The sequence below is a fragment of the Methylobacterium sp. yr668 genome (assembly GCF_900116245.1).
Classification (GTDB): domain Bacteria; phylum Pseudomonadota; class Alphaproteobacteria; order Rhizobiales; family Beijerinckiaceae; genus Methylobacterium.
The window spans coordinates 55,286-110,708 of sequence record NZ_FOZY01000010.1; the positions used below are offsets into that span (position 1 = coordinate 55,286).

Genomic DNA, 55,423 nt, shown 5'->3' on the forward strand with positions numbered 1-55,423 from the left:
GGCGCAGGCTCATGCCGCGGCCGGCCCTGGCGGGCGCGCGGGTGTAGACCGCCGCGATGTCGTGCCCGTCCTGCGCGAGCCGCGCGAGCGTCGGCACCGCGAAGTCCGGCGTGCCCATGAAGACGACGCGCATGGCCGGCTCAGGCCGCGTCGCGCTTGGCCGCCTTGGTGAACTTCTTGATCACCCGGTCGCGCTTCAGCTTCGACAGGTGATCGATGAACAGCACGCCGTTCAGGTGGTCGATCTCGTGCTGGATGCAGGTCGAGAACAGGCCGTCGGCCTCGATCTCCTGCTCCTTGCCGTCGAGGTCTCGGAACTTCACGCGCACCCGGTCCGGGCGCTCGACCTCGGCGTAGTAGTCCGGGATCGACAGGCAGCCCTCGTCGTAGACCCGCTTCTCCTCGGACGACCAGACGATCTCGGGATTGATGAAGACTCGCGCGTCGCGGACGCCTTCCTCCTTCGACGTGTCGATCGTCACGACGCGCTTCGCCACGCCGATCTGGATCGCCGCCAGCCCGACGCCAGGAGCGTCGTACATCGTCTCGAACATGTCGGCAACGAGGGTCCGGATCTCGGCGGTAATCGGCCCGACCGGTTCGGAGCCCAGGCGCAGGACGGGATCGGGAAGGATGACGAGCGGGCGGATGGTCATGGCGGGAACCGGCAGGGAAGGCGCCGGCACGGGTCCGGGCTCACCGTCGAATAGGATGCGGCCGAGGACCGGTCAAATACCGGTTCGCGACCTGTCGCCGGCCCTCAGAACACCGTCCGGCTGCGGATCGCCGCCGAGAGCGTGCCCTCGTCGAGGTAGTCGAGCTCGCCGCCGACCGGCACGCCGTGGGCGAGGCGCGTGACCTTCACGTCGCAGTGCCGGATCGACTCCGTGACGTAGTGGGCGGTGGTCTGGCCGTCGACGGTGGCGTTGAGCGCCAGGATGACCTCGGTCACCTCGGGCCGGGCCACGCGCTCCACGAGGCTCGCGAGGTTCAGGTGCTCCGGACGGACGCCGTCGAGCGCCGAGAGGACGCCGCCGAGCACGTGGTAGCGCGCCTTCACGGCCCCGGACCGCTCCAGCGCCCAGAGGTCGGACACGTCCTCCACCACCACGAGCGTCGTCGGATCGCGCTCGGCGTCGCGGCAGATCGTGCACGGGTCGGAGGTGTCGACGTTCCCGCAGCTCGTGCACACGATGATGCGGTCGGCCGCCACCCGCATCGCGTCGGCGAGGGGCCCGAGCAGCGTGTCGCGCTTCTTGATGAGCTGCAGGGCGGCCCGCCGCGCCGAGCGCGGTCCGAGGCCCGGCATGCGGGCGAGGAGCTGGATCAGGCGCTCGATCTCGGGGCCGGCGACGGCTTGGGGCATCGTGCCTCTGGGGCGAGGAAGGGGCTGCGGATCGGGACGGGCATAGACGGCGCCGGGCGCCGCGCAAGGGTCCGCGCGCCGATGCGGTCCATCGTATGTGGTATATGGGTATTCCGACGTCGCTGCGCCGGTGGCATTATGCTGCACGACGGACGGAACTGCTTACAGACCTGGGTTCCTGAGTCCACGACTGTGGTCTAACCTGTTTGTACACGTTGCGGGCTCCCGGCGGAGCCCATTATGACAGCGAAGCTTCGCCGCCTACGCGCGAGTGAGATGGCGAGCGGCCGGGAACGGAGAACCTGCGTGCGGCGGTCCTGTACGACCGCACGGACGTCTCCCGGGCAAACCCGGACGGCGGTGCCGTCCGGCTCAGTCGCGTCGACGGTCGAACAGGGGCCCGGGAGATACGATCATGACCAACATCGGTGATCACAACGCGGCCCACGGTGCCGAGGCGGCGGGCTTCCGCGACCTCGAGGCCGTCCACTGGAATTTCGAGGCCCCGCGCCTCTACGAGGAGGCCCTGTCCCGCAAGGAGGCGCAGCTCGCCCGCGGCGGCGCCCTCGTCGCCACCACCGGCAGCCATACCGGCCGTTCGCCCAAGGACAAGTTCGTGGTGCGCGACGCCGGCACCGAGAACGAGGTCTGGTGGGACAACAACGGCGCCATCACGCCCGAGCAGTTCGAGACCCTGCGCCAGGACTTCCTGAAGCACGCCGAGGGCAAGGAGCTGTTCGCCCAGGACCTCTACGGCGGCGCCGATCCGGCCTACCGGGTCAAGGCCCGGGTCTTCACCGAGTTCGCGTGGCACTCGCTGTTCATCCGCAACCTGCTGATCCGGCCGGACCGCTCCGAGATCGCGTCCTACGTGCCGGACATGACGATCATCGACCTGCCGAGCTTCCAGGCCGATCCCGCCCGGCACGGCTGCCGGTCGAAGACCGTGATCGCCATCGACTTCTCGAAGAAGCTCGTGCTGATCGGCGGCTCGGCCTACGCGGGCGAGATGAAGAAGTCAGTCTTCACCTACCTGAATTACATCCTGCCCGGCCAGGGCGTGATGCCGATGCACTGCTCGGCCAACGCGGCGCTCGATGCAGAGGGCGGCTCGGCGATCTTCTTCGGCCTCTCGGGCACCGGAAAGACGACGCTGTCGAACGACAGCTCCCGCCAGCTGCTGGGCGACGACGAGCACGGCTGGTCGAACGAGGGCATCTTCAACTTCGAGGGCGGCTGCTACGCCAAGACCATCCGCCTCTCGCGCAACGCCGAGCCGGAGATCTACGCCACCACCGAGCGCTTCGGCACGGTGATGGAGAACGTGATCATCGATCCGGTCACCCGCGCACCGGACTTCGACGACGCGTCGCTCACCGAGAACACCCGCTGTGCCTACCCGCTGGACTTCATCGCCAACGCCAGCGCCTCCGGCCGGGCCGGGCATCCGAAGAACATCGTCATGCTGACCTGCGACGCCTTCGGGGTGATGCCGCCGATCGCCAAGCTCACCGGCGCCGAGGCGATGTACCACTTCCTCTCGGGCTACACCGCCAAGGTGGCCGGCACCGAGCGCGGCCTGACCGGGCCCGAGGCGACCTTCTCGACCTGCTTCGGCGCGCCGTTCATGCCGCGGCATCCGAGCACCTACGGCAACCTGCTGCGCGACCTCATCGCCAAGCACAGCGTCGATTGCTGGCTGGTCAACACGGGCTGGACCGGCGGCGGCGTCGGCACCGGCCGGCGGATGCCGATCCGCGTGACGCGCCGCCTGCTGAGCGCCGCCCTCGACGGCTCGCTGGCGCAGGCCGAGTTCCGCCGCGACCCGTATTTCGGCTTCGCGGTGCCGGTCTCGGTTCCGGGCGTCGAGCCGCACATCCTGACCCCGGTAAAGACCTGGGCCAACAAGGGCGCCTTCGTGGAGACGGCGGCGCGGCTCGTGAAGATGTTCGACGACAACTTCAAGCGGTTCGAGGCCCATGTCGACGCCGACGTGCGCGCCGCCGGGCCGACCGCGCAGGCGATCGCGGCGTAAACCGAGAGCGGGCGGCCCGCGGGGCCGCCCGTTCGTCTTAGCGAGCGCAGGGAAGCAGCCCGGTCGCGCTACGCTGGATTGCTTCGCTGCGCGCGCGAAGACGGTTCGGACGTCCTGTCCGGGATGCGTCCTAGAACGGCAGCTTCATGCCCGGCGGCAGGGGCAGGCCCTTGGTCAGCTCGGCCATGCGCTCCTGCATGGTCGCCTCGGCCTTCCCGCGGGCGTCGTTGCAGGCCGCGACGATCAGGTCCTCAAGGATCTCGCGCTCGTCCGCGACCATCAGCGAGGGGTCGATGCTGACGCCCTTCATCTGGCCCTTGGCGCTCATGGTGACCCGGACGGAGCCGCCGCCGGAGGCGCCGGTCACCTCGATCTCGTCCATCTCGGACTGCAGGTTGGCCATCTTCTCCTGCATGGCCTGAGCCTGCTTCATGATGCCCATCAGGTCGCGCATGCGGCTCTCTTTCTGTTTCCTCGTCTGATCTGGGTATGGCGCGGCCCGGGCGCCACCGTGCGTCAGGCGTCGTCGTCCTCGACCTCGCCGACCCGCGCGGCGTCACCTTCCCCGAGGATCTCCTGCTCGGCGGAGGGGAGGGCCTCGGAGATTGTCTCGCGCACGTCGACGATCTCGGCCCCGGGGAAGCGCGTCAGAACCTCGCGCACGAACGGGTCGGCGGCGGCGTTCTCCCGGCGTGTCTCGGTCGCGGCGCGGGCGGCCGCGTCGAGGGTCGGGGCGCCCTCGTCCTTCGACAGGGCCACCACCCAGCGCCGCCCGGTCCAGCGCTCGATGGCGGCGGCGATGTCGTTGGCGAGGCTCGACCGGCCGCCGGAGGCGAGGCGGAACTCGATCCGGCCCTCCTCGAAGCGCACCAGGTGGACGTCGCGCTCCAGCGCGGTCCGCAGCAGGATATCCCGGTTGGCGTCGGCCAGCGCGATCAGGTCCTCGAACCGACCGAGACGCGGCGTCGGCGGTGCCGCGGGCGCCGGCCTCGGCGCCGCCGCACCGACGGGCGCGCCGATCGGGACGCTCGCCGGCGCGTTCACCGCGACGGGCGCGGCCAGGGGCGCCGCGACCGGGGCGGGCTCCGGAGCGACCGTGCGGGGTGCCGCGGCGAGCGCCGCGGAACCGCCGCCGCGCAGGTCGGGAATCGGCGGGAGGGGCGGCCGGACCGACGCGACCGGGGCCTCGTCCGCGGGCGCGGCGGCGGCCTCGGCCCGGAGCTGGCGCAGGGCCTCGTCGGGTGTGGGCAGGTCGGCCGCGTAGGCGAGGCGCACGATCGCCATCTCGGCGGCCGCGAGGGGCCGGGGCGCCGCCTGGACCTCGGGAATCGCCTTCAGCAGGATCTGCCACGCCCGCGACAGGGCGCGGATTGAGAGCTTCTCGGCGAACGCGGCACCGCGGACGCGCTCGGTCTCGCTGAGCGTCGGGTCGGCGGCGGCTTCCGGCACCACCTTGAGCCGGGTGACGAGGTGCGTGAAGGCCGCGAGATCCGAGAGAACGACCGACGGGTCCGCGCCGGAATCGTACTGCGCCCGCAGCTCCGCGAAGGCGGCCGGCACCGCGCCGCGCATCACCGCCTCGAACAGGTCGAGGATCCGGGCGCGGTCGGCGAGGCCCAGCATGTCGCGCACGCTCTGCGCCGTGATCGTGCCGGCGCCGTGGGCGATCGCCTGGTCGAGCAGCGAGAGCGCGTCGCGCACCGACCCTTCCGCGGCGCGCACGATGGCGCCCAGAGCCTCGTCCTCGACCGATACGCCCTCGGCCGCGCAGACCTTCGCGAGATGCGCGTGCAGGGTCGGCGCCTCGACCCGGCGCAGGTCGAATCGCTGGCAGCGGGACAGGATCGTCACCGGGACCTTGCGGATCTCCGTGGTGGCGAACACGAATTTCGCGTGCGGCGGCGGCTCCTCCAGCGTCTTCAGGAAGGCGTTGAACGCCTTCTCGGAGAGCATGTGGACCTCGTCCACGATGTAGACCTTGTAGCGCGCCGAGACCGGCCCGTAGCGGATGCCGTCGATGATCGCCCGGACGTCGTCGATGCCGGTATGCGAGGCGGCGTCCATCTCCAGCACGTCCATGTGCCGGGATTCCATGATCGCCGCGCAGTGGAGGCCGAGTTCCGGCATCGACACGGTCGGGCCGGTGTCGGGCTGTCCGGCGCGGGCGTAGTTGAGGCCGCGCGCCAGGATGCGGGCCGTCGTGGTCTTGCCGACTCCACGGACGCCGGTGAGCATCCAGGCCTGTGGGATGCGGTTGGCCGCGAACCCGTTGGCGAGGGTCCGCACCATCGCGTCCTGGCCGATTAGGTCGCCGAAATTGGTGGGGCGGTACTTGCGCGCGAGCACCCGGTAGGGCGTCGCCGCGGCGGGGGGCGCTGGAAACCCGGGCAGGCCCGGCTCGTCGTCAGGCGTGCCGGTCGTAGCGTCCATGCCGTGTCTGGGTCCGGCTGCCGCGCGCCGTGGATTGAGGTGGGAGGCTGGACGAAGACCCGCTCGGTCTCGTTAGGGCTGCTTCCTTCCGGACCTGACCCGGTTGGCGAGTGAAACGTCCCTCGCCAACCCCCCGCCGGCTATATGGCCGGGCCTCGGCCCGAACGCAAGCGCTGCTGAAGCCGAGTCGAAGCGCAGCCGAAGCGCTGCCTCACTCGGCCTTGCGCTTCACGATGGCCAGGGTCTTCGGATCGAGCTTCAGGTCGAACTGCTTGCCGCTCGCGTCGATCGCGTCGTCGACCTCGATCATGCCGTCGTCGAGCTCGATCTCCTTCCACTTGGTGAAGCCCTCCTGCTTGAGCATGGCCTCGACCTTGGCCTGCTGATCGGCCGGAAGCTTCTCGTCGGCGCGGGCGGTGAGGCCGGTGCCCGCGATCAAAGTCAGGGCGAGAAGGGACGTGGTCAGGCGCATGGCTGTCTCCGATCCGGCAATTGTTTCCGGCTGTGAACAGGCGTGCCGCGGCGGAGTTCCATGGCGGCGATCCCCTTGAGCCGCCCCCGAATCTGCCGCACATCTTGGCCGTACCGGAACGCGGCGGCGAGGACACTGCACGAATGGTCACCCGCGTCGCCACCGTGGCCTTCGAGGGCATCGAGGCGCGGGCGGTGGACGTGCAGGTCCAGATCGTGCCGGGCTCGGTGGTGTTCACCGTCGTCGGTCTGCCCGACAAGGCGGTGGCGGAATCGCGCGAGCGGGTCCGCGGAGCGCTGATCGCCTCGGGGCTGGCGCTGCCGGCCAAGCGCATCACGGTGAACCTCGCCCCGGCGGATCTTCCCAAGGAAGGCTCGCATTTCGACCTGCCGATCGCGCTGGGCGTCATGGCGGCCATCGGCGCGATCCCGGCGGACGCGCTCGCCGGCTACTGCGTCCTGGGCGAGCTCGCCCTCGACGGCAGCATCACGGCGGTGAGCGGCGTGCTGCCAGCCGCGATGGCGGCGGCCGATCGGGGGCTCGGGCTCATCTGCCCGGCGTCCACTGGGCCGGAGGCGGCCTGAGCGGGGGGCGACCTCGACGTGCTCGCGCCGCGCTCGCTGATCCAGCTCGCCAATCACTTCAAGGGCAGCCAGGTGATGGCGCGGCCGGAGCCCACCGTCGCCGCGCCGGCCGGCCCGCTGCCGGACCTCGCCGACATCAAGGGGCAGGAGGGCGCCAAGCGCGCCCTGGAGATCGCGGCCGCCGGGGGCCACAACCTGTTGATGAACGGGCCGCCCGGCTCGGGCAAGTCGATGCTGGCGGCGCGTCTTCCCTCGATCCTGCCGCCGCTCACGCCGCGCGAGCTGCTCGACATCTCCATGATCCAGTCGGTGGCGGGCGCGCTGAAGGACGGGGCGCTCTCGAACCGCCGGCCGTTCCGGCAGCCGCACCATTCCGCCTCGATGGCGGCCCTGGTGGGGGGCGGCCTCGGGGCGCGGCCCGGTGAGGTCTCCCTGGCCCATGGCGGCGTGCTGTTCCTGGACGAGCTCCCCGAATTTTCCCCGCAGGTGCTCGACAGCCTGCGCCAGCCGATGGAATCCGGGGCGGTGATGATTGCCCGGGCCAACCACCGAATCACCTACCCGGCGCGGTTCCAGCTGGTCGCGGCGATGAGCCCGTGCCGCTGCGGCCAGGGTCTCGAACCGGGCTACGCCTGCCGGCGCGGGCCGAACGCGCGCTGCATGGCGCAGTATCAGGCGCGGATCTCCGGCCCGATGCTCGACCGCATCGACCTGCGCGTCGAGGTGGCGGCGGTGACGGCCGCCGACCTGATCCTGCCCGCGCCGGCCGAGGGCTCCCGCGAGGCGGCCGCGCGGGTGTCGGCGGCCCGCGCGCTCCAGGGCGCGCGCTACGCCGCGCGCGGACTACCGGAATCCACCACCAACGCGACCTGTCCCGCGACGCTGATCTCGGACGTCGCGAGCCCCGACGCCGACGGGACGGCGCTGATCCGCCAGGCGGCCGAGAGCATGCGCCTCTCCGCCCGCGGCTTCCACCGGACGCTGCGCGTCGCCAGGACCCTGGCCGACCTCGACGGCGAGGCGCAGGTCCGCCGGCTCCACCTCGCCGAGGCGCTGTCGTACCGCGGGCGGGGCGACAGCGCGGCGGCCGCCGCTTGAGCGCCGGACCGCGCGGCCCGACCGACCTGACGGTCACGATCGGCCAGCACAGCAGCGCCGGCCGCAAGGCCGCCAACCAGGATTTCAACGGCGCGCTGGTTCCCGTCCAGCCGGCGCTGGGCCTGAAGGGGATCGCGGTCGCCCTCGCCGACGGGATCAGCAGCAGCGCGGCGGGCGCGGCGGCGAGCGAGACCGCGGTCAAGAGCTTCCTCAGCGACTATTACGCCACGCCGGACACGTGGTCGGTGAAGACCTCGGCGCAGCGCGTGATCGCGGCCACGAATTCCTGGCTCTACGCCGAGACGCGGCGCGGCGCCGATCCGAACGATGCCGACCGGGGCCACGTCACGACCTTCGACGCCCTCGTGCTGAAATCCCGCGTGGCCCACCTCTTCCACGTGGGCGATGCCCGGATCTGGCGGGTGTCCGGCCGGTCGCTCGAGCAGCTCACCGAGGACCACCGGGTCGTCGTCTCCGCGGCGGAATCGTATCTCGGCCGCGCCCTCGGAGCGCAGGGCCGCGTCGAGATCGACTACCACGCCGTGGGCGTCGAGGCCGGTGACACCTTCGTGCTGACGACGGACGGCATTCACGAGCATGTCCGGCCCCGCGACATGGTCGCGGAGATCGCTGCGGCCGGGACCCTGGACGCGGCCGCGCGGGCGATCGTCGAGATGGCCCTGGCGGCCGGCAGCCCGGACAACCTGACGATCCAGATCGTGCGGGTTGAGACCGTGCCGGAGGGCGAGCCGGCCGACCTCCTCGGCGAGGCCGAGGGGCTGGACCCGGCGCCGCTCCTCGACCCGCCCGCGGAGCTCGACGGCTTCCGCCTGCTGCGGATCCTCCATTCCGGTCCCCGGAGCCGCGTCTACCTGGCGCTCGAGGCGGAGACCGGCGCCCAGGTTGCGCTGAAGGTGCTGTCCCTGGACCTGCGGGACGATCCCGCCCAGCGGAAGCGCTTCGTCATGGAGGAGTGGATCGCGCGGCGGATCGACAATCCCCACGTGCTGAAGGCCCATCCCCAGGCCGGCCGCCGCAGCCACCTCTACACGGTGATGCGCTACGTCGAGGGCCAGACCCTGACCCAGTGGATGCGCGACCACGCGGCGCCCGAGCTGGAGGCGGTGCGGGGGCTCGTCGAGCAGCTCGCCCGGGGCGTGCAGGCCTTCCACCGGCGGGAGATGGTCCACCAGGACCTGCGGCCCGACAACGTCCTGATCGACGCGGCCGGCACCGTCCAGATCATCGATTTCGGCGCGACCCAGGTCGCCGGCGTCGTCGAGGGCGACCCGCGGATCGACCCGGCGGAGATCCTGGGCACGGTGCAGTACACGGCGCCGGAGTGCTTCCTCGGCGCCCCGGGGACCGCCCAGTCGGACGTCTTCGCGGTCGGCGTTATGACCTACCAGATGCTCACGGGGCGGCTGCCCTACGGCGACGCGGTGCCCCGGGCCCGGACGCGCGCGGCGCAGCGGCGGCTGCGCTACGCGTCGGCGCTGACCGTGCGCCCGCTGCTGCCGGTCTGGGTCGACGGAGCGCTGCGCAGGGCCGTCCATCCCGATCCGCAGCGGCGCTACGCGACCGTGTCGGCCTTCGTCCACGACCTGCGCCACCCCAACCCGGCCTTCACGGATGGCCGGCGGGCGTCGCTCCTGGAGCGCGACCCGCTGCTGTTCTGGCGCCTGCTGTCGCTGGTGCTCGGGCTCGTCGCGCTGGTGCTCGCGGCGATCCTGATCGCCGGCCCGCGTCGGTGAGCCCCGGCTCGCGCCTCAGGGATCCAGCTCCGGGTAGCGGCGGAAGATGCCGTCCTCGTTGAACGGGATCCGGCGCGCGCTGGCGAGGTAGGCGGCGAGCCGCGGGCGCCGCGCCACGGTCTCGTGGAGCCGCGCCACCTGCGGGGTTCTCCGGAGGGCCGCGGCGGTCGCCTTGGGGAAGGCGTAGAGCAGGCCGTCGACGAGCTGGAACAGCGACAGGTCGGCGTAGCAGAGCTCCGCGCCGACGAGGCGGCCGCCGTTGGCCGCCAGCACGCGCTCGAAATAGCCGAGATATTTCGGGACGCGCTCGTCCCGGAACTCGGCCGCCCGGCGCAACGCCTCGGCCTTCTGATCCGCGTAGTACAGGCCGACGCCGACGGGATGGTGGGTGTCGTGCGCCTCGTCGACCGCGTCGGCGACGGTGAGCTGGAGCTGATGGGTCCAGATCCGGTCGCGCTCCGACGGGCCCACGAGCCCGAGGCGCGGTCCGAGATAGAGCAGGATCGCGGCGCTCTGCCCGACGACGACGTCGCCGTCGCGCAGGAAGGGCGGTGCCAGGGGCGGTCGCGGATCGGCGGGGTCGGACAGTCGGTCGAGCATCGGGCCGATGCCGCCGGAATCGTCGTCCTGGCGGGCCACGTCGACGTAGTCGGCGCCGGCCTCCTCGAGGGCGAGGCGGACGAACTCGCCGCGCCCCTGGATCATCGGCCAGTAATGGAGCTCGTAGGGCATCGCCGCCTCCGGGTCGGGGAAGGCGCGGCGACCCCGGACGGTTCCCGCTCAGTTGTTCTCGGCCGGCTCCTCCGCCGAGGCCTTCTCGAGCGGCGGCTCGGCGCTGGCGACGGCCTTGCGGGCGAACATCGGCTGAAGGCGCTCGGCGAGCTGCTGGTCCAGATGCTTGACGTACGCGCCCTTGAAGTAGCGCTCACCGGTCTTCGCGCCGTAGAGGTTGTCGTGGGTCCGGATCATCGCGGCGACCTCCGGGCGGCACAGGAAGCCCGTGATGCCGACGGCCTCGTACCAGCGGCCGGCGCGCGCCTCTGCCGTCGCCTTCGGGTTCGACAGCACCGTCTCGGCGAAGCACGCGGTGGCGGCCTGTCGCAGCGGCGCCAACACCTTCTCGGCCTCCGCCGCGTTCACCTTCGGGGCGGCCGGGTGCCGGTGAGGCCGCGCCTCGGCGGCCGAGACGAGCGCGAGGACGGCGAAGGTGGCGAGGATCGAAGTCTTCATACGGGCGGCCTCGTCGGGTGTCCGAACCGCGTTCAGCTCTCGCTCATGATTGCGTCGGGATCGGGGCTGGCGGTTCGGTCCGGGTGCCCGATTCCGGGCAAGATCCGGGCTGTTTCGCGGCGGCCACAGCCGCGCTCAGCCGCGCCGCTCCGCGTTCCAGTGTCCCCGGCAGGCGAGGGCCCCGGTCGAGACCCAGGTTCCGGCACCGAAGCCGTCCGAGCCCAGGCGTCCCCGCACGTCGGCGGTGGCGGCGCCGTTGGAGATCGAGCCGCGGATCGCCCCGTTCCGCGCGACGCCACCCTCGACCACGAAGGCGGTCCCGATGAAGCGCGCCCGCCCGCGCTCGATCCGCACCGGGTAGCGGTAGGCACGGTCGCAGTTCCCCGTCTCGGTGATGATCTCGACGCTCCATGTGCCGTCGAACCGATCGGGCAGGGCGGCGGCGCGGGGGGCGGACGCGGCGGGCAGCGTGCCGGCGAGGAGCAGGGCGACGGCGATGCGGGGCGTCATGCGGATCCGGAGTGCCGTGGGCTTCGGGGAGACCGGCGCCCCGTCAGCGCGGCGCCTGCGGCGCGGGCGTCCGCATGGCCGCACGGAGTGCCGCGTTGAGGAGAGCGAGGAGGTCGCAACCGACATGCAGGAAGGCGGCCACGCCCGCCTGCTTCAGCGGCTCGGCCAGGTCCGTCGGCTTCCCGGCGAGGTAGACCGGTCCGGCCCCGGCCCCGGTCAGCGCCTCCGCGGTCGCGACCGCGCGCTCGGCGTAGATCCCGTCGGTGGAGCAGATGCAGGCGAGGCTCGCGCCGGATTCCCGGAACGCCGCCGCCGCCGCCTCGGCATCGGGGAAGCCCTCGTTCGACAGAGCCTCGAGCCCGCCGGCCGCGAAGGCGTTGGCCGCGAAGGTCGCCCGGGCGTTGAAGGCCGCCACCGGGCCGAGATTGGCCAGGAACACGATCGGCCTGCGACCGGTCTTGGCGAGGAAGGCGTCCGAGGCGTCCCGCAGGGCCTCGTAGGGCTCCGCGAGGCGCTGGGACGGCAGCGCGTCGCAGGCGACCGCCGAGCCCGCGCCGAAGTTGGATCCGCGCACCGCCGCCACGGGCGGCACGTCGAGAACCGTGACCGGCTTCTCGGGGAGGTTCGGAAACTCGCTCGCACCCGTGAGCGGTTCGCGGCGGGTGGCCACCGCCTTGGCGCGGGCCTCGCGGGTCAGCTCGATCCGCCGCTGGAGCTTGCCGATGCTGAGCGAGGCGACGATCCCGCCCTCGGCCTCGATCGCCTGGAACGCCGCCCAGCCCGCCTCGGCGAGCTCGGCCGTCAGGGCCTCGAAACCGCCGGCGCCGGCCGCGGGGTCGCTGACCCGCGCGAGGTGGGATTCCTCGATGAGCACGATCTGACTGTTGCGCGCCACGCGCCGGGCGAAGGCGTCGGGCAGGCCGAGGGCCTGCGTGTACGGCAGGACCGCGACGCTGTCGGCGCCGCCCATGCCGGCCGAGGCCGCCGCCATGCCGGTCCGGAGGATGTTCACGAACGGGTCGCGCTTGGTCATCATCCGCCACGCGGTCTCGGCGTGGAGGCGCAGCGGCTGCGGGTCGAGGCCGCAGGCCTGCTCGACGCGCGCCCAGAGGCGCCGCATCGCGCGGAACTTCGCGACGGTGACGAACTCATCGGCATCGGCCGCGAGCAGCACGGCGACGCGGTCGCGCGCGCTCGCGAGATCGTGACCGGCCGCTTCCAGGGCGCGCAGGTAGGCGACGGCGGTGGCGAGCACCGCGCCGAGTTCCGCCGCCTCGCCGGCGCCGGCCTCGTGGTAGGGCCGGCCGTCGGCCAGGAAGGCCCGGCCGCGGAAACCCGCCGCCTCCAGCTCGGCCACGGCCTCGGCGAGGCGGGGCGCGATGTCGGTCCAGACGGCTCCGAGGCTGCCGGTGGCCGCCAGGACGCCGACGGGATCGAGCCCCAGATCGACGTCATAGGTCGAGAGATCCTCGCCGCGGCGCTCCGCCAGCGCCTTGACCAGCTGGGCCACCTCCAGGCCGCGACCGCCGGCATCGATCCGCAGGGCGATCAGCGGCAGCATCACGCCCTTCAGGGCGGCGTCGAACTCCTCGACGCTCGCCGCGGTGAGACCGTAGCCGCGGGCGCCCGGCGCGCCCGCGAAGGCGAGCACGAGGGCATCGGCCCCGCCCTCGAGATCGGTGAGCGCCTGCGTGTTCGCGGTTCCGAGGTCGGGATGGTCGACCCGCTGGGCGATCCGCCAGGGTCCGGGCTCGCGCACCGGCTGCGCCGCCGGCTCGGCCGGTCCGTAGAGGGGCTCGATCCGCAGTCCGTCGGCCGTCCGCGACACCAGCCGCTTCTCGAAATCGGCGCCCTTCAGGACGCCTTCGACGAGGCCGAGCCAGCGCGCCCGGTCTGCGGGCTCGAAGAGGTCGGCGAGCGGTCTGTCTTCCATCGGTACGTCCCAGGGCGCGGCGTCTTCTGCACCGCTTTCATGCGTTTGCCTCGCACGCCGCTCCGCCGCTGGCAATCGCCCGATGGTTGAGGAAAGCTCAAGCCGCGGATCACCGATTTTTGAGTGATGCGGCGCAGGTGCGATGAGGGGCACCTGCCGATCCGGATCGCGAGTCCGAGCCGCTGCCGGCGAGCTCGAGCCGACCGAACGGGGCGCGATCCCGCCCGCGTCAGCCGAGGATGATCAGGCCGGCGAAGCCGAGGGCACCGACGATGATCCGCCACCACGCGAACAGCCAGAAACCGTGGCGGGAGACGTAGTCGAGGAGAAACCGCACCACGAACAGCGCCGAGACGAACGACACGATGAAGCCGATCGCGATCAGCCCGACATCGTTGCTCGAGAGGTATTTATAGTTGTCGAGCAGGTCCTTGGCGAAGGCGCCCGCCATGGTCGGCATCGCGAGGTAGAAGGAGAACTCGGTGGCCGAGCGCTTGTCGGCGCCCATCAGCATCGCGCCCACGATCGTGGCGCCCGAGCGCGAGACGCCGGGGATCATCGCCAGGCACTGGAAGATGCCGATCTTCAGGTCCATCAGCAGCGAGAAGTCGTAGACGTCAGTCTTCTTCACCTCGAGGTCGGTGTCGTCGATGACGAGGAGCACGAGGCCGCCGGCCACCAGGGTCGCGCAGACGATCCACGGGTTGAACAGGTAGGCCTTGATCAGCTTCGAGAAGAGGCCGCCGATGATCGCCGCCGGCAGGAACGCCACCAGGATGCCGAGGACGAAGCGGCGCGCCTTCGGATCGGACGGCAACGCGGTGGCGATCCCCAGGAGGCGGCGAAAATACACCAGCAGGATCGCCAGGATCGCGCCGAGCTGGATCAGCACCTCGAAGGTGTTGTTGGGCGAGTGGAAGCCGATGAAGTGCCCCACCAGCAGCTGGTGGCCGGTGGAGGAGACCGGGATGAACTCGGTCGCCCCCTCCACCAGGGCGAGCAGCACTGCCTTGCCGATGCTTGCCGGATCCATCGCGACGCCCTGTGCCGCGCGCGCGGAGGCCCCCGTCGGGCCACCGCCTGCCACGCGAAATGGTTGTACCCGAGGCTTCGCCGATCAGGGTTGACGGGCAGTTACCGGGCCGGGCCGCGCGTGTTAAGGGCTCGGCAACGGTCGGGCAATAACGCTCGGTCCGAAGTCCTCTGCGCCGAAGACCCGCGCTTCAGGACCCACGACGAGCGCGGGACCGGCCGCGCTGGCAGACCGAACGTCCCGCACGGCCTCGATGGCAACCCTCTACCATTTCCCCTTCTGCGCGAATTCCCGTTTCATCCGTCTCGTGCTCGCCGAGATGGGCATGGAGCCGACGCTGTTCGAAGAACGGCCCTGGGAGCGGCGCGACGACTTCCTGCTGATCAACCCGGCGGGCGTCACGCCCGTGCTGCTGGAGCAGAACGGCCTCGTGGTTCCCGGCGCCGGCGTCATCGCCGAGTACCTCGACGAGACCCGCGGCCTCGGGCTCTCGGGGCGGCGGATGCTGCCGGAGGACACCGTCGAGCGCGTGGAGGTGCGGCGCCTGCTCGACTGGTTCCTGGTCAAGTTCGAGTCCGAGGTGACCGCCTACCTCGTCAACGAGAAGATCTCGAAGCGCTTCATGTCGGCCAACGAGGGCGGCGGCCCGCCCGACATGAACGCGATCCGCGCGGCGCGCTCCAACGTGCGCTACCACCTCAAATACATCGGCTACCTCATCGCGCGGCGGCGCTGGATCGCCGGCGACAACCTGACCTATGCCGATCTCGCGGCGGCCGCCCATCTCTCCTGCGTCGACTACCTGGGCGACGTGCCCTGGGACGAGGACGAGATGGCGCGGAACTGGTACGCCCGCGTCAAGTCGCGGCCCTCGTTCCGCGCCCTGCTCGCCGACCGGGTGGCCGGGATGGCACCGGCCGCCCACTACGCGGATCTGGATTTCTGAACGCCCGACGGACCTACCACGGCGCCGACCTGCGCCGCCTCGTCGAGACCCGGGCGCGGACGCTCGGGTTCTGCGGCCTGCGCGTGACCCGACCCGACCGGCTGCCCGACCTGCCCGGCCGCCTGTCCGCCTGGCTCGCCGAGGGCGAGCAGGGCACCATGGACTGGATGGCGGAGCGGGCCGACCAGCGCGCCAGCCCGATCGCGCTGTGGCCCGGGGTGCGCAGCATCCTGGTCCTGGCGATGAGCTACCGGCCGGAGCACGATCCCCTCGACCTCGTGGCGCGTCGCGACCGCGGTGCCGTGGCCGCCTACGCGCAGCGGCGGGACTATCACGAGGTTTTGAAGGGCCGCCTGAAAGAACTGGGTGGGTATCTGTCGGCCAAGGGCGACGTGCGGGTGAAGGTCTTCTGCGACACCGCCCCCGTCATGGAGAAGACCCTGGCGGAGGCGGCCGGCCTCGGCTGGCAGGGCAAGCACACGGTGCTGATCTCCCGCGGGCACGGCAACTGGCTGCTCCTCGGCGCGATCTACACGAGCGCGGAGTTCGAGCCCGACCCGCCGGAGCCCGACTGTTGCGGCTCGTGCCGCGCCTGCCTGGACGTCTGCCCCACCGACGCGTTCCCGGCGCCTTACCGGCTCGATGCCCGCCGCTGCATCTCGTACCTGACGATCGAGCATGCCGGGCCGATCCCGGCGGCGTTCCGGGCGGCGATCGGCAACCGGGTGTTCGGCTGCGACGATTGCCTGGCCGTCTGCCCCTGGAACAAGTTCGCCCGCACCGCGGCAGAGAGCCGCCTCGCCGCGCGGGCGGACCTGGCGGCCCCGGCGCTCGCGGATCTCGCGGGCCTCGACGACGCGGCGTTCCGCACCTTCTTCGCCGGCACGCCGGTGAAGCGCACCGGGCGCGATCGCTTCCTCCGCAACGTCATGATCGCGATCGGGAATTCCGATGACCCGTCGCTCGCGGAGGCGGCCGTCGCGCGCCTGCGCGACCCGTCTCCACTGGTGCGCGGCATGGCGGTCTGGGCCTGCGGCCGGCTGCTGGCGCCCGAGGCCGTGCGCGCGCTCGGGCGCCAGCACGGCGATTCCGAGACCGACGCCCACGTGCGGGACGAGTGGCGGGCCGCCACCGGCTTGACGGAACCGCGGACGGACGAGACATCCGCGGCATGAACCTCTTCGTCTTCGGGCTCGGCTTCACGGGCCGTCACTTCGCCGAGCGGGCGCGGCCGCGTTTCGGGACCGTCCGCGCCACGGTGACCGACCCCGCGGCCGCCGACCGCATCGCCGCGGAGACGGGCTTCGCCATGCGCGCCTTCGGGCCGGAAGCCGACGATCCCCGGATCGCGGCGGATCTCGCCGACACGGACGTGCTCCTGGTCTCGGCGCCCCCCGGCGAGGCCGGCGACCCGGTGCTGGCCCGCTACGCCGACGCCGTCGCGGCGAGCCGGATCCGGTGGATCGGCTACCTGTCGACCATCGGTGTCTACGGCGACCAGGGCGGCGCCTGGATCGACGAGACCACGCCGGCGACCCCGCGCAGCGCCCGGTCCAAGGTGCGCGTCGACGCCGAGGCGGCGTGGCTGGCGCTCGGCGCCGCGACCGGCAAGGCCGTTCAGGTCTTCCGGCTCTCGGGCATCTACGGACCCGGGCGCAACCCGATCGTGAAGCTGCGGGAGGGCCGCTCGCAGCGCATCGTGAAGGCCGGGCAGGTCTTCAACCGCATCCACGTCGACGACATTGCCACGACGCTGCTCGCCTCGATCGACCGGCCGCGGCCGGGGGCGATCTACAACGTCACCGACGACGAGCCGACCGCGCCCCAGACCGTGACCGAGCACGCGGCGGCCCTCACAGGCCTGCCGCTGCCGCCCGAGATCGATTTCGAGACCGCCGACCTGTCGCCGATGGCGCGCAGCTTCTACGGCGAGAACAAGCGCGTCCGGAACCGCCTGATCCGCGACGAGCTCGGCGTGGCGCTCGCCTACCCGACCTATCGCGAGGGGCTCGCGGCCCTCAAGGACCAGCCCTGATCAGGCCTCGAGGTGCCGCGGCCGGACGAGGCGGCGGAGCAGGCCGTCGCGGGGGCCGACCAACATCGAGGCCAGATAGAGCGCGCCGGCCGCCAGCACGATGGCCGGCCCGCTCGGCACGTCGTACCGGTACGACAGGCTGAGCCCCGACACGCTCGCCAGGGCCGCGATCAACATCGAGACCGGGATCAGCCCGGCCAGGTCGCGGGCCCAGAACCGGGCCGCCACCGCCGGCAGCAGCATCAGCCCCACCGCCAGCAGCGTGCCGAGGGCCTGGAACCCGCCGACGAGGTTCACGACGACCAGCGCCAGGAAGGCGAGGTGGACCGGGCCGCCGCTGCGGCTCACGCTCCGCAGGAACAGGGGATCGACGCATTCCATCACGAGCGGCCGGTAGATCAGGGCCAGGGCCAGCAGGGTCAGCGTGCTGATGCCGCCGAGCAGCCAGAGCGCGGCGTCGTCGAGCGCCAGGACCGAGCCGAACAGGAAGTGCATGAGGTCGATCTGCGAGCCGCGCAGGGAGACCAGCAGCACGCCGGCCGCGAGCGAGATGAGGTAGAAGGCCGCGAGATTCGCGTCCTCCCGGACGACCGTCGCGCGGGTGACGGCGCCCGCGAGGAGAGCGACCGCGAGGCCGGCCACGAGGCCGCCCAGCGTCATCGCCGGCAGCGACAGGCCGGCGACGAGGAAGCCGACCGCGGCGCCGGGCAGGATCGCGTGGCTCATCGCGTCGCTCATCAGGCTCATACGGCGCAGCGTCAGGAACACGCCGATGGGCGGCGCCGAGACCGACAGGGCGAGGCAGCCCGCCAGGGCACGGCGCATGAAGCCGAACTCCACGAACGGCGCGAACAGGGATCCGAGCGGATCGGTCACGCGGCGTCCTCGTGGTGGTGATGGTCCGCGCCGCCGTGGTCGTGCGCCGCCGCGACGGCTCGCGGCCCGGCGCAGATCGCCGCGCCCTCGTCCCAGGCCTCGGACAGGTTGCGGGCGCGCGCGAGGTTCTCGGCCGTCAGGACTCGCGCGGTCGGACCCCAGGCCACGGGCTCTCGGGCGAGCAGCAGCGTCGTCGGGAAATGCGCGCGGACCTGCTGGAGGTCGTGGAGGGCCGCGACCACGGTCCGGCCCTCGGCGTGCCAAGTGCGGATGAGCGCCAGGAGATCGTCGACCGTCCGCGCGTCGATGCCGGTGAACGGCTCGTCGAGGAGCACGACCGGGCAGTCCTGCAGGATCAGACGGGCGAACAGGGCGCGCCGGAACTGTCCGCCCGACAGGGTGCCGATCGGCCGCGCCGCGAAGCCGTCGAGGCCGACCGTGGCCAGCGCCGCCTCGATCGCCGGGCGCCGCCGGGTGAGGCTGCGCCACGCCCCCGCGCGCCGCCAGAGGCCCATGCCGGCGAGATCCATGACGGTGAGCGGGAAGCTCCGGTCGATCTCGTCGACCTGCGGCATGTAGGCGAGGGCGCCGGCGCGCTCGATGCGCCCGTCCAGGCAACGGATCTCCCCGGCCATGCCCTTGAGAAGCGTCGACTTGCCGGCCCCGTTCGGGCCGACGAGGGCGAGCAGGTCGCCGGCCCGCACGGACCCGTCGAGGTGGTGGACCGCCGGATGCCGGTCGTAACCGAGGGTGAGACCGACGAGGCGGATCGGATCCGGGCGCGCGCCGCTCATGTCGCCAGCGCCCAGGCGATGGTCAGCCAGACCAGCGCCGAGAGCAGCGCGGCGAGCGCCAGCCGCAGGCCGATCCCGCTCTGGAACAGCGATCGCCGCGCCGCGTGTCTCGGGCTGGGAATGGTCGGCACGGGGTCCTCGTCGCGCGCTCACGCCGGCGCGGGCACCACGCGGGGCTACTGGTGCGGTGCTGGGCGGCGGTGATACACTGTAACAAACCCGCGGGACAACCTGCGGATCACGTCTGGAGCGATCATGCACCGTCACGAGGGTCACGACGCGTGCCACGCCGGCACCGGTGACATGCTCGCGCGGGCCGAGGCCCTGTGTCGCGAGCGCGGTCTTCAGTTCACGCCCCTGCGCCGGGAGGTGCTCGAGGCGGTGGCCGAGTCCGCCAAGGCTCAGGGCGCCTACGATATCGCGGAGCGGCTGAGCGCGCCGGGCAAGCGCGTGGCCCCGGTCTCGGTCTACCGCGCCCTCGACTTCCTCATGGAGCAGGGTCTGGTCCACCGGATCGCGAGCCGCAACGCCTTCATCCCCTGCGCGCACGGCCACGCCCCCGGGGAGGGGGTCATCTTCCTGATCTGCCGCACCTGCGGCGGCGTCGACGAGGCCTCGTCGGAGGAAGTCGAGGGCAGCCTGGGGCGCACGCTGGAGCGGGCCGGCTTCACCCCGACCCACAGCATCCTGGAGGTTGAGGGCGATTGCGGCGCCTGCCGGGAGCGGAAGCAGGCCCCCTGAGGCGCCACTTCCAGGGCGGACGGCCGCCGGGTGCCGGTCAGAAGGCGTTCTGGTAGGCGCGGCGCGAGACGACCGTCTGGATCATGATCTGGATGTCGAACCAGATCGACCAGTTGTCGATGTAGTGCAGGTCGCAGGCGACGCGCCGCTCCATGGCGAGGTCGGTCTGCGTCTCGCCGCGGTAGCCGTTGACCTGGGCCCAGCCGGTGATCCCGGGCTTCACGTTGTGCCGGCGGGCGTAGAGGGCGATCCGGCGCTCGAAGCTCCGATCGTGCGCCAAAGCGTGCGGACGGGGGCCGACCAGCGACATCTCTCCGCGCAGGACGTTGATCAGCTGGGGCAGCTCGTCGAGGTTCGTCCGGCGCAGGATCGCGCCGATCCGGGTGATGCGGCTGTCGTTGCGGGTCGCCTGCCGGAAGGCGGCGTTAGGATCCGCCCGCATCGACCGGAACTTGAAGACGCCGAACGGCTGCTGGTTGAAGCCGTAGCGCTTCTGCCGGAAGAAGACCGGGCCGGGGCTGTCGAGCTTGATCGCCACCGCGATCGCGGCGAGCAGCGGCGACAGCGACACGAGGGCGATGGTCGCCACCGTCAGGTCGAGGGCGCGCTTCAGCATGACCTCGCCGACGTTGAGCGGACGGCGGCCGATGTTGATCCCCGAGACGCCGCCGACCCGGGCGACCTGCAGGTCCGGGAACCGGTCGAGGACCGCGCCGGGACGCAGGTGGAGGGCCGAGGGCACCCGCAGGAAGGCGTCGATGCAGCGCTCGACCTCCGCGGTGTCGGCCCAGGGCACCAGCACGAAGACGTCGTCCGGCCGCAGGAAGCGGACGACGGAGACGGCGAGGTCGAGATCCTCCTGCAACTGGTCGTGGCGCGTGGCCGCGTCGGCGCCGGGATCGACCCGCCGCAGGTAGCTCGTCCCGATGATCCGCGAGCCGAGCTGGTCGACCTCCTTGCCGGCGTAGAAGCGCGCGATGTCCTCCTCGTAGCCCACGAGGTGGATCCGGCTGGCGGTGGCCGATCCGGCGCTCAGCCGCTCGCGCACGAGCCGGCGCACCGCGGCCCGCGCCGCGATGAGCACCGGCAGGCCGGCGGCGAAGATCCCGAGCGAGACGAGCCGCGAGTAATCGTTGGTCGTCTTCGTCATGAAGCTGACGACGAGCACGGCGGCCCAGGCGATCAGCCAGAGCGAGGCCACCCGCTGGACGCCCGGCTTCTGCGCCATCACGTTCTCGAGGCTGTACTCCTCGCGCAGGACGTTCGTGGCGACGATCACCAGCGCCAGCAGCGCCGACAGCCGCGAGCCGCGGACGAGACCCGCCCACACCGTGCCGTCCTGCGCGAGGACTTGGTAGGCGCATTCGAGGCCCAGGGTGACCGCCACGATCGCCGCGATGTCGGTGGCGGCGAGAGTCATGGACAGGGCGATGCGTGCCAGCGCACGGCCGCGGCGCGGCAGCAGGGCCGACCACACATTGCGGCGGCGCTCCGCCGAGGTCGGCAGCGCCTGAAACGTCTCCGGAAGCCGATCGTGAAACATCTGACCCGCAACGTCCCGTCTTAGTCGGACTCTGTACCAGTCTGAGACACGAAAGGTTTCAGCGCCGCCTGGTGACGGTCACGGAGCAAGCCGCGGGCCCGGCGGGTTCACGAGCGCAGTCGCGGATGAGCGCTGCGACTTAGGGCCTGCTTCCGGAGGAGGCAATACATAGTTAATGCTGAGTGACTGTTCGGCGCAGCCGGCCGTCGCGAGGTTTGACGGGGGACCGTTTTCGCCGGAGCTATTTCAATTCACGCGGGTTTCTTCCATCGCGGTTTCAACCGGATCGGCGCCTCGAACGACCCCGGCCGAAGGGCGGCCGGGGTCCGCCGCGTTCAGACGGCGTCCGCGTCCTGGCGCGCATCGGCCGTCCCGCCGACCGTCTGGATCGTCTCGAAACCCTCGAATTGGGGGTGGCCGAGATACAGGGGCTTGGTCGAGGGCACGCGGCCATGCGCCTTGCGGAACTGCTCGGACCGGGTCCAGGCCTCGAAATCGGCACGCGATCGCCAGATCGTGTGCGAGGCGTAGAGCACGTGGTCCTCGTGCTCGGGGCCGCGCAGCAGGTGAAACTCGACGAAGCCCGGCATCTCGCCGAGGTGGCTGTCGCGCCCGAGCCAGACGGCCTCGAAATCCGCCGTCGCGTCCTTAACGACCTTGAAGCGATTCATCGCGATGAACATGCGTGCCTCCTGCGCGGTACCGAACCTACATGCCCCTGTGCTCCTAAGGGGTACCGCCGCGCGGCGACAAGGCGCACCTCGAAAGCAGCCCTGACCTCCACGTCGACATTTGAGCAACAATGTTGCAAAGATGTGTGGGCTTAAACTAGAAGATGTAACCTTCGACTTGCGAAGCTTGACAACTTGGTGTCCTACTGCGCCCCGGTTCACCTGTGTCGGGATCAGGGCTATAGCCGGACATCGGCACGGAGTACCGGCAACCTGACGTGCAGGACATGCGACTAAGGGGCGGACGGTGAAGCGGCGCGACAGCGAGGCGAAGACACCCCGTCCGCAGGAGGATGCAGCCCACGCCATGGACAAGGATTCCTCCGGCCAGACGATGCCGAAGCAGACGACGGACGTCGATCGCCTCGTGGGCATCCGGATCACAGCGCTGCGCAAGGCTCGCGGCATGAGCCAGACCGCGCTGGGCAACGCGGTCGGCGTGACCTTCCAGCAGGTTCAGAAATACGAGAAGGGCCAGAACCGGGTCGGGGCCGGCCGGCTGCGCGAGATCGCGCGCCTCCTCGAGGTTCCGGTCTCCGCGTTCTTCGAGGAGAACGAGCCGCGCGAGAACGCGCAGGAGGATGTGTTCGGCTTCCTCAGCGCCCACGGCGCCATCGAGCTGCTGCGCGCCTACGCCCAGATCGAGGACGAGCAGATGCGCCGCGACGTGCTCGCGCTGGTCCGCAGCGCCGCGCGACTCGCGCAGAACCGCGGCGCAACCGCGCCGACGACGGATCCGGCCTGACCGGCGCGCGAAACAGGCTTCACCTCGGGGACCTTCGAAGCGGCTGCGCCGAGCCCGGCGTCACGGCGGATCGGTCGCGATCAGGTGGAAGAAGCTGCCGGTGACGGGTCCGACCCGGTGGCCGGCCAGTCCCAGATCGACACCTTCGGCATCCGTCACGCGGGCGAGCGCCGTTTCCTCCGGCGCGATCGGCGAGAGTTCGCTGGCGTAGTGGAATTCGTGGCCGACGAGGCGCGTGCCCGCGGCGCCGAGCAGGCCGGATTCGCAGAGTTGCGCGACGCGATAGCCGAGATGCAGCTTGCGCCGGTGATACGAGGTCGCGACCGGTAGCAGTCCGGCCATGGCATGGGTCGCTCCGTCGGCATCCTGCAACGTCTCGCCCAGGACCATGTAGCCGCCGCACTCCCCGTGGACCGGCCGGGTCCGCGCGAAGCGGCGCAGCCCGTCCAGGAAGCGGGTCGCGCCGGCGATCGGGCCCGCGTGCAGTTCCGGATAGCCGCCCGGCAGCCAGCAGACGTCGCAATCCTCGGGCGGTCCCTCGTCGGCCAAGGGCGAGAACGGCACGAGTTCGGCGCCGGCCATCCGCCACCCGGTCTCGAGATGCGGGTAGAGGAAGCTGAACGCCGCGTCCCGGGCGACCGCCACGCGCTGTCCGGGCGGCCGGGGCAGGCGGCCACCGGAGGGCGGTACGGTGCCGCTCGCGCAGGCCGTCACGGCGTCGAGGTCGATGCCCGCCTCCGCGAGGTCGGCGAGCCTGTCGAGGCGCGCTGCGAGATCCGCGGTCTCGCCGGCCTGGACGAGCCCCAGGTGGCGCTCGGGCAGGACGAGCTGCGCGTCGCGCATCAGCGCGCCGAGCACCGGCAGCCCCGCGCGCTCCATGCCGGCTTCGACGAGGCGCCGGTGACGGGCGCTCGCCACCTTGTTGAGGATCACGCCGGCGATCCGGATGCGGGGATCGTAGAGCTTGCAGCCGAGCGCCACGGCGGCCGCCGATTGCGCCGCGCCCGACACGTCCACCACGAGCACCACCGGCCAGCCGTAGCGCGCGGCGATGTCGGCATTCGCCCCGGTGCGGTTCTCGGCCGCCCGGACGCCGTCGAACAGGCCCATGGACCCCTCGGCGATCAGCAGATCGGCCGCCGCCGCCGTCGCGCCCGCCAGCGCGTCGAGGAGCGGCGGCGCCATGGCGAAGCTGTCGAGGTTGAAGCTCGGATGGCCGGTCGCGGCGTGGTGGAAGGCCGGATCGATGTAGTCCGGGCCGCACTTCGCGCCGCGCACCCGCAGGCCGCGCCGGGTGAGGGCGCGCATGAGCGCGAGGGCGACGGTCGTCTTGCCGGAGCTGGAGCGCGGCGCCGCGACGAGGAGGCCGGGGGCGCTCACGACCGCGACCCCACCGTGCCGCCGGGCCGGTAGCGCCGGTCGTAGTCGGGCGCGTAGAGAGCGCTCTCGCGGAACTCCGCGGCGCCCAGCGCCGGTCCGACCAGGATCAGGGCGGTGCGCTCCAGACCGGCCTCCGCGACGAGCCCGGGCAGCGCGGCGAGATCGCCCACGAGCGCCCGCTCGTCCGGCCAGGAGGCTCGGAACACCGCCGCCGCCGGGCAGGACGGGCCGTAGAAGGGGATCAGCTCGGCGGCGACGGCCTCGACGACGTGGATCGACAGGTGGATCGCCAGGGTCGCGCCGGTGGCCGCGTAGGCCGCCAGCGTCTCCCGCTCGGGCATGGCGCTCGCCCGCCCGGAGGTGCGGGTCAGGACCACGGTCTGGGCCACGCCCGGGACCGTCAGCTCCCGGCGCAGCAGCGCGGCCGCGGCCGCGAAGGCGGGGACACCCGGCGTCACCGTGTAGGGAATGGCCAGCGCGTCGAGCCGGCGCATCTGCTCGGCCAGGGCGCTCCAGATCGACAGGTCGCCGGAATGCAGGCGCGCCACGTCCTGGCCGGCCGCGTGCGCCGTCCGGATCTCCGCCAGGATGGCGTCGAGGTCGAGGGGCGCCGTGTCGATGATCCGGGCACCGGGCGGGCACCAGCCCAGGATCTCGGGTGCGACGAGCGACCCGGCGTAGAGGCAGACGGGGCAGGCCGCGATGCGGTCGCGCCCGCGCACCGTGATCAGGTCGGCCGCGCCGGGGCCGGCGCCGATGAAGTGGACGGTCATGATTCCCGTGTCGTGTCGTATCGGACGGCCAGGGCGCAAGTGGCGCCGCCGCTCGCGATCCGGGGTAGGGCGAGGCGGCTCCGGGGCCCGGCGCCGGCGAGGGCCGCCGCCTCGGCCAGCGAGCCGACGCCGCGCAGGCGCTCGATCCGCGCCGAGCGGGTGACGATCTCGGCGTCGCGGGCCTCCAGCGCGGCGGCGGCGATGGGATGCGGTGCCAGGCCGAACCAAGCCGTCGCCGCGCGGATCGCCGCGTCCGACGCCCGGTCGTCCGCCGTGGCCACGGCCGCGAGGCTCGACCGCGCGGCGCCGACCAGGACGAGAGCGCGCTCGATCAACTCCGCGATCTCCTCGGCCTCGGTGCCCCGGCGGAACCCGATGCCGGCGACCAGCGCTCCGGTCACGGCTTGGTCCAGGCCCACTGGATCACCGTCATGGCGGGGCGCCAGCCGTGCATTCCCCCGACTGAGCTCGCCCGCTCCACGCCGTAGCGGCGCAGGCTCCCGCCATGCGCCGCGAAGGCCGCGAGCAGCGCGGCCTCGCCCTCGAGGGTCACGGCGTTGGCGACGCAGCGACCGCCGCCCCGCAGCGCCGCCAGCACGGTCGCGAGGACCCCCGGCTCCGAGACGCCGCCGCCGATGAAAACCGCGTCCGGCGCGGGCAGGCCGACGAGCGCGCCCGGCGCCGTGCCGGCGACGACGGCGAGGTCCGGGGCGCCGAGCGCGACAGCGTTGCGGCGGATCCGCTCGACGCGGTCCGGCCTTCCCTCGATCGCGGTGGCGCGCAGGCTCGGGTGACGCAGCATCCACTCGATCGCAATCGAGCCGGCGCCCGCACCGACATCCCAGAGATGCTGTCCCGGATGCGGGCGCAGCGCCGACAGGGTCAGGGCCCGGATCTCGGACTTGGTCAGCTGCCCGTCATTCTCGAACAGGTCGTCGTCGAGGCCCGGCGCGAGGGGCATGGCGCGGCCGGCACCCGCCACCGCGAGCGCCACCGTGTTCAGCGGATCGAAGTCGGCGCCGTCGAACGCTTCGGCGCGGAGGGTGCGGACGCGCTCGCGCGGCCCGCCCATCGCCTCCAGCACCGTCAGCGTCGACGCGCCGAAGCCCCGGTCGCGCAGCAGGGCGGCGAGGGCGCCGGGCGTCGTGCCGTCCCACGACAAGACGAGGAGCCGCGCACCCGGCTGGAGATGCGGGACGATCCGGGTCAGTGCGCGACCGTGGAGCGTGACCAGGGCGCACTCGGCGAGCGGCCAGCCGAGCCGGGCGCAGGCGAGGCTGAAGGCCGAAGGCTGCGGGAAGGCGCGGATCTCGTCCGCCGGCACCAGCCGGGCGATCTCGGCGCCGATGCCGTAGTGGAACGGGTCGCCCGTGGCGAGGATGCAGGTCGGCCGGCCGTGCCGCGCCAGGATCTCGGGATAGGCCTCGTGGATCGGGCTCGGCCAGGGCCGCGTCTCCGCGTCGAGCGGCCCGGCGAGGGCGAGGTGGCGCCGGCCGCCGTAGACCACGCGGGCGGCGTCGAGCGCGGCGGCGGCGGACGGCGTCAGCCCGGCCCGACCGTCCTCGCCGATCCCGACGATCGACAGCCACGGGGCGCTCGACAGCGAGTCAGCGCTCATGGACAAGGCGCCCATGAACACGCCGCCCCCGATCACCGGCACGATGCGGATCCTGATCCTCGGCGGGACCGGCGAGGCGAGCGCCCTGGTGCGGTCGCTCGCGGGTCAGGCGGATCGCGCCGTGACCCTCTCGCTGGCGGGCCGGACGGCGGCGCCGAAGCCCGAGCCGGTCCCGACCCGGATCGGCGGGTTCGGCGGCGCCGAGGGCCTCGCCCGCTACCTGGAGGCCGAGGCGATCACCCGCCTGATCGACGCGACCCACCCGTTCGCCGCGCGGATCTCGGCCAACGCCGCGCGCGCGGCGGCCCTGACGGGCGTGCCGCTCCTCGCGATCCGCAGGCCGGCCTGGAGCCGGGAACCCGGCGACGACTGGGTCGAGGTCGACCGGATGGAGGAGGCGGTCGCCGCCCTCGGCGCAGAGCCCCGGCGCGTGTTCCTGACGATCGGCCGGCAGGAGGCTGGGGCCTTCGCGGCGGCGCCCCAGCACAGCTACTTGGCGCGGACGGTCGAGCCGCTGGGCGGCATCCTGCCGGTGCCGCATCTGACCGCCCTGGAGGCGCGCGGACCGTTCGACGCCGCGTCCGAGACGGCCCTGATGCGGGCCAGCCGGATCGAGATCGTGGTCAGCAAGAACGCGGGCGGCGCGGCGACCTACGGCAAGATCGCGGCGGCGCGCGGCCTCGGCATCCCGGTCGTGATGGTGCGGCGGCCGGGCAAGCCCGACGTGCCGAGCGTCGCGGACGCCGCGGGCGCGCGCCGCTGGCTGGACGCGGGCGATCACGCCGATCCCTCGACCTTGCGGGCGGTGTAGACGAAGGGCGCCCGGCCCGCGCGCGGGATCAGCCGCGTCGTCGAGGCGCCCAGGATCACCATCGTGGCCATGTCGGCCGGCACCGCGGGCGCCTCGGCGAGGGTCGCGACGCGGATCGCCTCGTCCGGCCGGCTGACGGCGCGGGCGAACATCACCGGCGTCTCGGGCGCGCGGATCCCGGCCGCGATCTCCAGCGCCGCCCCGAGCTGCCAGGGCCGGGCGGTGGAGATCGGGTTGTAGAGCGCCACCACGAAATCCGCGCGCAGCACCGCCTCCAGCCGCGCGGTCACGACCGGCCAGGGCTTCAGGTTGTCCGAGAGCGAGAGCGCGCAGAAGTCGCCGCCGAGCGGTGCCCCGAGCCGGGCCGCGGCGGCGAGCATCGCGGTGATGCCCGGCTCCACCGTGATGGCGAGGTCGCGCCAGCCGGGCTCGCCGTACTCGACCGCCTCGAACACCGCCGCGGCCATGGCGAAGACGCCTGGATCGCCGCCGGAGACGACCGCGACCCTGCGCCCGGAGGCGGCGAGCTGCAGCGCGTGGCGCGCCCGGTCGACCTCCACCCGGTTGTCGCTGGCGTGCCGGACGAGGCCGGGCCGCTCGGGCACGCGGGCCACGTAGGGGAAGTAGCCGACGACGTCCTCCGCCGCGTCCAGCGCCCGGCGGGCCGACTCGGTCAGCAGGGCCGCGTCGCCCGGCCCGAGGCCGACGACGGTGAGGCTCCCGCTCACGGCCGGCGGCCCTCTCCGGGCAGGAGCACCATCGAGAAATAGGGCGCGTCGTCGTCGGCCTTGTCGGCCAGCATCACGACCCGCTCGCCTGCCATCGTGCCGCGCTCCACGTAGACGGCGCGGGCCAGCAGCCCGGCAGCCGACAGGGCGGCCCGCACCTTCGGCAGGTGGCGCCCGAGCTTCATCACCACGGCCGCGTCGGTGCCGCGTAGGCGCTCGGTCAGCGCGTCGAGCGACAGGGTCGCCGGCAGGACGGTGAGGACGTCGTCGCCCCAGGTGATCGGCGTGCCGGCCCGGGTCCAGCAGCCCGACATGCCGGTGACGCCCGGAACCACCTCCACGGGGAAGCGGTCTTTCAGGCGCCGCCACAGGTGCATGAACGAACCGTAGAAGAACGGGTCGCCCTCCGACAGGATCGCGACGTCCCGCCCGGCGCCGAGGTGGTCGGCGAGCTGCCCGGCCGCGTCGTCGTAGAAGCCGGCGAGCGCCGCGACGTAGTCCGGGTGCTCGGGGTGGATCTCGGTCGTGTAGGGATAGGCGAGGGCCATCTCGCGGGCCGGGTCGCGCAGGATCGCGTCCGCGATGGTGCGGGCATTGCCCCGCCGGCCGCGCTTGCAGAAATGCACCAGCACGGGCGCGCGCATCAGGATGCGCTGGGCCTTCACGGTCAGCAGCTCCGGATCGCCCGGGCCCATCCCGACGCCGTAGAGCGTGCCCGTCACCGCGGCCGCGGGGATCTCCTCGGTCGGGCCGTCGAGGCGCTCGAAACCGTCCATCACTCGACCTCGCTGGCGAGCGCATTGACCGCCGCGGCCGTCATGGCGCTGCCGCCGCGCCGCCCGTGCACGACCACGAACGGCACGCGGCCGTCCCGCGCCAGGGCCTCCTTCGACTCCGCAGCGCCGACGAAGCCGACCGGGATGCCGATCACCGCGGCGGGCGGCGCCACGCCGGCATCGAGGAGTTCCAGGAGCCGGAACAGCGCGGTCGGGGCGTTGCCCACCGCCACGACGCTGCCCGGGAGGTGCTCCCGCCACAGCTCCATGGCGGCCGCGGACCGGGTCGTGCCGAGGCTCTGGGCGAGATCCGGCACGCGCGGGTCACCCAGGGTGCAGATCACCCTGTTGTCGGCCGGCAGGCGGGCCCGGGTGACGCCGTCCGCGACCATGCGGACGTCGCACAGGATCGGCGCGCCGGCCTGCAGGGCCGCGACGCCGGCCGCGGCGAAGTCCGGTGCCATCTCCACGTCGGCCGGCAGGTCGGTCATGCCGCAGGCATGGATCATGCGGACGACGACGCGCTCGGCGGCGCCCGACCAGCGCCCGAGATCGGACTCGGCGCGGATCATCGCGAAGGAGCGCGCGTAGATCGCGCCGCCGTCGCGGATGTAGTCGTAGCGGGACGGGGACTCGTGGGCCGCGGCCGGCTCCGATCCTGTCTGGCGCAGGGCGTTCTGGCTCGCGCTCATGCCGGTCTCCTGGTCCTCCCGCATTCTGAAGGGGCGGTCTCCGGCGCGAAGGCGGCGGAGAGCCCGTCGATCTCGGCCCTTCCTAGCCGCTCCAGCACGGCCTCGATAGGGAGATCCATCGCCGGCTCATCGCCGGGCGCGCCCCCGATCACTACGCCGTAGAGCCCGTCCCGGCCGACGAGGGTCAGGTCGGCCGGGCCCGGCCGCGCGCAGCCCTTGGCGCAGCCCGAGACGTGCGCGGCGCGGCCCGTGGCCGCCAGGGAGCCGAACGCCCCCGCGAGGCGGGCCGCGTCCGCGAGCGTGGGAGTCGATCCGGAGGCGCAGCCCGGCGCCCCCGTGCAGGCCGCGATCGCGCGCCGCGGATCGTCGGGGACGACGATGAACTCCGCCGCGAGCGCCGCAATCGCGGCCGCCGCTTCGGCAGCGGCCGGCGCCAGCATCACGAAGCCGCGCGTGGGGGAGAGGCGGATCTCGTCGGAGCCGATCGCCGCTGCCGTAGCCGCGATCCGGTCGAGGGCGTCGGCAGTGCAGCGACCGAAGGGCGCGTCGACGGCGACGCTCCGAAGGTCGTGTCCGCCCGCCGGACGCGCCGGCTCCTGTTCCGGAGCGAAGCCCTGGTACGCCTGCGCTGGTCCGGCGCGGGTATCTCCTGACGGAAGCGTTAGGGCCAGTGCCGCCAGTTCGTCGTCCGACAGGTCGCGCATCCGGCGCCGGCCAGTCCGCGCGAAGGCTCCGAGCAGGGCCGCCACGTGGCCCGGCGCCGCGTCCTCCGCGCAGGTCAGGAGCGTCCGCTGGGTCTCACCGTGCGCGACCGTGATCGCGACGCGGCCCGGCCCCTCGGCGACGACGCAGAGATCCGCCTCCGGCAGCGCCCGGCCGGGGCGGCCCTCGACGGCGACCAGGGTCTTGGCCGGCAACCCCGGGATCGCGAGCCCCGCAGTCTCGATCGCCCGGGCGAGGGCCGGCACGTCGATCGTCTCGTCCGGGTCGTGGCCGGCCAGGGGGCTCGTGAGCGTCAGGCGCTGGGGGCCGCCGTCGGCGCGCACGTCGCCGAGGCCCCGGGCCGCGAGCCAAGTGGCCAGCGGCGCGCGCGTCGCCTCGGAGACGCCGCGGATCTGGAGATTGGCCCGGGCGGTGAGATCCAGGTGCCCGTTCCCGAAGCGCCGCGCACCCTCCGCCACGGCGCGGGCCTGATCGAGGGTCAGGATCCCGAGCGGCGGGTGGACGCGCGCGAGCAGGCCGTCGCCCGTCGGCATGGGACGCGTCAGACCGGGGCACCAGCCCCGGCGGGCCGGCGCCTCGGGCAGGGCGCGCCGATGCGGGGCCGCGCTCACTCGGCGGCCTCGCGCATCAGAGCGTCGGCCGGGAGGGCGTTGCGTCGGCTGTGCCAGAGGCCGCGGTCCCGGGCCTCGTCGAACCGCTCCAGGATCGCGCGGGCCGCGGCGGGGTTGGCGGCGCGCAGGCGCTCGAACACCTCGGCGTCGGCGATCCAGGCCGCGTAGAGCGCCTCGAAGCCGGCATCCGTCACCGCGTCGCTCGCGGCGGCCAGGACGAAGACCGCGTCGAGCCCCTGGGCGAGTTCCTGCGCGCCCCGGTAACCGTGGCGCAGCTGGGCCGCGATCCAGCGGGGATCGGCGAGGCGCCCGCGGATCAGGCGGGCCGCGTCCTCGCGGGCCGTCCGCGCCTTCGGCCGTTCCGGGACCGACACGTCGAGGCTGTAGAGGGCGGGGCTCGCCCCCTCCAGGGCCGCGGCCGCCGCGAAACCGCCCATCGTGTCGACGGCGGCGTCGCCGTCGAACAGGTCGCGCTCGGCCACGTCGAAGGCGTGGAGATAGGCGTCGGCCGCCGCGACGCGGGCTGCAAAATCGGGGTCGGGCCCCTCGCGGTCGCCGTAGGCGTGGCCGCTCGCGGCCAGGTAGGCGCGGCCGAGGTCGGCGCGGCCGTCCCAGGCGCCGTCGAGGGCGGTGGCGGCGGTGCCGGCGCCGTAGCGGCCGGGCGCGGCCCCGTAGACGCGCACCGACGCATCGCCCCGCCGGCGCGCCGCCGCGAGGGGATTCTCGTCGTCGGTCTCGTCCCGGTCCGCCACGGCGCGGGCGGCGCGGTCGAGCAACGCCAGCGTGTCGGGGAAGGTGTCGCGGAACGCGCCGGAGACGCGGACGGTGACGTCGATCCGCGGCCGGTCCAGCATGGCGAGGGGCAGGATCTCGAAGCCGGTGACGCGGGTGCTGGCATGATCCCAGACCGGCCGCACGCCCATCAGGGCCAGGGCGTGGGCCACGTCCTCGCCGCCGGTGCGGAGGGTCGGCGAGGCCCAGAGATCCATGACGATCCGGGCCGGATAGGCGCCCTCGTCCTGGAGGTAGCGGGTCACCACGGCGGCGGCCGCCTTCTCGCCGAGGAGCGCGGCGGCGCGGCTCGGGATGGCCCGCGGGTCGAGGGTCGCGAGGTTGCGCCCGGTCGGGAGCACGTCGGCCCGCCCACGGGACGGCGAGCCGGAGGGGCCGGGCCGGACGAACCGCCCGTCGAGGGCCGCCAGCAGACCGGCGTGCTCGGAGTCCGCGCTCGCCGCGACGGCGTCCGCGGCCCCCTCCGGCGCGCGGGCGAAGACGTGCAGGCCGTCGCGGAAGACGGTCTCGCCGAGATCGCAGAGATGCGCGTCGAGCCGCGTCAGCGCCTCGTCCATCGGCGTGTCCGGGTCGATCCCGGCACCGTCCAGCAGTCCGGCCGCCCCGGCCTCCTCCAGGATGGCGCGGGCGATGAGGTCGGCGCGGCGGGGGTCGAGCACGCTAGCGGCGGAATACTCCTCCACCAGCTCGCGGAGGCGGGCCGCCTCGGGCGTCAGCGCGTGGACGGCGGTGTCGGGCGTCAGGTGCCCGAGCGCCACGCCGCCGAGGCGGCGCTTGAGCGGCGCGGCCTCGCCCGGGTCGTCGACGATGAACGGGTAGATCACCGGCAGCCCGCCGACGCAGAGCGCCGGGAAGCAGGCGGGCGACAGGGCCACGGCCTTGCCCGGCAGCCACTCCGCGGTGCCGTGCGTGCCGAGCTGCACCAGGGCGTCGAATTGCTGCCGCAGGCCGAGATGGAAGGCCAGGTAGGCGTGGGTCGGGGCGCGGTCGAGGTCGTGGTAGCCGGTCTTGCGATCAGGGTCGCGGCCGCGGTCGGGCTGGAGGAAGACCGCGAGGCCGCCGTCCCGGAACACCCGGAACTGGAAGGCGCCGTCGACGCAGGCCGGGTCCGCCGCTGCCTCGCCCCAGCTGCCGGTGACGGCGGCGCGGACGTCCTCGGAGAGCGTGCGCCACCACGCCGCGTAGGCCGCGAGCGGCACCCGGAACGCGGCCGGGCCCTCCGTGAGCGCCGCCATCAGCGCTCCGGGCTCCGGAAGCGCGCCCGCCGCGTAGCCCGCGGCCGCGAGGTCGGCGGCGATCGCGCGGGCGCTCGCGGGCGTGTCGAGGCCGACCGCGAACCCGGCCCGGCCGCCGCGGGCGGGATAGTCGGACAGGACCAGGGCGACGCGCCGCGCCGCCCGGGGCAGGGCGGCCAGCCGCAGCCATCCCGCGGCCCGGTCGGCGAGCGCGGCGATGCCGGCCTCGTAGGGCACGGCGCGCCGCTCGGCGAAGCCGGCGATCTCGGCGCTCTCCTCCTTGAACGAGATCGGGAAGCCCGAGAGACGGCCGTCGAATTCCGGCAGCGCGACCTGCATGGCGAGATCGGCCGCGCCGAGACCGCGGGCGGAGGCCTCCCAGGCCGCGCGGGGCGACCCGACCGTGAAGGCCTGGAGAACCGGGCAGTCGCCGCCGTCGAGCACGAAGCCGGTCTCGTCCTCGCGGGCCGAGAAGGCGGTGGCGGCGATCACGAGGTCGGGCCTGCGCGCGCGCACGGCAGCGGCGACCGCGGCGGCGGCCTGCGGCTCCTTCAGGCTCGACACGGCCATCGGCAGCACGCCGATCCCGCGTTCCCTCAACGCGGCAGCGAGGGCGACGAACGGGCCGGTGTCGCCGCCGAGCACGGCGGAGCGGTAGATCAGCAGGAGCGCGACCGGCTCTGCCGCGCTGCGCGCCCCGGCGAGCGGGACCGCGGTCGCGGCCGCGGCGACGGCCGTCCCGAGGGGGAGAACTCCGCAGCCGGGGCACCAGGGAAAGCCGCGCGGGAGCGGCTGCGGCGGCTCGACCGGGCCGTCGGCGCCCAGGCGGATCGCGAGGCGCCGCAGCATCCGCCGCAGGTTGTCAGGGCCGCCGGCTCGGAAATAGGCGTCGAGCTGCCCGGCGAGGTCGGGATCGGTGGAGAAGGCGGCGAGGCGCGGATCCGGCCGGTCGTCGCCCGGCAGGACCGCGAGGACGACGCCGTGCGCCCGCACGGCCTCGGCGCAGCGCTCGATCCCGTAGCGCCAGTAATCGAGCCCGCCGAGGCAGCGGATCACCACCACCTTGGCGCGCGCCACGACGCGCTCGACGTAGAGGTCGACCGAGAGCGGGTGCCGCAGCCTGGCGAGCTTCGCGAGCCGCAGGCTCGGCAGGCCGGGCTCCGCGGCGTGGGCCTGCCCGACCGAAGCGAGGTCGCTGTCGGTGAACGACAGCACCACGAGGTCGCCGGGCTCCTGCCCGAGATCCACGGCCGCCTCGCCCTCGTCGAGGGAGACGGCATCGATGCGCACGAGATGCACCGCGGCGGCCCCTAGAGCGAGTCCGGGCGGGCGTGCGCGACCGGCCTCATCCCGCGAGGGCCGCCGCGACGGCGTCCTTGTCGAAGCCCTTGAGGCCGATCACCACCAGCGTCCCGTCGCGGGCTTCCCCGGCCCGCCAGGGGCGGTCGAAATGATGGGTCACGCGCCGGCCGACACCCTGCACCACGAGGCGCATCGGCTTGCCCTCGACCTCGGCGAAGCCCTTGATGCGCAGGACGCCGGCGGCCTCGGCCGCCGCCTCGACCCGGGCCGCGAGATCCCCCGCGGTCACCGCCGGGCGCACCGGCAGCGCCACGGTCTCGAAATCGTCGTGGTCATGGTCCTCGCCCTCGCCGTGATGCGAGGGTCGGGCGTCGAGATCGTCCTCGGCCGCCGCGCCGAGGCCGAGCAGCACCCGCGGGTCGATGGCGCCGTTCTCGGTCTCGACCACCTTCACGGCGCGGGGCAGGTGCCCCTCGACCTCGGCGCGGACCCGCGCCCGCGTCGCGGCGTCGATCAGGTCGGCCTTGTTGACGACCACGAGGTCGGCGCAGAGGAGCTGGTCCTCGAACACCTCCTCCAGGGGGTTGTCGTGGTCGACCGACTGGTCGGCGGCGCGCTGGGCCGCGAGGGCCTCCGGGTCCTCCGCGAAGGCGCCCGAGGCCACCGCCGGGCCGTCGACCACCGCGACCACGCCGTCGACGGTCACCCGCGAGCGGATCGCCGGCCACTGGAACGCCTGGACCAGCGGCTTCGGCAGGGCGAGGCCCGAGGTCTCGATCAGGATGTGCTCCGGCGGTTCGGCGCGGCCGAGCAGGGTCTCCAGCGCCGGCACGAAATCGTCCGCGACCGTGCAGCAGATGCAGCCGTTCGGCAGCTCGACGATGGCGTCCTCGGTGCAGCCCTCGACGCCGCAGGCGGCCAGGAAGGACTTGTCGAAGCCGATGTCGCCGAACTCGTTCACCAGGATGGCGAGGCGGCGCCCCTTGGCGTTCTCGACCACGTGGCGGACGAGGGTCGTCTTGCCGGCCCCGAGGAAGCCGGTGACGATGGTGCAGGGGATCTTGTTCACGAGGGTCATTCCGCGGGCTCCAGGGTGCCGGCGGGGACCGGGCGGGGTTCTGGGAAAGGGGGGATGCGGGCGATCACGCCCTTGCGGAACGCCTCCGGACGGTCGCGCCAGGGCACGATGCCGTCCGGGGTCGCCGCGTAGGCCACGAGACCGCCGAGGATGATCTCGGCCGAGGCGGCCGGATCCATGTCGCCGTAGACGTAGGTCCAGCGGTCGGCCGCGGCGACCGCCACGGTGCAGGGCCGCTTGCAGACCGACAGGCACTCCACCGCCTCGACCCGCAGGTCCGGCGTGCCGCCGCTCCGCGCTCGCAGCGCCTCCAGCAGGCGGGCCCCGGCGCGGGGCCCGTCCGGATCGTCGTCCGGGCGGCGGCAGGTGGTGCAGACGTAGAGCACGGTCTCAGGCACGGGCCGCTCCCCGATCCGCGCCGCGGGCGAAGGCCTGCCACGCCCAGCCGAGCCCCAGCCCGATCAGGATCCAGAACACGAAGCTGATGGCGAGCGACCGCGCGGCGAATTGCGCGGCGAGCGCGGCCGGAAGTTCGGACGCCGCCTCGGGCGCCTGCGGGGCACCGACGACGTGCGGCGCGATGATCAGGACGAGCCCCCCGAGGATCGTGATCAGCGCGCGGCGTATCGTGATCAGGTAGAGCCCCATCCCGGTCGCCGCGGCGGTCATCACCCACCACGCCTGCCGCGTCGCGAGCGGGGCCGCCGCGCTGCCGGGCAGTTCCGGCGGCAGGCCGAGGCCCGGCGCGAGGGCGACGCTGGCGAAGGCGGCCACCGCGAAGGCGAGGCCGACCTGCGGCGTGGGCTCGCGGCCGCAGGCGAGCATCACCGCGCCGAGCAGCAGCGCGTAGCCGACGCCGCCCACGAGGGTCGCGAGCCCGGTGAAGGCCATCCGCGGCAGGCCGGGCGCGGGCTGCCATTCCGGCGCGGCGTCGGGCGCGGCGTGGTCGTGCCCGGCATGGGCCAGCACGATCGGGAACGCCTTGATCGGGAGCGCCTTGGCAGCCCGGTTCGGCGCCTCCTGCTGCTCGTAGCGCTCGGCCGCGACGATCAGCGGCGAGGTCAGCGTGAGTTCGAGGCCCGTCACGATGGCAGCCGCGAAGAAGCCGGCGGCGAGGGCCGCCGACAGGAGCCGGATGATCATCCCTGGTCCGGGGACGTCAGTGACAGGGGAAGTTCTGGGTGTGGCGGAAGTCGTGCGCTGCGTTGTGGAGCGCGATCGCCGGCGAGAAGCCCGCCATGAACAGCAGGCCGAGGCCCAGCACGGCCGCGAGCGCGACGGCGATCGGGCGCTCCGACGCGCGGGTGCCGGCGGCGACGGGGGCGAGGGTTTGCGTCGTCATCAGAAGCGTCTCCAGCCGCCCCACCGGCGGCATTGCGGGATCCTGTCGCGACGGCAGGTCTCCTGGCTCGCGGCTCGGCGCGCCCACCGCCTTCCCGGATCGCTCCGGTGGCGCTTGGCGGGCGCTCGCCGCTCACAGTTGCGGGGGCAGCCGCGGAGTCGGGGCTTCAAACCCCTCACCGCATTCCCTTTTCACCCCGTCTCCGGGGCACCGTCGCCCGGCCGTTGTAGACGCATGACCGCCAGGACACAACGGAGCGGCGCCGGATCGCGGCCGTTTCCCGCGCCCGCCCCGCGATCGGGGCGGGCTTGACGGCCGCGCCCCGGAGCGGGCACCGCCGCACCCGCTACCCGCCCGGACCCGGCGCGGGCGCTGAACTCCCGGAGACCCAATGGCCCCGACAGACGATCCGACCCCGGTTCTTGTCGATCTCGCGGCCGGCCGTGAGCCGCGGATCGTCTCCGATGCGGGCACGGGAACGACGTGGCTCGAGGTCGACCTCGGCGGCCGCTTCCCGATCCATTCCGTCGCCCTGCGGCCGGGGGAGGGGGCGGTTCCCGCGGAGCCCGGCGACGTCGCGGTGGCGGTCTCGCAGGACGGCGTGACGTGGGCCGAGCCGGACCTCGCTGGCTGGACCGCGACCCCGGACGCCCTCGTCGCCGCGATCGTCCCCGACGAGCGGGCCTGGGCGCGCGCGGTCAGGATCGCCGCGCCCGAACCGGCCCGGATCGCCGGCATCGGCATCCGCGCCGACGAGGCCGCGGTCGACCTGATCGCGCTGCGGGCGATGCTCGGCCTCGACGTGACGCTCCTGAACGAGAAGCCCGGTGCTAACGTCTACGTCACCTACGCGCTCCAGTCGGCGCCCGACCGCGCCAGCCACGCCCTGGTCGGCCTGTCGCTGTTCGAGAACGGCGCCTTCGGCAACTGCCTCGTCCAGTACATCATCGCGGTGACGATCGCGAAGGCGCTCAACCTGAAATACATCAAGGTGCCCAAGGTCGACCGCAGCAAGGTGATCTTCCTGACCGAGCGGCTGACCTGCGACGGGATCACCTTCATCCCGCCGGACGAGCCGCTGCCGTCGGACGGGTACTTCCTGTCGGGCCTGTATTTCGACCCGACGCAGTTCGAGCGCGTGACCGCGCTGCGGGGGCCGACGGATTCGCGCGCGATCGTGCAGAGCGTGATCCGGCCGCTGTTCAACGGCCTGCCGAAGAGCTTCCCGGTGAAGCCCGACGACCAGCTCCTGATCCACATCCGGTCGGGCGACATCTTCAGCACCTGGGTCGATCCGCACTATCCGCAGCCGCCCTTCGCGTTCTACCGGATGGTCATCGACCGGCTCATGGCCGAGGGTCGGATCCGCTCGGTCAAGCTCGTCTTCGAGAACAGACTGAACCCGGTCATCGCCGAGGTGGAGGCGTACGCCGAGCGGCGCGGATTGCCGGTGGAGATCCAGAGCGAGTCGCTGATCTCCGACGTCGCGGCGCTCGTGAACGGCCGCTACCTCGTCTTCGGGCTGGGGACCTTCGGGCCGGGGATCTGCCACCTCTCGGACCACGTCGAGCAGGTCTTCTACTTCGCGTCGAACTGGCCGCAGGGCTTCCAGTCGATCCCCACCATCGGGAAGGTGGTCGAGGTCCGCGATCTCGAGGGCCGCTACATGAAGGTCGGCGAGTGGCAGAACACCGACGCGCAGCGCCGGACGATGGTGGATTACCCGGCCGAAGCCCTCGCCTTCGACGACGCGTGACCGCTGCGGTAGGCTGGAGGCGCTACGGCGCGGTCCTGAGATGCTCGGCGGGGGCTCCGGCCGGACGGGTCGAGCCGGCGTCGCGCACCTTCAGGGCGTCCGTGTACATCCGCTCCACGTCCGTCCGGAAGGCGGCGCGCGAATCAGGACGCGTGTAGAACATGTGTCCGCCCGGATAGACCGCGAGGCTCAGGCGGCCGGCGGCGTAGGCGGGGACCTGCGCCAGCAGGAGCTTCGAGGCGAAGTAGGGCGTCACTAGGTCGGTGAAGCCGTGCGCCACGAGGACGCGCAGGTGCCCGTCGAGCGCCAGATCGCCCTTCAGGTTCGACAGGACCTCGGGTGCCTGCCGGCCCGAGCCCCAGCTCCAGCCGCGATTGACGGCGTTGTTCAGGAGCTCGTAGCGCATGTTGGTCACCGGCCATTTCAGCGTCCGCGCGTAGAGGTCGAGCATCGCGCTCGTCAGCGGTGCCTGGAGGGCGGTGAGCTGGGGATCCTCGAAGCTCGACTGGGCGGCGTCCGGGTTCGGGTCCCAGCCGGTGATGCCGGTGTCGTAGGCGCTGGTCACGCGCCCCTCGGCGCGGTCGATCTCGCGCTGGACGCTCCGGGTCGAGAGGCGCGCCGCCTGGGCACGCACCAGGGCGGGGTCGAGACCGACGAGGGGCGCGACCTTCTCGGTCATCCGGGCGACGGCGGCCGTGTCGCTCGGCCCCTTGAGCAGGTCGCTCAGGTACGGGCCCGAGGCATAGGCCTCCGCGTCGCCGAGCAGGGTGGAGGTCGGCACCGTGCCGGCCCGCTCAAGGGCGCCGGCCGCCAGCGAGGGCAGCTTCAGCACGTAGCCCCACGGATTGGCCCGCGGCGTCTCCAGCCACGCGAAATCGAGCACCGGCGAGAGCAGCACCATGCCGGACAGGCCGACGCCGATCTCCTCCTGGAGCTTCTCGGCGATCAGCGGGCCGCGGAAGCCGCCGTAGCTCTCGCCGACGAAGAATTTCGGGCTCGCCATGCGGTCGTTGACGCGCAGGTAGCGCGCGATGGTCGCCGCCAGGGTCGAGGCATCGGAATCGATCGACCAGTAGGCCTTGCCGTTCCCGTCCGCGGCCCGGCTGTACCCGGTCCCCACGGGATCGAGGAAGACGAGGTCGGTAAAGCCGAGCCACGTCCCGTCGTTGGGCGTCAGCGTCACCGGCTGCGACGGGCTGATGCTGTCGCCGCCGACCGGCAGCCGCCAGGGCCCGATCGCTCCGATATTGAGATAGGCCGAGGCGGCGCCCGGGCCGCCATTGACCGCGAAAGTGACGGGACGCTCCCGGCCGGCCTGCGGCGCCATCGTGTAGGCGACGTAGGCGATCTCGGCCTGCAGCTTGCCCGCCTCGTCGACGAGGGGCAGGCTGCCGGCGGTGGCGGTGAAGTCGAGGGTCCGGCCGTCCGGCAGCGTCACGCTCTGCTTGGTCGTCGAATCGGGCGGCAGGCGGCGCCCCTCCGGTCCGCGCTGCGCCGGTTTGCTCTCCGCGGGATGGCCGTGCGGCGCGTCCTGGGCGAGGGTGACCGGGGGCGCGGCCAGAGCCAGGGCGAGGGCGAGCGCGGCGCGCGCGAGACGTGCGTGGGGGGCCACCATCAAGCCTTCTTGTTCCAGCGTCCGGACTCGTCCTGCTGCCAGTAGGCCACCGCGTGACCGGCGTCCTTGGCCTGCTTCCACTGCTCGCGGGCGCGCAGCAGCGCGTCCTGGTCGGTCCCGTCGAACAGGATGCAGATCCGCTCGTACCGCCCGGCGTCGGGCGGCAGGTCGGCGCCCTCCACCAGGAAGCGGATCGAGGCGGTGTTCGGATTCACGTCCCGGAGCGTGAGCACCACCGGCTGGCTCGCGGCGTCGGGCTCGCGGTCGGTGCCGTGCGGCAGGAAGCTCTCGTCGGAATAGGTCCAGAGGTGGTCGTCGAGCGCCTGAAGGCGCTCCTCGCTCGCCGCCTGGATCGCGGCCTGCCAGCCGCGGTCCAGCGAGCGCTCGACGAGGTTCGGCAGCACCTTCTCCAGGGGCTGCCGCTGCATATGGTAGAAGAGGATCTCGGTCACGGCACCGAGGATATAGGGCCGCGGGCCGCCGCGCGAGCAGCGGCGCGCCGCCGCGGCCTCAGACCAGGCGGCTCTGCTCGATCGCGGCGCCGACGAAGCCCTTGAACAGCGGGTGCGGCTCGAACGGACGCGACTTCAGCTCCGGGTGGAACTGCACGCCGATGAACCACGGGTGCCCGACATGCTCCACCGTCTCGGGCAACAGGCCGTCAGGGGACACGCCCGAGAAGCGCAGGCCCTTGGCCTCCAGCCGCTCGCGATAGGCCATGTTGACCTCGTAGCGGTGGCGGTGGCGCTCCGAGATCTGATCGGACCCGTAGATCTGGGCGATCTTGGACTCGGGGTCGAGCTTCGCCTCGTAGGCGCCGAGCCGCATCGTGCCGCCGAGATCGCCGGCCGCCGCGCGCCGCTCCAGCTCGTTGCCGCGCAGCCACTCGGTGAGTAGGCCGACCACCGGCTCGGCGGTGTCGCCGAACTCCGTAGAGTTGGCCTCCGGCATCCCGGCCAGCGAGCGGGCCGCCTCGATCACCGCCATCTGCATGCCGAAGCAGATGCCGAGATAGGGGATGCGCTTCTCGCGGGCGTAGCGGGCCGCCCGGATCTTGCCCTCGGCCCCGCGCTGGCCGAAGCCGCCCGGCACGAGGATCCCGTTGAGGCCTTCGAGGAAGGGCGCCGGATCCTCGCGCTCGAACACCTCGGCCTCGATCCACTCGAGATTGACCTTCACCCGGTGGCTGATGCCCCCGTGGGTCAGCGCCTCGGTCAGCGACTTGTAGGCGTCCTTCAGCCCCGTGTACTTACCCACGATGGCGATCGAGACCTCGCCCTCGGGATTGCGCACGCGCTCGGCGATGGTCTGCCAGCGGCCGAGATCCGGCTCCTCGCCGTGCTCCAGGCCGAAATGGCCGAGCACCTCCCGGTCGAGGCCCGCGGTCCGATAGGAGAGCGGCACCTCGTAGATCGAGGCCACGTCGAGGGCCTCGATGACCGCGGTCTGGCGGACGTTGCAGAACAGCGCGAGCTTGCGCCGCTCGTCCATCGGGATCGGCCGGTCGCAGCGGCAGAGCAGGATGTCGGGCTGGATGCCGATCGAGCGCAGCTCCTTCACGGAGTGCTGGGTCGGCTTGGTCTTCAGCTCGCCGGCGGACGGGATGTAGGGCAGCAGCGTCAGGTGGACGTAGCAGCAGGTGCCCCGCGGCAGCTCCTGCCCGAGCTGCCGGATCGCCTCGAAGAACGGCAGGCCCTCGATGTCGCCGACCGTGCCGCCGATCTCCACCAGCACGAAGTCGAAGCTGTCGTTGCCGTCGAGGACGAAGTCCTTGATCGCGTTGGTGACGTGCGGGATCACCTGGATCGTGGCGCCGAGGTAGTCGCCGCGGCGCTCCTTGGCGATGATGTCCTGGTAGATCCGGCCCGTCGTGATGTTGTCGGCCCGGCTCGCCGGAACGCCGGTGAAGCGCTCGTAATGCCCGAGGTCGAGGTCGGTCTCGGCGCCGTCGTCGGTGACGAACACCTCGCCGTGCTGCGTCGGGCTCATCGTGCCAGGATCGACGTTCAGGTAGGGGTCGAGCTTGCGCATCCGGACCCGGTAGCCGCGGGCCTGGAGGACCGCCGCCAGGGCCGCCGAGGCGAGGCCCTTGCCGAGGGAGGAGACCACGCCGCCGGTGATGAAAACGTACCGCGTCATGGGCCTCGGTCCATAAAGAAGCTGCTGGCATTTGCCAAACGACGGAGGCCCCGGCCCGCGCATGGGCTGGGGATCGCGGAACGCATGGCGTGGACCGGCCGAGCGCCGGTCCGTCGGGACAAGGGTCGGACGCTGCGCCGCCGGTGGCGCGCGCCGTCAGCGCGACTGCGGCGCTTCCGGAACCGCCGGCTGCGCGGGAGACGACGGAGCCGGTGCCGGCTGGGCCGGGGCGTTCGCGGGCGCCCGATCCTGCTGCTGGCGCAGCGTGTCGAGCAGGTTGTCGGCACCGGTCGGCTGCTTGGCCGGCTGGCCGGACGTCTGCGGCGCGCCCGTGTCGAGGATCGACTTCGGCGCAGCCGAGCGGTGCGACAGGATCGCGAGGGTCAGACTGGTCGCGAAGAACAGGGCCGCCAGGATCGCGGTGGCCCGCGTCAGAGCGTTGGCCTGGCCGCGGCCGGTCATGAACCCGCCGACGCCGCCACCGCCGCCACCGCCGCCGAGCCCGAGTCCGCCCTCGGAGCGCTGGAGCAGCACGACGCCGATCAGCGCGAGCACGATGATGAGGTGGACGACGATCAGGACGGTCTGCATCGGTGTTCCGGGATCTTCTTCAGCGCCGCGCGCCGGCAGCGGGCACCGGAAGACGAACGCACGAGGGCCGGGGCCCGCGATCGTCCACGAACCGCCCCGACGCACGGGCGTGCGGCGGGGGCTTCGGGGGACGCTTCGGGCGGACCGGCCGGAATTCGGCGACGGCATACACCACCGGTCGCCCGCCGCCAACCTGACGCGCGCGGCCGACTGTCCGCTCCGACCCTCGCCTTCGTCGGCGCACCGTGTTCTCTGCCGGGGCAGGGCGGCCGACCGAACGCGCCGCCCGGTCCGGGAGGCAAGCCATGTCCGTGTCACGCCGTGCGGCGCTCGCCGCCGCCATCGCCGCACCCGTCCTGATCCGCCCGGGCTCCGGCTCCGCGGCCGGAACCGATCCCTCCGCCCGGGGCGCCGCGGTCGAGCAGGCGGTCGACGCCCTCACCAAGGCTCTCCTCGCCGCCGACGGTCCAGCCCTCGACGCCCTGACCCTCGACGGGCTGAGCTACGGCCATTCCAGCGGTCAGGTGCAGGACAAGGCGGCCTTCATCGAGACGCTAACCAGCAAGCGCTCGACCTTCCCGAGCATCACCCTGTCGGACCGCTCCGTCTCGGTGGTCGGCGACGACGCCATCGCGCGCCACGTCTTCACCGGCGAGGTGGTCTCGGGCGGCAAGACGTCGCCGGTCCATATCGGCGTGATGCAGGTCTGGCATAGCGACGGCGGCCGCTGGCGGCTGCTCGCCCGGCAGGCCTTCAAGATCTGACGGTCGCGCGGCGCGTCTGTCGCGCCGCGCCCAGCCAGGCTTCGCGGGCCCGCGCTCAGGCGTAGGCGGCGCAGATCCCCAGGAAGTCTTCCGCCACGAGGCTCGCGCCGCCCACGAGCGCGCCGTCGACGTTGTCCACCGACAGGAGTTCCTTGGCGTTCCCGGGCTTCACCGAGCCGCCGTAGAGGATGCGGATCTTCTGCGCCTCGTCGCCGACGAGCTTGTCGAGCATCTCCCGCAGGGAGGCGTGGACCTCGGCGATGTCGCGCGGCGTCGGCGTCCGCCCGGAGCCGATCGCCCAGACCGGCTCGTAGGCGATCACCGTGTCGGCCGCCGTCGCGCCCTTCGGCAGGCCGATGGCGAGCTGGGCGCGGACGATGTCGAGGGCGCGGCCCTGCTCGCGCTCCTCGATGGTCTCGCCGACGCAGACGATGCCGCACAGGCCGGCGCGGCGGGCGCCCAGCGCCTTGGCGTGGACCCCGTCGTCGGTCTCGTGATGGTAGGCCCGGCGCTCGGAATGGCCGACGATCACGTACTTGGCGCCGAGATCGGCGAGCATCTCGGCCGAGATCGAGCCCGTGAAGGCGCCGCTCGGCCGGGCGTGCAGGTTCTGGCCGCCGATCGCGATCGGCGATCCGGCCGCCGCCGCCACGCAGGATCCGATCAGCGTCGCAGGCGGGCAGATCAGCACGTCGATGCGCGACGCGAGGTCCGGCGAGAGCCCGCCGCGAATCGCCTCGACAACCTGGATGGATGCCCGGGTCCCGTTCATCTTCCAGTTGCCAGCGACAAGCGGCTTGCGCCCAGACTGCGTCATTCCTGCCCTCGCTCCGCCGCGGCTTTCTCGAAGTCGCCGGGGCCTACCAGAGCGAGCTTGAGCGTGCAAACGGCCGGGACCGCCCGAGCCTTTGCCTGTGGACGCGAATGGTCTATCGCGGTCGGCTCTCAGGGACAGCGCCGGCCCGGTGACGGGGCGGCTGCCGAAGGTACTCGATCACAGACCATGCTTCAGGGCATCCGCAACGCCAGCCAGCACTGGCTCGGCAAGATCGTCTTGACGATCATCTTCACGCTGCTGATCGCCGGTGTCGGCATCTTCGGGGTGGAGGAGTTCTTCCGCGGCGGCGCGAGCAACAAGGTGGCCACGGTCGGCAGCACGCCGATCACGGCCGAGCAGGTGCGCCAAGCCTACCAGAACCAGCTGCAGCGCTATCAGACCCAGCTGAAGCGTCCGCTGACGCCCGACCAGGCGCGGATGCTCGGCCTGGACCGGCAGGTGATGTCCCAGCTGATCACCGAGGCCGCCCTCGATCAGAAGACCCACGATCTCGGCCTCACGGTGCCGGATTCCTCGGTGATCAAGGCGATCCACGAGGAGAAGAGCTTCCAGAACCAGCAGGGTCAGTTCGAGCCGCAGCTCTTCTACCAGACCCTGCAGCGCGCCGGCCTCAACGAGGCCCTGTTCGTGCGCGAGCAGCGCTCGGTGATCGCCCGCCTCCAGCTGGCCGAGGCGGTGTCGTCGGACCTGCACGTGCCGCTCGCCATGCGGGAGGCCGTCCATCGCTACACCACCGAGCGCCGCGCGGCCGCCTACCTGATGCTGACGCCCTCGGTGGCCGGCCAGATCCCCGAGCCGACGGACGACGAGCTGAAGACCTGGTACGAGGCCAACAAGTCCGGCTTCCGGGCGCCGGAGTTCCGGGCGGCCAACCTCCTCGTTGTCGAGCCCGAGGCGATGGCGAAGCCCGACGCGATCACCGAGGCCGACGCCCGCGCCGCCTACGCGCTGAACAAGGACCGCTACGGCACGCCCGAGAAGCGCACGATCCAGCAGATCGTGTTCCCCGACGCGGCCGCCGCCGAGGCGGCCCGCAAGGCGATCACGGACGGCTCCAAAACCTTCGACGCGGTGGCGGCCGAGCGCGGCACCGACGAGAAGGACCTGACCCTCGGCACGCTGACCAAGAGCGAGCTGTTCGACAAGGCCGTCGCCGACGCCGCCTTCGCGCTGCCCGAGGGCGGCGTGAGCCAGCCGGTCCAGGGCCGGTTCGGCACCGTGCTGCTGCGCGTGACCAAGATCGAGGCCGGGACGGTGAAGCCGTTCGAGGCGGTGGACGGCGAGATCCGCAAGGCCCTCGCCCTGGCCCGCGCCCGCGACGCCATGGAGACCACCCGCGACGCGATCGAGGACCAGCGGGCCGGCGCCAAGCCGCTGGCCGACATCGCGGCCGAGCGCGGCCTCAAGGTCGTCGCCGTGAAGGCGGTGGACGTGAACGGCAAGGGGCCTGACGGGCAGCGGATCACCGACATCCCGGACCCGGAGACCACCCTGCCGGCCCTGTTCCGCGCCGAGATCGGCGGCGACAACGAGCCCCTGCGGACCAAGACCGGCGGCTACGTCTGGTACGACGTCACGGGGATCGACGCCGCCCACGACAAGCCCCTCGACGAGGTCAAGGACGGCGTGAAGGCCGGCTGGACCGCGACCGAGATCGCCAAGCGCCTCCAGGCCAAGGGCCGCGAGCTCGTCGAGAAGATCAACAAGGGCGAGACCATGGAGGCCGCCGCCCAGGAGGTCGGCGTCAACCTGCAGGAGGCGCAGGATCTCGCCCGCAACCAGGCCAAGGACATGCTCACGGCCGACGTCGTGAACCTGATCTTCGCGACCCCGGTGGGCAAGGCCGGGACGGCGGCCGCCGGCGATTCGCGGGCGGTCTTCAAGGTCACGGCGGCGACGGTGCCGGCCTTCGTGGCCGACAGCCCGAGCGACAAGCAGATCACGCAGAGCTTCCAGGCGGCGCTCGCCGACGACGTGCTGTCCGAGTACATCAGCGAGGTCCAGAAGAACGCCGGCGTGAAGGTCGATCCGGCGGCCCTGCGGCGCGCCATCGGCGGCGAGTACTGAGGCATGGCCGACGCGCCCGATTACGCGGACTTCGCGGCGCGCTACGAGGCCGGGCAGCCGAGCCTCGTGGCGGTGAGCCTCGTCGCCGATCTCGAGACGCCGGTGGCGGCGTTCCTCAAGCTGCGCGCCGGCCATGCCGGGCCGGCCTTCCTGCTCGAGTCGGTCGAGGGCGGCGCCGTCCGCGGCCGGTACTCGATGATCGGCCTCGATCCGGACCTGATCTGGCGCTGCCGGGCGGGCGCGCCCGCGATCGCGCGCGGGGCCGATCTCACGCGGTTCGAGCCGGATTCGCGGGCGCCGCTAGCGAGCCTGCGGGCCCTGATCGCCGAGAGCGCCATCGGCGAGTCGCACGGCCAGGACCTGCCGCCGATGGCCGCCGGCCTGTTCGGTTACCTCGGCTACGACATGGTCCGCGCCATGGAGCGGCTGCCGGAGCCGAACCCGGATCCGTTGGGCGTGCCGGACGCGATCCTGGTGCGCCCCCGGGTGATGGTGGTGTTCGATTCGATCCGCGACATCATCACGGTCGTCTCGCCGATCCGGCCCGCCCCCGGCACCGCGGCCCGGGCCGCCTACGAGGACGCGCTGCAGCGCGTCGACCGGGTCGCCGCCGCCCTCGAGGGCCCGCTGCCGATCGAGGCGCGGGTGGACCTGTCGGCGGTCGCCCCGCCCGAGCCGGTCTCGAACACGCCGCCGGACGATTTCTTCGCCATGGTGGCGCGCGCCAAGGAGTACATCGTCGCGGGCGACGTCTTCCAGGTGGTGCTGTCCCAGCGGTTCTCGGCGCCGTTCACGCTGCCGGCCTTCAGCCTGTACCGCTCGCTCCGGCGGACCAACCCGGCGCCGTTCCTCTGCTACCTCGATTTCGAGGGCTTCCAGATCGTCTGCTCCTCGCCGGAGATCCTGGTGCGGGTGCGCGACGGCGTGGTCACGGTCCGCCCGATTGCCGGCACGCGCCGCCGCGGCGCGACCCCGGCCGAGGATTCCGCCCTCGCCGACGAGCTGCTCGCCGACCCGAAGGAGCGGGCCGAGCACCTGATGCTGCTCGACCTCGGCCGCAACGACGCCGGCCGGGTCTCGCGGATCGGCAGCGTCCGCGTGACCGACTCGTTCTTCATCGAGCGCTACAGCCAGGTCATGCACATCGTGTCGAACGTCGAGGGCGACCTCGACCCGCGCCACGATCCCCTGGACGCCCTGGCGGCGGGATTCCCGGCCGGCACGGTCTCGGGCGCCCCGAAGGTGCGGGCCATGGAGATCATCGACGAGCTGGAGCGCGAGAAGCGCGGGCCGTACGCGGGCTGCATCGGCTATTTCGGCGCGCGGGGCGAGATGGATACCTGCATCGTCCTGCGCACCGCGGTGGTGAAGGACGGGACCATGCACGTCCAGGCCGGGGCCGGGATCGTCTACGATTCCGATCCCGCCTCCGAGCAGCAGGAATGCGTCAACAAGGCCAAGGCGCTGTTCCGGGCCGCCGAGGAGGCGGTGCGCTTCGCTGCGCAGGCCAAGCGCGGGCAGTAGCGCGGGCCGTAGGGCGGACGCGCGGCTGCGCCGCCGTCCGACGCCGACGGTTGACCGCGCGGGTGCGAGCGGTCACATCGCCTGCATGCCCGAGCGTGCCGCCGCGATGCCCAACGTCCTCGTCATCGACAACTACGATTCCTTCACGTGGAATCTCGTGCACCTGATCGGGCCGCTCTGCGGCACGGTCGAGGTCGCGCGCAACGACGCGCTCACGATCGCCGACATCCGCGCCAAGGCGCCCGACGCGATCGTGCTGTCGCCGGGGCCGTGCACGCCCACGGAGGCGGGGATCTGCCTCGACGTGGTCCGCGACCTGTCCGAGGAGATCCCGATCTTCGGCGTGTGCCTCGGCCTCCAGGCGATCGGCCAGGCCTTCGGCGGCGACGTCGTGCGGGCGCCGCTGCCGCTCCACGGCAAGGTCTCGACCATCCGGCACGGCGCGCGCGGCCTGTTCCGCGGCCTCAACGACAGTTTCGAGGCGACGCGCTACCACTCCCTGGTGGTCGACCGCGCGACCTGCCCGACCGCCCTGCGGGTCACCGCCGAGGCCGACGGCCTGATCATGGGCCTGGAGCACGCCGACCGGCCGCTCCACGGCGTCCAGTTCCATCCCGAGAGCATCCGGTCGCAGCACGGCACGGAGATCGTGAAGAACTTCCTCGATCTCGCCGCCGCCTGGAACACGGCGCGTGACAGGACGCGTGCCGACGTGCATTGACGCCGGGGGCCGGGGCGGCCCTCCGTAAGAACCCATGGACAGCTTCAGACCCCATCTCGCGAAGGTCGCCGGGGGCCTCGCCCTCGACCGCGCCGAGGCCCGCGCCGCCTTCGACGACCTGCTGTCGGGCGAGGTCACGCCGGTCCAGGCCGGCGCCTTCCTGACCGCCCTCAAGGTGCGCGGCGAGACCGTCGAGGAGATCGTCGGCGCCGCCGAGGCCATGCGGGCGCGCATGACCCGCGTCGCGGCGCCCGCGAACGCCGTCGACGTCGTCGGCACCGGCGGCGACCATTCCGGCAGCGTCAACGTCTCGACCCTCGCGGCGATCTTCGTGGCCGCCTGCGGCGTGCCGGTAGCGAAGCACGGGAACCGGGCGGCGACCTCGCGCTCCGGCGCCGCCGACGTGCTCGCGGCCCTGGGCGTGCGGCTCGGGCTCGACCCCGCCGCGCAGGCCCGCTGCCTCGCCGAGGCCGGACTCTGCTTCCTGTTCGCGCAGGCCCACCACCCGGCCATGCGCCACGTGGCGGCGGTCCGGTCAGAACTGCCCGTGCGGACGATCTTCAACCTGCTGGGGCCGTTGAGCAACCCGGCCGGCGTCGGCTACCAGCTCTTCGGCGTCGCCCAGGAGGCCCTCGCGGAGCCGCTGACGCGGGTCCTGGCCGAGCTCGGCAGCCGCCGGGTCTGGACCGTCCACGGGTCCGACGGGCTCGACGAGATCACCGTCACGGGCCCGACGCGGGTGGTCGCCCTCGACGAGGGGCGACTGACCCACTTCACCATCGACCCGCGCGACTTCGGTCTGGCGCTCCGCGCGCCCGAGGAGCTGCGCGGCGGCGACCCGGCCGACAACGCGCGGTCCCTGGAGGCCGTCCTGGCGGGTGCGCGGAACGCCTACCGGGACATCGCGGTCCTCAACGCGGGGGCGGCGCTCGTCGTCGCGGGCGCCGCGCAGGCCCTGGCGGACGGCGTCGCGCAGGCGCAGGATGCCGTCGATTCCGGGGCCGCCCGGGCGACGCTCGCCCGCCTCGTCCGGGCCTCGAACGACCACTCCAACGGGCAGGAGGGCCGATGAGCTCGCTGACGCACGAGGCGACCCCGGAGACCGGCGCCGGGACGCCGACCGAGCGGCCGAACGTCCTCGCCCGCATCGAGGCCTACAAGCGCCGCGAGATCGCCGAGGCGAAGCTGCGGGTGCCGCTCGCCAAGCTGGAGCGGAAGGTCGCGCAGGCGGAGCCGGTGCGCGGCTTCGCGGCGGCGATCCGGAGCCACCTCGCCGCGGACCGCCCGGCGCTCATCGCCGAGGTGAAGAAGGCCTCGCCCTCGAAGGGCCTGATCCGCGCCGATTTCGACCCGGCAAGCCTCGCCGCCGCCTACGAGGCCGGCGGCGCCACCTGCCTGTCGGTGCTGACCGACGAGCCCTCGTTCCAGGGGCGGCCCGAGTACCTGACGGCGGCGCGCGCGGCCTGCGGGCTGCCCGTCCTGCGCAAGGATTTCCTGTTCGAGCCCTATCAGGTCTACGAGGCCCGGGCCTGGGGTGCCGACTGCATCCTGGTCATCATGGCCTGCCTCGACGACGACGAGGCCGTCGCCCTGGTCGAGACGGCGCACCTCCTCGGGATGGACGTCCTGGTCGAGGTGCACGACGAGGCCGAGCTGGCGCGGGCCATCCCCCTCGGCACGGCGCTGATCGGCATCAACAACCGCAACCTCAAGACCTTCGAGGTCTCGTTCGAGACCGCGATCCGGCTGGCGCCGGGGATCCCGGCGGACCGGATCGCCGTGGCCGAGAGCGGGATCGGCGACCACGCCGACGTGGTCCGGCTGCGCGACAACGGCCTCGGCGTGGTGCTGGTCGGCGAGAGCCTGATGCGGCAGCTGGACGTCGCGGAGGCGGCCCGCGCCCTGCTGTTCGGCGCCGCGGAGGCCAAGGGCGGCAAGCCGCGGAAGAAGGCGTAAGGCATGCGGCCGGGCTCGACGCTGACCCATCTCGACACCAGCGGCGCGGCCAACATGGTCGACGTCACCGACAAGCCCGCCACCGACCGGACCGCCCGGGCGGAAGGCCAGATCGTGATGAGGCCGGAGACCCTGGCCCTGATCCGCGAGGGCGATGCCAAGAAGGGCGACGTGATCGGCACCGCTCGGCTCGCCGGCATCATGGCGGCCAAGCGCACCCACGAGCTGATCCCGCTCTGCCACCCGCTTCTGCTGTCGAAGGTGCGGGTCGAGTGCGAGCCCGACGACGCGCTCCCGGGCCTGCGCATCGCCGCCGAGGTCCGGGTCCAGGGCCCGACCGGCGTCGAGATGGAGGCGCTGACCGCCGTTTCGGTGGCCTGCCTGACGGTCTACGACATGGTGAAGGCGGTCGATCGCGGCATGCGGATCGAGGGGATCCGGCTGACCGCCAAGGACGGGGGCCGCTCGGGCACCTACCGGGCCCCGGCGGAATGAGCGGCCTGATCCCGGTCGCCGAGGCGCTGGCGCGGGTGCTCGCGAGCGTCGCCGCGCCGGTCGAGCCGGAGACCGTCCCGCTGGCGCAGGCCTGCGGCCGGACGCTCGCCGCGGACGTCGTCGCCTCACGAACCCAGCCGCCGTTCCCGGCCTCCGCCATGGACGGCTACGCCGTGCGCGGCGCCGATGCCGGGGAGGTCGGGGCGACCCTGCGGCTGATCGGCGCCAGCGCGGCCGGTCACGGCTTCTCCGGCCGCATCGGCCCGGGCGAGGCGGTCCGGATCTTCACCGGGGCGCCGGTGCCGGAGGGCGCGGACGCGATCCTGATCCAGGAGAACGCCGCCGCCGAGGCGGGCGCGGTGCGCGTCCTGGAGCCCGTGGAGCCGGCGCGGTTCATCCGCCGGGCCGGCCTCGACTTCACCGCCGGCGAGACCCTGATCCCGGCCGGCATGAGCCTGGACGCGCGGCGGCTGGCGCTCGCCGCGGCGGCCGGTCATCCGCGCCTCCCGGTCCGCCGCCGACCGCGCGTCGCGATCCTCGCCACCGGTGACGAGCTGGTTGAGGCGGGCGCGACGCCCGGCTGGGACCAGATCGTCGCCTCCAACAGCCTCGCGCTCGGTGCCCTCGCCGCCGAGGCGGGCGCCGACATCGTCGATCTCGGCATCGCGGGGGACGACCACGACGCCCTGGCGGACGCGTTCCGTCGCGCCCGCGCGGCGCGGGCCGACCTGCTGATCACCCTCGGAGGCGCCTCCGTCGGCGACCACGATCTGGTTCAGGCCGCGCTCGCCAAGGAGGGGTTGGAGCTCGGCTTCTGGCGGGTCGCCCTCCGGCCGGGCAAGCCGCTGATGCACGGCCGCCTCGGCGACATGCTGGTCATCGGGCTGCCGGGCAACCCGGTCTCGTCCATCGTGTGCGGGCTCCTGTTCGTGGTGCCCGCCATCCGCGCGCTCCAGGGTGATCCGCGGGCCGGCGCCGACCGGAGCGAGCCGGCGACGCTCGGCCGCGACATGCCGGAGAATGACGGCCGGGCCGACTACATGCGGGCGAGCCTCGCCCTCGAGCCCGACCGTCTACCGGTCGCGACCGCCGAGCGGCGTCAGGACTCGTCGATGCTCGCCGTCCTCGGACGGTCCGAAGCCCTGCTGATCCGCGCCCCGCACGCGCCGGCCGCGCGCGCCGGCGATCCCTGCCGGATCATCCGCCTCGATCGGCGCCTGCTCTGATCGTCAGGGCGCGACGCGCCAGACCTTGAGGGGACCGGGCACGTCCAGCGGCACGAGGCGCGCGCTCCCGGCCGTGCCCGCGGCGAGCCGCGTGGCGAACGCCGTCTCCGCCTGAAGGTTCTCGGCCGGCCGGGCCGGGCAGGCGACGAGGTAGCGGACGTCGAACGCCGTCAGCACCCGGTCGAGGTCGGCCTCGGTGCCGCCCAGCCCCTCGATCGCCGCTTTGAGGCCGGGAATGGCCCGGTGATAGGGCGCGGCGACGATGCTGTGCGGGGTGCGGAGGAGGATCGACGGCCCCATGAAGATCGGGGCGAGCACGGTGCCTTCCGGCAGGTGCGCCAGGGGGCGGACCGCGGCGTCGCCGAGGCAGGCATTGGTCTCGGCCACGTCGGGCGCGTTGCGCATGCCGGGCGCCAGGGTCTCCGCCAGGAGCGCCGGGATCATCCAGAGGCTGCTGACCATCGCGGCGCCGAGCAGCGCGACGGGCCAGCGCCGCGCCCCGGCCGGCAGGGCTGCCCGTGCCAGCGCGCGGTCGAGGACCACGCCCGCCATTAGCGGCACGAAGCCGGAGACGATGTAGAGTCCGCGGAACTGCGCGACGCCGAGGATCAGCCCCGGCCACAGGAACAGCGCGACCACCGACCAGGCCCGGCGTTCGGGGCCGCGCCACGCCATCCCGGCGGCCGTGAGGCTCGCGAGGATCACGACCGGGTAGAAGACCAGCGCCTCCCACTGGCCGCGGGCCACGAACTTCGCCAGCGGCGCCATCTCGTTGACCGTGAGCAGCCAGTGGATCCGCACCAGCGGCGGCATGTCGGGGAACGGGCCGCCGAGGCAGGACGGGAAGGCGGCGGCGAACCCGGCCAGCAGGACGCTGCCCGCGAGGCCCGCCAGGGCGAGGCGCGCCGGGACCGTCGCGAGGCGCTCGCCCGCGGCGGCGGCGATCGCGGCGAGGGCGAGGCCGCCCAGGGTGAGCCAGAGCCAGGGTGGCGAGAGCGCGTCGCAGTGGGAGACACCCCAGAGCGAGGGGGCTGTCTGGACGGCGAACAGCGCGGGGGCGGCGAGGCCGAGACCCAGGCCGAAGCCCGCGAGCGACGCCAGCGCGGGCCGTCCGCGCAGGCACCAGTCGCCCGTGAGGAAGAGGGCCGCCAGCGCGACGAAGGGCAGGCCCTCGAGCCCGATCGCCAGCGACACGGCCGCCAGGATCCCGCCGATCAGGCCGGGTCGCAGGCCGCCGCGGATCATGCAGAAGGCGAAACCGAGGATCGAGAGAATCTGCAGATTGTGGTGGTCCACCCGCCCCGCCTGGAACTGGATCGTCACACCGAAGGTCTGCGTGGCCGCGATCAGGGCCAGGAGCGCGGCACGGCTGCCGAAGCTGTGCCGGACCCCGCGATACAGGAGCCAGCCGTAGACCCCGAAGAGCAGCACGGGCCAGAGTGCCGCCGTCAGGCCCTCGGCGAGCGCGGGTCCCGTCAGGGGCGTGAGCGCCAGGATCAGGCCGGCGATGGGCGCGTCGACGAGGCGCGACCAGTGGCTCGGCACGCCGCCCGGGGGCAGGAATCGGTACTGGACGTTGTCGTACCAGCCCTGGCCGGCCAGCAGGTCGCGCACTTCCACGAGGCGCATCGCGTCGTCGGTATCCGGGACGCGCAGGTGCTGGACGGTTTCCCAAACCGCGTGGGGCGCGTTCATCGTCGCGATGCAGAGGGCGGCGAGGATCCACAGCAGCGTGCGGGCCTCGATCCGCCCGCGCGGTCGGGAGAGGGGTAGCGCCGGAGCCGGCATGGTTGGTGGATCACCCGGGCGGGCGGTCGATGCCCTCGCCGGCATGCTCGCGCGGTTCCGCTTAACGCGCGGTCAAAGGGCACCGGATGCGCGGCCCGGCCGTCGATCCGGCCCCGCGGCGCCAGCGATTCCTTAACCACGACCGGGCATCCTGGCGACCGGTCGGCGTCCTGCGCGTCGCGCGCCGCACCAATCGCCGGAGCATGGGATGAGCCACCACACCGAGACGCTGGTGATCGGCGCCGGGCCCGCGGGTCTGACTGCCGCCTACCTGCTGTCGAAGAAGGGCCGCTCCGTCACCGTCCTGGAGCGGGATCCGGCCCAGGTCGGCGGGATCTCGCGCACCGTCTCGCACAACGGCTACCTGTTCGACATCGGCGGCCACCGGTTCTTCTCGAAATCCCAGGCCGTGGTCGATCTCTGGGACGAGATCCTGCCCGACGACTTCATCGAGCGCCCGCGCCTGTCGCGGATCTACTATCGCGGGCGCTACTACGCCTACCCGCTGAAGGCCTTCGAGGCTCTGCGCAACCTCGGGATCCTCACCAGCGCGGCCTGCGTCGTCTCCTACCTCTACGCCCGCCTGCGGCCGGTGGCGGAGCCCAAGACCTTCCACGCCTGGGTCCGCAACCAGTTCGGCGAGCGCCTGTTCTCGATCTTCTTCAAGACCTACACCGAGAAGGTATGGGGCATGTCGTGCGACGCGATCTCGGCCGACTGGGCGGCGCAGCGCATCAAGGGGCTCGACCTCGGCGCGGCGATCCGCGACGGCATCAAGCGGTCGCTGGGCCTGCGCAAGGCGCCGAAGGCCGGCGGCCCCGTCATCAAGACTCTGATCGAGTCGTTCCGCTATCCCCGCCGCGGCCCCGGCATGATGTGGGAGGCGGCAGCCGCCAAGATCCGCGCCCAGGGCGGGCAGCTGAAGCTCGACCGCGGCGTCGACTCCCTCAGCTACGATGCCGGCACCGGCATCTGGACGGTGGCGGCCCGCCGCTCGGACGGCAGCCGCGAGACCTTCACGGCCCGCAACGTCGTCTCGTCCGCGCCGGTTCGCGAGCTCGTCGACGCCATCCGCCCGCGGCCGCTCAGCACCTTCAACGCCCGGGCGCTGAAGTACCGCGACTTCCTGACGGTGGCGCTCATCGCCAAGTCGGACAAGAACTTCCCGGACAACTGGATCTACATCCACGACCCGTCGGTGAAGGTCGGCCGGGTGCAGAATTTCC

Annotated in this window: 53 protein-coding genes, 1 other RNA gene, 1 pseudogene and 1 riboswitch (2 of these 56 cut by a window edge); of the genes and pseudogenes, 19 read left to right on the top strand and 36 right to left on the bottom strand. The window is 72.9% G+C overall.

Annotated features, from left to right (window positions below):
* From fmt to recR, 3 genes are all read right to left on the bottom strand, one after another.
* Window positions 1-133 carry the 5' portion of a methionyl-tRNA formyltransferase gene (gene fmt, locus BM419_RS14765; protein ID WP_091926842.1) on the bottom strand. 797 nt of this gene lie to the left of the window's left edge, so the window shows 133 of its 930 coding nt (coding positions 1-133); the start codon lies at window positions 131-133; the stop codon falls past the left edge of the window.
* A 7-nt stretch (window positions 134-140) separates the two neighbouring features.
* Window positions 141-656, bottom strand: a complete 516-nt coding sequence (gene def, locus BM419_RS14770) for a peptide deformylase (RefSeq protein WP_091926843.1) — start codon at window positions 654-656, stop codon at window positions 141-143.
* Window positions 657-760: 104 nt separating this feature from the next.
* Window positions 761-1,366 carry a recombination mediator RecR gene (recR, locus tag BM419_RS14775; protein ID WP_020092791.1) on the bottom strand — a complete coding sequence of 202 codons (606 nt, stop codon included), beginning with the start codon at window positions 1,364-1,366 and terminating at the stop codon, window positions 761-763.
* Between the two features lie 415 nt (window positions 1,367-1,781).
* Here recR and BM419_RS14780 point away from each other — a divergent pair, with 415 nt between their 5' ends.
* Entirely contained in the window at window positions 1,782-3,401 is a 1,620-nt protein-coding gene (locus BM419_RS14780) for a phosphoenolpyruvate carboxykinase (protein ID WP_091926844.1), read from the top strand.
* A gap of 130 nt (window positions 3,402-3,531) precedes the next feature.
* Here BM419_RS14780 and BM419_RS14785 read toward each other — a convergent pair whose 3' ends face one another.
* The 4 genes from BM419_RS14785 to BM419_RS14800 form a co-directional block, all read right to left on the bottom strand.
* Entirely contained in the window at window positions 3,532-3,855 is a 324-nt protein-coding gene (locus BM419_RS14785) for a YbaB/EbfC family nucleoid-associated protein (RefSeq protein ID WP_020092789.1), read from the bottom strand.
* Between the two features lie 62 nt (window positions 3,856-3,917).
* On the bottom strand, window positions 3,918-5,831 hold the full coding sequence (locus BM419_RS14790; RefSeq protein ID WP_091926845.1) for a DNA polymerase III subunit gamma/tau: 1,914 nt from the start codon (window positions 5,829-5,831) through the stop codon (window positions 3,918-3,920).
* Window positions 5,832-5,868: 37 nt separating this feature from the next.
* An RNA gene (gene ffs / locus BM419_RS14795) (signal recognition particle sRNA small type) lies at window positions 5,869-5,967 on the bottom strand.
* 75 nt (window positions 5,968-6,042) lie between these two features.
* On the bottom strand, window positions 6,043-6,303 hold the full coding sequence (locus tag BM419_RS14800) for a PepSY domain-containing protein (protein WP_091926846.1): 261 nt from the start codon (window positions 6,301-6,303) through the stop codon (window positions 6,043-6,045).
* Window positions 6,304-6,446: 143 nt separating this feature from the next.
* Between BM419_RS14800 and BM419_RS14805 the strand changes: the two are divergent.
* A pseudogene (locus tag BM419_RS14805) lies at window positions 6,447-7,985 on the top strand (YifB family Mg chelatase-like AAA ATPase).
* A complete protein-coding gene (locus tag BM419_RS14810; protein WP_091926847.1) occupies window positions 7,982-9,739 on the top strand; it encodes a bifunctional protein-serine/threonine kinase/phosphatase in 1,758 nt (585 codons plus the stop codon). Before BM419_RS14805 ends, BM419_RS14810 begins: the two are co-directional and overlap by 4 nt.
* Window positions 9,740-9,754: 15 nt before the next feature.
* On the opposite strand, the gene BM419_RS14815 is transcribed toward BM419_RS14810, so the two are convergent.
* The 5 genes from BM419_RS14815 to BM419_RS14835 all read right to left on the bottom strand — a co-directional run bounded on the left by BM419_RS14815 (window position 9,755) and on the right by BM419_RS14835 (window position 14,445).
* Window positions 9,755-10,471, bottom strand: coding sequence for a glutathione S-transferase (locus BM419_RS14815; RefSeq protein ID WP_091926848.1), 717 nt, complete (start codon window positions 10,469-10,471; stop codon window positions 9,755-9,757).
* A 48-nt stretch (window positions 10,472-10,519) separates the two neighbouring features.
* Window positions 10,520-10,969 carry a hypothetical protein gene (locus BM419_RS14820; RefSeq protein WP_091680812.1) on the bottom strand — a complete coding sequence of 150 codons (450 nt, stop codon included), beginning with the start codon at window positions 10,967-10,969 and terminating at the stop codon, window positions 10,520-10,522.
* 135 nt (window positions 10,970-11,104) lie between these two features.
* The gene (locus BM419_RS14825) at window positions 11,105-11,479 is read right to left on the bottom strand and encodes a hypothetical protein (protein ID WP_091926849.1); all 375 of its coding nucleotides are present in this window, start codon (window positions 11,477-11,479) and stop codon (window positions 11,105-11,107) included.
* A 43-nt stretch (window positions 11,480-11,522) separates the two neighbouring features.
* On the bottom strand, window positions 11,523-13,412 hold the full coding sequence (locus BM419_RS14830) for a methylmalonyl-CoA mutase subunit beta (protein WP_091926850.1): 1,890 nt from the start codon (window positions 13,410-13,412) through the stop codon (window positions 11,523-11,525).
* Between the two features lie 229 nt (window positions 13,413-13,641).
* Window positions 13,642-14,445, bottom strand: coding sequence for an undecaprenyl-diphosphate phosphatase (locus BM419_RS14835; RefSeq protein WP_091926851.1), 804 nt, complete (start codon window positions 14,443-14,445; stop codon window positions 13,642-13,644).
* Window positions 14,446-14,698: 253 nt separating this feature from the next.
* On the opposite strand from BM419_RS14835, the gene BM419_RS14840 reads away from it, so the two are divergent.
* From BM419_RS14840 to BM419_RS14850, 3 genes are read left to right on the top strand one after another with little or no spacing between them, the layout of a single operon-like run.
* Entirely contained in the window at window positions 14,699-15,391 is a 693-nt protein-coding gene (locus BM419_RS14840) for a glutathione S-transferase family protein (RefSeq protein WP_020094651.1), read from the top strand.
* Window positions 15,392-15,420: 29 nt separating this feature from the next.
* Entirely contained in the window at window positions 15,421-16,566 is a 1,146-nt protein-coding gene (queG, locus tag BM419_RS14845; protein WP_091926922.1) for a tRNA epoxyqueuosine(34) reductase QueG, read from the top strand.
* Window positions 16,563-17,426 (top strand): SDR family oxidoreductase, encoded by an 864-nt coding sequence (locus BM419_RS14850; RefSeq protein WP_091926852.1) that lies wholly within the window; start codon window positions 16,563-16,565, stop codon window positions 17,424-17,426. The genes queG and BM419_RS14850 overlap by 4 nt, the downstream gene beginning before the upstream one ends.
* On the opposite strand, the gene BM419_RS14855 is transcribed toward BM419_RS14850, so the two are convergent.
* From BM419_RS14855 to BM419_RS33245, 3 genes are read right to left on the bottom strand one after another with little or no spacing between them, the layout of a single operon-like run.
* The gene (locus BM419_RS14855; protein WP_091926923.1) at window positions 17,427-18,251 is read right to left on the bottom strand and encodes a metal ABC transporter permease; all 825 of its coding nucleotides are present in this window, start codon (window positions 18,249-18,251) and stop codon (window positions 17,427-17,429) included.
* 47 nt (window positions 18,252-18,298) lie between these two features.
* The gene (locus BM419_RS14860; protein ID WP_091926853.1) at window positions 18,299-19,096 is read right to left on the bottom strand and encodes a metal ABC transporter ATP-binding protein; all 798 of its coding nucleotides are present in this window, start codon (window positions 19,094-19,096) and stop codon (window positions 18,299-18,301) included.
* Window positions 19,093-19,227 carry a hypothetical protein gene (locus tag BM419_RS33245; RefSeq protein WP_020094646.1) on the bottom strand — a complete coding sequence of 45 codons (135 nt, stop codon included), beginning with the start codon at window positions 19,225-19,227 and terminating at the stop codon, window positions 19,093-19,095. Before BM419_RS33245 ends, BM419_RS14860 begins: the two co-directional genes overlap by 4 nt.
* 124 nt (window positions 19,228-19,351) lie before the next feature.
* On the opposite strand from BM419_RS33245, the gene BM419_RS14865 reads away from it, so the two are divergent.
* Entirely contained in the window at window positions 19,352-19,837 is a 486-nt protein-coding gene (locus BM419_RS14865) for a transcriptional repressor (RefSeq protein ID WP_020094645.1), read from the top strand.
* 37 nt (window positions 19,838-19,874) lie between these two features.
* On the opposite strand, the gene BM419_RS14870 is transcribed toward BM419_RS14865, so the two are convergent.
* Both BM419_RS14870 and BM419_RS14875 read right to left on the bottom strand, forming a co-directional pair.
* Entirely contained in the window at window positions 19,875-21,380 is a 1,506-nt protein-coding gene (locus BM419_RS14870; RefSeq protein ID WP_020094644.1) for an undecaprenyl-phosphate glucose phosphotransferase, read from the bottom strand.
* Window positions 21,381-21,715: 335 nt separating this feature from the next.
* Window positions 21,716-22,063 carry a heme-degrading protein HmuQ gene (locus BM419_RS14875; RefSeq protein ID WP_042672224.1) on the bottom strand — a complete coding sequence of 116 codons (348 nt, stop codon included), beginning with the start codon at window positions 22,061-22,063 and terminating at the stop codon, window positions 21,716-21,718.
* 355 nt (window positions 22,064-22,418) lie between these two features.
* Here BM419_RS14875 and BM419_RS14880 point away from each other — a divergent pair, with 355 nt between their 5' ends.
* The gene (locus BM419_RS14880) at window positions 22,419-22,856 is read left to right on the top strand and encodes a helix-turn-helix domain-containing protein (protein WP_020094642.1); all 438 of its coding nucleotides are present in this window, start codon (window positions 22,419-22,421) and stop codon (window positions 22,854-22,856) included.
* 60 nt (window positions 22,857-22,916) lie between these two features.
* Here BM419_RS14880 and BM419_RS14885 read toward each other — a convergent pair whose 3' ends face one another.
* The 4 genes from BM419_RS14885 to cbiE are packed head-to-tail and all read right to left on the bottom strand — an operon-like array spanning window position 22,917 to window position 26,627.
* Entirely contained in the window at window positions 22,917-24,236 is a 1,320-nt protein-coding gene (locus tag BM419_RS14885; RefSeq protein WP_091926854.1) for a cobyrinic acid a,c-diamide synthase CobB, read from the bottom strand.
* Window positions 24,233-25,009 carry a precorrin-4 C(11)-methyltransferase gene (cobM, locus tag BM419_RS14890; protein WP_091926855.1) on the bottom strand — a complete coding sequence of 259 codons (777 nt, stop codon included), beginning with the start codon at window positions 25,007-25,009 and terminating at the stop codon, window positions 24,233-24,235. The genes BM419_RS14885 and cobM overlap by 4 nt, the downstream gene beginning before the upstream one ends.
* Window positions 25,006-25,410, bottom strand: coding sequence for a cobalamin biosynthesis protein (locus BM419_RS14895; RefSeq protein WP_244540778.1), 405 nt, complete (start codon window positions 25,408-25,410; stop codon window positions 25,006-25,008). Before BM419_RS14895 ends, cobM begins: the two co-directional genes overlap by 4 nt.
* On the bottom strand, window positions 25,407-26,627 hold the full coding sequence (cbiE, locus tag BM419_RS14900; RefSeq protein ID WP_091926857.1) for a precorrin-6y C5,15-methyltransferase (decarboxylating) subunit CbiE: 1,221 nt from the start codon (window positions 26,625-26,627) through the stop codon (window positions 25,407-25,409). Before cbiE ends, BM419_RS14895 begins: the two co-directional genes overlap by 4 nt.
* On the opposite strand from cbiE, the gene BM419_RS14905 reads away from it, so the two are divergent.
* A complete protein-coding gene (locus BM419_RS14905) occupies window positions 26,626-27,438 on the top strand; it encodes a cobalt-precorrin-6A reductase (RefSeq protein WP_091926858.1) in 813 nt (270 codons plus the stop codon). The two genes, cbiE and BM419_RS14905, sit on opposite strands and share 2 nt — an antisense overlap.
* Here the strand turns inward: BM419_RS14905 and cobJ are convergent.
* From cobJ to BM419_RS14950, 9 genes are read right to left on the bottom strand one after another with little or no spacing between them, the layout of a single operon-like run.
* Window positions 27,405-28,166: a precorrin-3B C(17)-methyltransferase gene (cobJ, locus tag BM419_RS14910; RefSeq protein WP_020094636.1), complete on the bottom strand. Its 762-nt coding sequence runs from the start codon at window positions 28,164-28,166 to the stop codon at window positions 27,405-27,407. The genes BM419_RS14905 and cobJ overlap by 34 nt on opposite strands.
* Window positions 28,163-28,942 (bottom strand): precorrin-2 C(20)-methyltransferase, encoded by a 780-nt coding sequence (locus BM419_RS14915; protein ID WP_012320065.1) that lies wholly within the window; start codon window positions 28,940-28,942, stop codon window positions 28,163-28,165. Before BM419_RS14915 ends, cobJ begins: the two co-directional genes overlap by 4 nt.
* Complete coding sequence (locus BM419_RS14920) at window positions 28,942-29,634, bottom strand: precorrin-8X methylmutase (protein ID WP_280141965.1); 693 nt, start codon at window positions 29,632-29,634, stop codon at window positions 28,942-28,944. The genes BM419_RS14915 and BM419_RS14920 overlap by 1 nt, the downstream gene beginning before the upstream one ends.
* Window positions 29,631-30,968, bottom strand: a complete 1,338-nt coding sequence (cobG, locus tag BM419_RS14925; RefSeq protein WP_091926859.1) for a precorrin-3B synthase — start codon at window positions 30,966-30,968, stop codon at window positions 29,631-29,633. The genes BM419_RS14920 and cobG overlap by 4 nt, the downstream gene beginning before the upstream one ends.
* On the bottom strand, window positions 30,965-34,294 hold the full coding sequence (gene cobN, locus BM419_RS14930; RefSeq protein WP_091926860.1) for a cobaltochelatase subunit CobN: 3,330 nt from the start codon (window positions 34,292-34,294) through the stop codon (window positions 30,965-30,967). The genes cobG and cobN overlap by 4 nt, the downstream gene beginning before the upstream one ends.
* Before the next feature lie 46 nt (window positions 34,295-34,340).
* Window positions 34,341-35,375, bottom strand: a complete 1,035-nt coding sequence (gene cobW / locus BM419_RS14935; RefSeq protein ID WP_012320061.1) for a cobalamin biosynthesis protein CobW — start codon at window positions 35,373-35,375, stop codon at window positions 34,341-34,343.
* Window positions 35,372-35,773 carry a DUF1636 domain-containing protein gene (locus BM419_RS14940; RefSeq protein WP_091926861.1) on the bottom strand — a complete coding sequence of 134 codons (402 nt, stop codon included), beginning with the start codon at window positions 35,771-35,773 and terminating at the stop codon, window positions 35,372-35,374. Before BM419_RS14940 ends, cobW begins: the two co-directional genes overlap by 4 nt.
* On the bottom strand, window positions 35,766-36,518 hold the full coding sequence (locus BM419_RS14945; protein ID WP_091680780.1) for a CbtA family protein: 753 nt from the start codon (window positions 36,516-36,518) through the stop codon (window positions 35,766-35,768). The genes BM419_RS14940 and BM419_RS14945 overlap by 8 nt, the downstream gene beginning before the upstream one ends.
* 16 nt (window positions 36,519-36,534) lie before the next feature.
* A complete protein-coding gene (locus BM419_RS14950) occupies window positions 36,535-36,717 on the bottom strand; it encodes a CbtB domain-containing protein (protein ID WP_024829520.1) in 183 nt (60 codons plus the stop codon).
* Between the two features lie 34 nt (window positions 36,718-36,751).
* A riboswitch (cobalamin riboswitch) is annotated at window positions 36,752-36,947 on the bottom strand.
* 161 nt (window positions 36,948-37,108) lie between these two features.
* Here BM419_RS14950 and BM419_RS14955 point away from each other — a divergent pair.
* Window positions 37,109-38,473 carry a discoidin domain-containing protein gene (locus BM419_RS14955; protein WP_091926862.1) on the top strand — a complete coding sequence of 455 codons (1,365 nt, stop codon included), beginning with the start codon at window positions 37,109-37,111 and terminating at the stop codon, window positions 38,471-38,473.
* Between the two features lie 22 nt (window positions 38,474-38,495).
* Here the strand turns inward: BM419_RS14955 and BM419_RS14960 are convergent, their stop codons facing one another.
* The 4 genes from BM419_RS14960 to secG form a co-directional block, all read right to left on the bottom strand.
* Complete coding sequence (locus BM419_RS14960) at window positions 38,496-40,088, bottom strand: S10 family peptidase (RefSeq protein ID WP_091926863.1); 1,593 nt, start codon at window positions 40,086-40,088, stop codon at window positions 38,496-38,498.
* Entirely contained in the window at window positions 40,088-40,540 is a 453-nt protein-coding gene (locus BM419_RS14965; protein ID WP_091680775.1) for a DNA polymerase III subunit chi, read from the bottom strand. Before BM419_RS14965 ends, BM419_RS14960 begins: the two co-directional genes overlap by 1 nt.
* A 58-nt stretch (window positions 40,541-40,598) precedes the next feature.
* A complete protein-coding gene (locus BM419_RS14970) occupies window positions 40,599-42,227 on the bottom strand; it encodes a CTP synthase (protein ID WP_020094624.1) in 1,629 nt (542 codons plus the stop codon).
* Window positions 42,228-42,383: 156 nt separating this feature from the next.
* Window positions 42,384-42,818 carry a preprotein translocase subunit SecG gene (secG, locus tag BM419_RS14975; protein ID WP_020094623.1) on the bottom strand — a complete coding sequence of 145 codons (435 nt, stop codon included), beginning with the start codon at window positions 42,816-42,818 and terminating at the stop codon, window positions 42,384-42,386.
* A gap of 305 nt (window positions 42,819-43,123) precedes the next feature.
* Here secG and BM419_RS14980 point away from each other — a divergent pair, with 305 nt between their 5' ends.
* Entirely contained in the window at window positions 43,124-43,582 is a 459-nt protein-coding gene (locus tag BM419_RS14980) for a nuclear transport factor 2 family protein (RefSeq protein WP_056528103.1), read from the top strand.
* Between the two features lie 55 nt (window positions 43,583-43,637).
* On the opposite strand, the gene tpiA is transcribed toward BM419_RS14980, so the two are convergent.
* Entirely contained in the window at window positions 43,638-44,399 is a 762-nt protein-coding gene (gene tpiA / locus BM419_RS14985) for a triose-phosphate isomerase (RefSeq protein WP_091926864.1), read from the bottom strand.
* Window positions 44,400-44,585: 186 nt separating this feature from the next.
* Here tpiA and BM419_RS14990 point away from each other — a divergent pair, with 186 nt between their 5' ends.
* From BM419_RS14990 to glp, 7 genes are all read left to right on the top strand, one after another.
* Entirely contained in the window at window positions 44,586-46,487 is a 1,902-nt protein-coding gene (locus BM419_RS14990; protein ID WP_091926865.1) for a peptidylprolyl isomerase, read from the top strand.
* A 3-nt stretch (window positions 46,488-46,490) separates the two neighbouring features.
* On the top strand, window positions 46,491-48,011 hold the full coding sequence (gene trpE, locus BM419_RS14995; RefSeq protein ID WP_091926866.1) for an anthranilate synthase component I: 1,521 nt from the start codon (window positions 46,491-46,493) through the stop codon (window positions 48,009-48,011).
* A 106-nt stretch (window positions 48,012-48,117) separates the two neighbouring features.
* Window positions 48,118-48,732: an anthranilate synthase component II gene (locus tag BM419_RS15000; RefSeq protein WP_026605172.1), complete on the top strand. Its 615-nt coding sequence runs from the start codon at window positions 48,118-48,120 to the stop codon at window positions 48,730-48,732.
* A gap of 34 nt (window positions 48,733-48,766) precedes the next feature.
* Window positions 48,767-49,804: an anthranilate phosphoribosyltransferase gene (gene trpD / locus BM419_RS15005; RefSeq protein WP_091926867.1), complete on the top strand. Its 1,038-nt coding sequence runs from the start codon at window positions 48,767-48,769 to the stop codon at window positions 49,802-49,804.
* Window positions 49,801-50,688, top strand: coding sequence for an indole-3-glycerol phosphate synthase TrpC (gene trpC, locus BM419_RS15010; RefSeq protein WP_091926868.1), 888 nt, complete (start codon window positions 49,801-49,803; stop codon window positions 50,686-50,688). The genes trpD and trpC overlap by 4 nt, the downstream gene beginning before the upstream one ends.
* A 3-nt stretch (window positions 50,689-50,691) precedes the next feature.
* Entirely contained in the window at window positions 50,692-51,183 is a 492-nt protein-coding gene (gene moaC, locus BM419_RS15015) for a cyclic pyranopterin monophosphate synthase MoaC (RefSeq protein WP_056528122.1), read from the top strand.
* The gene (gene glp / locus BM419_RS15020; RefSeq protein ID WP_091926869.1) at window positions 51,180-52,409 is read left to right on the top strand and encodes a molybdopterin molybdotransferase MoeA; all 1,230 of its coding nucleotides are present in this window, start codon (window positions 51,180-51,182) and stop codon (window positions 52,407-52,409) included. Before moaC ends, glp begins: the two co-directional genes overlap by 4 nt.
* 3 nt (window positions 52,410-52,412) lie before the next feature.
* Here the strand turns inward: glp and BM419_RS15025 are convergent, their stop codons facing one another.
* The gene (locus BM419_RS15025; protein ID WP_091926870.1) at window positions 52,413-54,197 is read right to left on the bottom strand and encodes a hypothetical protein; all 1,785 of its coding nucleotides are present in this window, start codon (window positions 54,195-54,197) and stop codon (window positions 52,413-52,415) included.
* Between the two features lie 208 nt (window positions 54,198-54,405).
* Here BM419_RS15025 and BM419_RS15030 point away from each other — a divergent pair, with 208 nt between their 5' ends.
* Window positions 54,406-55,423 carry the 5' portion of an NAD(P)/FAD-dependent oxidoreductase gene (locus BM419_RS15030; protein WP_091926871.1) on the top strand. The gene runs 485 nt beyond the window's last position, so the window shows 1,018 of its 1,503 coding nt (coding positions 1-1,018); the start codon lies at window positions 54,406-54,408; its stop codon lies off the right edge, out of view.

Excerpts from the sequence above, each read along its gene's own strand:
- BM419_RS14830 (WP_091926850.1), bottom strand. The coding sequence starts at position 13,412 with ATGGAAGACAGACCGCTCGCCGACCTCTTCGAGCCCGCAGACCGGGCG.
- cbiE (WP_091926857.1), bottom strand. The coding sequence starts at position 26,627 with ATGAGCGCTGACTCGCTGTCGAGCGCCCCGTGGCTGTCGATCGTCGGG.
- trpC (WP_091926868.1), top strand. The coding sequence starts at position 49,801 with ATGAGCTCGCTGACGCACGAGGCGACCCCGGAGACCGGCGCCGGGACG.
- trpE (WP_091926866.1), top strand. The coding sequence starts at position 46,491 with ATGGCCGACGCGCCCGATTACGCGGACTTCGCGGCGCGCTACGAGGCC.
- recR (WP_020092791.1), bottom strand. The coding sequence starts at position 1,366 with ATGCCCCAAGCCGTCGCCGGCCCCGAGATCGAGCGCCTGATCCAGCTC.
- secG (WP_020094623.1), bottom strand. The coding sequence starts at position 42,818 with ATGCAGACCGTCCTGATCGTCGTCCACCTCATCATCGTGCTCGCGCTG.
- tpiA (WP_091926864.1), bottom strand. The coding sequence starts at position 44,399 with ATGACGCAGTCTGGGCGCAAGCCGCTTGTCGCTGGCAACTGGAAGATG.
- BM419_RS14870 (WP_020094644.1), bottom strand. The coding sequence starts at position 21,380 with ATGTTTCACGATCGGCTTCCGGAGACGTTTCAGGCGCTGCCGACCTCG.
- BM419_RS14865 (WP_020094645.1), top strand. The coding sequence starts at position 19,352 with ATGCACCGTCACGAGGGTCACGACGCGTGCCACGCCGGCACCGGTGAC.
- BM419_RS14840 (WP_020094651.1), top strand. The coding sequence starts at position 14,699 with ATGGCAACCCTCTACCATTTCCCCTTCTGCGCGAATTCCCGTTTCATC.
- BM419_RS14835 (WP_091926851.1), bottom strand. The coding sequence starts at position 14,445 with ATGGATCCGGCAAGCATCGGCAAGGCAGTGCTGCTCGCCCTGGTGGAG.
- moaC (WP_056528122.1), top strand. The coding sequence starts at position 50,692 with ATGCGGCCGGGCTCGACGCTGACCCATCTCGACACCAGCGGCGCGGCC.
- BM419_RS14960 (WP_091926863.1), bottom strand. The coding sequence starts at position 40,088 with ATGGTGGCCCCCCACGCACGTCTCGCGCGCGCCGCGCTCGCCCTCGCC.
- BM419_RS14790 (WP_091926845.1), bottom strand. The coding sequence starts at position 5,831 with ATGGACGCTACGACCGGCACGCCTGACGACGAGCCGGGCCTGCCCGGG.
- BM419_RS14905 (WP_091926858.1), top strand. The coding sequence starts at position 26,626 with ATGGACAAGGCGCCCATGAACACGCCGCCCCCGATCACCGGCACGATG.
- BM419_RS14920 (WP_280141965.1), bottom strand. The coding sequence starts at position 29,634 with ATGAGCGCGAGCCAGAACGCCCTGCGCCAGACAGGATCGGAGCCGGCC.
- BM419_RS14990 (WP_091926865.1), top strand. The coding sequence starts at position 44,586 with ATGCTTCAGGGCATCCGCAACGCCAGCCAGCACTGGCTCGGCAAGATC.
- trpD (WP_091926867.1), top strand. The coding sequence starts at position 48,767 with ATGGACAGCTTCAGACCCCATCTCGCGAAGGTCGCCGGGGGCCTCGCC.
- BM419_RS14815 (WP_091926848.1), bottom strand. The coding sequence starts at position 10,471 with ATGCCCTACGAGCTCCATTACTGGCCGATGATCCAGGGGCGCGGCGAG.
- BM419_RS14875 (WP_042672224.1), bottom strand. The coding sequence starts at position 22,063 with ATGTTCATCGCGATGAATCGCTTCAAGGTCGTTAAGGACGCGACGGCG.
- BM419_RS14915 (WP_012320065.1), bottom strand. The coding sequence starts at position 28,942 with ATGGACGGTTTCGAGCGCCTCGACGGCCCGACCGAGGAGATCCCCGCG.
- BM419_RS14955 (WP_091926862.1), top strand. The coding sequence starts at position 37,109 with ATGGCCCCGACAGACGATCCGACCCCGGTTCTTGTCGATCTCGCGGCC.
- BM419_RS14780 (WP_091926844.1), top strand. The coding sequence starts at position 1,782 with ATGACCAACATCGGTGATCACAACGCGGCCCACGGTGCCGAGGCGGCG.
- BM419_RS14970 (WP_020094624.1), bottom strand. The coding sequence starts at position 42,227 with ATGACGCGGTACGTTTTCATCACCGGCGGCGTGGTCTCCTCCCTCGGC.
- cobW (WP_012320061.1), bottom strand. The coding sequence starts at position 35,375 with ATGACCCTCGTGAACAAGATCCCCTGCACCATCGTCACCGGCTTCCTC.
- BM419_RS14850 (WP_091926852.1), top strand. The coding sequence starts at position 16,563 with ATGAACCTCTTCGTCTTCGGGCTCGGCTTCACGGGCCGTCACTTCGCC.
- cobM (WP_091926855.1), bottom strand. The coding sequence starts at position 25,009 with ATGACCGTCCACTTCATCGGCGCCGGCCCCGGCGCGGCCGACCTGATC.
- BM419_RS14785 (WP_020092789.1), bottom strand. The coding sequence starts at position 3,855 with ATGCGCGACCTGATGGGCATCATGAAGCAGGCTCAGGCCATGCAGGAG.
- BM419_RS15000 (WP_026605172.1), top strand. The coding sequence starts at position 48,118 with ATGCCCAACGTCCTCGTCATCGACAACTACGATTCCTTCACGTGGAAT.
- BM419_RS14945 (WP_091680780.1), bottom strand. The coding sequence starts at position 36,518 with ATGATCATCCGGCTCCTGTCGGCGGCCCTCGCCGCCGGCTTCTTCGCG.
- BM419_RS14860 (WP_091926853.1), bottom strand. The coding sequence starts at position 19,096 with ATGAGCGGCGCGCGCCCGGATCCGATCCGCCTCGTCGGTCTCACCCTC.
- BM419_RS14950 (WP_024829520.1), bottom strand. The coding sequence starts at position 36,717 with ATGACGACGCAAACCCTCGCCCCCGTCGCCGCCGGCACCCGCGCGTCG.
- BM419_RS14820 (WP_091680812.1), bottom strand. The coding sequence starts at position 10,969 with ATGAAGACTTCGATCCTCGCCACCTTCGCCGTCCTCGCGCTCGTCTCG.
- BM419_RS14825 (WP_091926849.1), bottom strand. The coding sequence starts at position 11,479 with ATGACGCCCCGCATCGCCGTCGCCCTGCTCCTCGCCGGCACGCTGCCC.
- BM419_RS14880 (WP_020094642.1), top strand. The coding sequence starts at position 22,419 with ATGGACAAGGATTCCTCCGGCCAGACGATGCCGAAGCAGACGACGGAC.
- def (WP_091926843.1), bottom strand. The coding sequence starts at position 656 with ATGACCATCCGCCCGCTCGTCATCCTTCCCGATCCCGTCCTGCGCCTG.
- glp (WP_091926869.1), top strand. The coding sequence starts at position 51,180 with ATGAGCGGCCTGATCCCGGTCGCCGAGGCGCTGGCGCGGGTGCTCGCG.
- BM419_RS14980 (WP_056528103.1), top strand. The coding sequence starts at position 43,124 with ATGTCCGTGTCACGCCGTGCGGCGCTCGCCGCCGCCATCGCCGCACCC.
- BM419_RS15025 (WP_091926870.1), bottom strand. The coding sequence starts at position 54,197 with ATGCCGGCTCCGGCGCTACCCCTCTCCCGACCGCGCGGGCGGATCGAG.
- BM419_RS14800 (WP_091926846.1), bottom strand. The coding sequence starts at position 6,303 with ATGCGCCTGACCACGTCCCTTCTCGCCCTGACTTTGATCGCGGGCACC.
- BM419_RS14855 (WP_091926923.1), bottom strand. The coding sequence starts at position 18,251 with ATGCGCCGTGCCCTGGCGGGCTGCCTCGCCCTGTCGGTCTCGGCGCCG.